A 54,642-nucleotide genomic window follows, 5' to 3' on the forward strand; every position below is an offset into this window, starting at 1 on the left:
TGGGTCTTGACCATCGAGAGCTGCGGGTAGTGCAGCAGGTGCTGGCGGGTGTCCGGCCGGATCCGGTAGTTGGCGGCCGGCAGCCCCAGCGACTGCTTGATCATCCCCGCGCCCATGGTAATGCGCGGGCTGGCGTTGTGCTCGGGGTAGGGGATCATCCCCGCGCCGATCCCGAAGATCAGCGAGGGGTCGATCTCGAGGTGGGTGTGATCGTCGGTGAGTTCGTCCTCGTCGACGGCGACGTAGATGTCCTCTTCCTCCTCGGCGTCGATGAACTCGATGTAGCCGTGGTCGACGAGGTCCTCGAACTCGAGGTCGCCATCGCGCAGCGCCCCGATCTCCTCCTCGGAGATGCGCGGCTCGCCGTCCTCGACGACCAGCAGCGGGCGTCGCGCGCGACCGGCGTCGGCGTTGACGATCACCTCGCGGGTGCGCTCTTTCACCGAGACGTTGACCATCTCGCTGACGTCGCCGATGCGACGCGCTTCGCGGATCTGTTCGGCCAGCTCGTGGGGGTCCGGGTGGGTCCCGACGAGCGACCCGTTGACGTACACCTTGGCTTCTCGTTGTTGACTACTCATGTCAGTCGTCTGCGGGGGTTCGGTCGACGCCCTCGAGGCCAGGGATGCCCTGGACACCCATCGACGCCAGTTCGCGTTTGAGTTCCTGTTCGTCCTCGACGTCCTGGGAGAGCTCCATCGCCTGCGCGAAGTTCTTCACCAGGCCACAGTTCGGTCCCTCGGGAGTCTCCGAGGGGCAGATGCGACCCCACTGGGTCGCGTGCAGGTCCCGCGCCTCGAAGTGCGGCTGCGACCGTGACAGCGGCGAGCGCAGCCGGCGCAGGTGGCTCAGAACCCCCATGAAGTCGGTCCGGTCGACGAGCTGGGAGACGCCGGAGCGCCCGCCGACCCAGTTGCCCGTCGCGATGGGGTGTTCGAGCCGTTCGGTCAGCACGTCCGAGCGGACGACGGTGTTGACCGACAGCTGGCGGTTGCGCATGTTCGCCCGTTCGAGCTGGTACTTCACGTCGCGGGCCAGCTTGTTCAGCGCCGTCCGGAACAGGTCTTTCATCAGGTCGCCCGACACTTTGAGCCGCTTGTTCGCGTAGTGGTCCTTGTCGTCGGCCTCGCGGCGCCCGAGCGCGAGTTCGAAACAGGCCTCGGCCATCCGGCAGAGGTAGTGGGCCTTGTTGATCCGGACGTCCTCCTCGTCGACGCCGTCCTCGTGGAGGTGCGGCAGGAGGTAGCGGTCGATGACGTAGTTGGCGCGTTTGAGCTGGTAGTTTTTGCCCTGGCCGGAGGCGACCCGGCGACCGAGGGCCTCGATGGCCTCCTCTTTCGTCTGGACCTCGGCCTCCTCTAAGTTCTCGAGCATGTACTTGACGATCTCCGGGTCGTTCGAGACCCGGTGGACGATCTCCTCGTCGGACTCCAGCCCGAGCGCGCGCACGAGCGTCACGAAGTTGATCGAGCCCGAGACGGAGGGGAACGAGACCTCGAGCAGTCCGTTGCGCGTCCGCTCACAGAGGACGAGCGCGCGGTACCCCCGCCGCTGGCTGAACGTCTTCGCGACCTGGATCTCGTCGCCGTACTTGGTGTCGTACTCGGCGAGGATCTTGTTCGGCGCGAGGTCCTCGCTGGTCATCAGCACTCGCTCGGAGCCGTTGACGATGAAGTAGCCGCCGGGATCGGCGGGGTCCTCGCCGATCTCGATCAGTTCCTCGTCGGAGAAGCCCGCGATGTTGCACTTCTCGGAGCCGACCATGATCGGCATCCGGCCGATCTTGGTCTCGGTCTGGTCGACCACCCGCTGGTCGCTCTCCTCGCCCTTGACGATCGACATCTCCATGAAGACGGGCGCGGAGTAGGTGATGTTGCGAAGCCGGGCCTCCTGCGGATAGAGCAACTCTTCGGAGCCGTCGGCCTCCCGAACCCGGGGGGTCACCACGCGCACGTCGCCGAGTTCGACGTGTACCGGTTCCTCGCCCTCCTTGTCGCCGATGTCGGTGTCGATCGTCGCCTTCTCGTCGACGACCTCCTGCATGCCGCGGGTGAGGAAGGCGTTGAACGATCGGTAGTGGTGTTCGGCGAGCCGTTCCCGCGAGAAGTACTCCCTCGAAATGTCGCGTCGTGTCGTTCGGTTCAGTTCCATGTCCATCTATTCTACCACGAGTCGGTAGACCACGGCTTGGTCGGTCGTTCGCGAGTCCCGGACGATCTTGATGACGTCCCCGACCTCCGCCTCGTCGGGAAGCGCCGGATCGGTGCGTTTGATTTTCGGCAGGTCTGTGCGGTCGATGTCGTACTCCTCGAGCACGCCCTCGAGGGTCTCTTCGTCGAGGACGGTGTGCTCCGGAACGAGTTCGTGTTGGCTTACGTCTACCATGTGTTGGTCTGGGCTAACGAGAGAAGCGGCTGTCACGAGATACTACAGACACCTATCGGCGGCAGCCATTTAACGGTTTCTAACTCGAATCCAAAAGCGTGGCTACCCGGACCGGCTACCCTGACCGGGAGCGACTGTCACACCTGACGGTTGCCCGGTATCGGTTATAGCCCTTCCGGGAGCTATCAACTCGCCAACCGTCTCCCGTGCCCCGTTTCGCCGTACCACACGTCTCCCGATTGGAAAGCCTTAATACTTCGACCGGGGAACGATGAGTTGCGAGCCCGGGTGGTGTAGTGGCCCATCATACAACCCTGTCACGGTTGTGACGCGGGTTCAAATCCCGCCTCGGGCGCTTTCTCGGATTCTCGATTCGCGAGCGTTCGGTCTCGCGCGCTCGAACGGTCCAGTTTCTCGTCCGTAAATTCGGTCAGCGTGAGTTCAGACTACGCGACCAACCTATAGATTAAGTAATAATACGAGACCAGAACCGACGTGGGTAACTCGAAAGACATCGGTGACGAAACGGAGGCGGTAATTATCTCGCACCTCGTCGCGGATGGCTACAGCGTCGCGATCCCTTTCGGCGACAACGACAGGTACGACCTCGTGGTCGACGACGAAGAAAACCTCTATCGAGTGCAGTGTAAAACCGCGTGGCGAAACAAAGAACGGACGATACGGTTCAACACGCACTCACAGACGACGAAAGACGGCCAGTATCACGAAAGGACGTATCACGAAGAAATCGATGGGTTTCTCGTTCGATACCCGGAGAACGATCGTCTCTATTGGATCGGAATCGACGACGCGACCGAACAGAAAATGGAACTTCGGTTCGAAGCGCGCATAGATCACCCATCCATCAACTGGGCTGCTGATTACGAATTCGACGGGAAAATTCCGTAAGAAGGAGATCAAAGACGCCGTTCAACGGCAGATGAAAATCGAGTGCCGTGGACGGGAATCGACTCGGCGGTGCGGGCACACCTCAATCAACGTACCGGTGTCAGACCCCCAACCGGGACCCAATCTGCCGGATAGCGATACTACCGACTCGAACCCTCAGTCCCACTCGATCCACTCCTGTTCCCAGCCGGCACGGGACTGCGAGCGGGCGATCGCGTGCTCGACGTCCTCGCGGGCGGTCCGGTTGCGCTCGACCGCGCCCGTCTGTTCGCCGTCGACGAGCAGCGGGTCGAACGAGACCGCCCCGAACGCCTCGGTCGAGCCGTCCGCCGAGACGGCTTCGAGGCGCTGGCGGTGGGCGCCCTTCGGGTACACCAGCCGTCCGCCGTCGGCCAGTTGGTCGAGAAGCGCCTGCGGCGGGGCGACCGCGGCCGCCTCGACGAGGATGCGGTCGAACGGGGCGTACTCCGGTAGCCCCCGGGCGCCGTCGCGACAGTCCACGAGGACGCCGCCGTAGCCGGCCCGTTCGAGGTTGGCTCGCGCCTCGTAGACGACCGGGCGGGCGATGTCGACCGCGTGGACGTTCGCCTCGCCGACGAGTTCCGCGAGGACGGCGGCGGTGTAGCCGACGCCGGCGCCGACGACGAGCGTCGAGTGTCCCTCGCGCGCGGAGAGCGCCTCCAGCAGGCGCGCGACGGTGGACGGCGAGAGGACGCGCGTCCCGAGACACTCGTGGTCGCGGTCGGCGTAGGCGACCCGCTCGTCCTCGACGAACTCGTGACGGGGGACGGCGCCCATCGCGTCGGCGAGGGCGCCGTCGGCGAGGACGGCCTTGGACTCGTGGGTCAGCCCGTCGACCATGTCCTCGCGCAGTACCGCGAGGTCCATACGCCCGGTATCGCCCCGTCGGTAATCAATGGCCCGCTTGCGCATCCGCCGACGGCGACGCCGCTGTCGCGACCGGCCGGCGTCGGCCGGCCACTCGCGGTACCGGTCCCGTACGCGCACCCGTCAGTCGTCGCGATCGGCGCGCAGCAACAGCAGGGGCTCGGTGTCGAGATTCGAGTCGAGAGCGGCCGTGCCCGCTGGAGAGAGGGGCGGACCAAAACGGTGGGAGAACGGCCATCAGCCGCGCAGCGGGACGAACCGGACCGCGCCGTGGTCCTCGCGGTCGAGCGACCCGTCCTCGCGCTTGTACGCGAAGACGAGCGTCTGTCGGGCGCTCCCGATGGGCGCGAGGAGGCGGCCGCCGGTGCGGACCTGCTCGACGACGGGGTCGGGGAACGACGGCGCCGCGCAGGTCACGTAGGCGGCGTCGAAGGGGGCCCGCTCGGGCCAGCCCTCGCGGCCGTCGCCGGTGCGGACGGAGACGCCCCCGTAGCCGAGGTCGGCGAGGGTCTCCCGGGCGCGCTCCGCGAGGTCGGCGCCGTACTCGACGCTGTAGACGTTCCCGTCGCCGACGAGTGCGGCGGTGACCGCGGCGTGGTAGCCACAGCCGGTGCCGATCTCGAGGACCTCGTCGCCGGGTTCGAGGTCGAGCAGGTCCGCCATGATGGCGACCATGTGCGGGGCGCTGATCGTCTGGCCGTCGCCGATCGGCAGCGGCCGGTCCTCGTAGGCGGCGGTCCGACGACCCGGCGGGACGAACTCGTGGCGGGGGACGGCCGCGAGCGCGCGGCGGACGCGGTCGCTCGCGTCGGTCTGCCGGGCGACGGCGTCGGCCATCCGCTCGCGGGCCGACGCGAACTCGTCCGCGTCGTCCGGGCCCGTCGGATCGTCGGTCACGTTACCACGCCGACCAGGCCGACGTCGTCTGGTCGAAGGCGTAGACGCGCTTGGCGTCTTTCGCGAGGACGGTGTCGCCCTCGTGTTCGTATCGGTCGCGGCGGTAGCCCGTCGCGTCCCCCCGGACGACGAAGGCGTCGACCTCGAACTCGTCGTCGCCGAACTCCTCGACGGCCCCGACCGCGAACTCGTAGTCGCCGGGGACGTAGACGGTGACGCTCCGGCTGTCGTCGCGGCGGCCGTCCTTCGGGTGGATCGTCACGTCGACGGCGACGTTGTCGACCTCGCGGGTCCAGACGGTCCGGACCTCGTCGGCGGGGGCCTCCTCGACGCGGCGGTCGTCGCCGACCTCGACGCTCGTCACGCGGACGGTCGCCAGCACCTCCTCGGTTTCGAGGAGGAACTCGTCGCCGACGGCGACGGTCTCGTCTTCGGGGGTCGTGACGTTCGCCGTGAACGATTCGCCCTCCTGGGAGACGACCACGTCGAGGGTCACTTCGCGCTCGCGTTCGGGCTGGATCTTGTGGACGTGCCCGCACTCGCCACAGCGGACGGTGAGGGCCCCGCCGCCCGGCGAGAGCACCTCGTGGACCGTCTCGAGCTCCGGCGAGCACGAGGGGCAGGTCGTCGGGATCCGGTCCTGAGTGTCGCTCATGGAACGGCGTACACGCCGCGGCCGTAAAAGGCGATTGGACGGCGTCTCGGGGGGACGGGCGCGGAGAGCGACGTCGTTCGCTAGTTTCGCGGAAGTTCGACTTCCTCCCCGTCCGCGTACACCGTCGGCTCCCGCACGATCCCGTCGAGGTGGATCGGCGCCTCGGTGTCGCCGCCGATGCCCGCGTCGTCGCCGATGGCGACGTGGATCGTCCCGCCGGCCTTCTCGTCGAGCAGGACCGAGCCCACGAGTTCGGTGACCGCGACGTTCGTCCCGACGCCGAGTTCCGCGAGGTTGTACGCGGCGTCGCCGACCTCCTCGGCGGCGGCCGCGACCTGCTCGCGGACCTCGTCGTCCGCGATGTCGGTGACGAGGCCGTCCTCGACGGTGAACTCGACCGTCTGCCCGTCGTCGAGGAGGCCGTAGGGCATCATCGTCCCGTCGACGACGACCGTGCCGTCGGCGGACGCGGGGCTGACGAACACCTCGCCGGCGGGGAGGTTCGAGAACGTACCGGGGTCGGTCACGTCGCCGGTGTCGTCGAGCCACTCGCGGTCGCCGGGGCGGAAGGTGACGTCCGTCCCGCGGTCGGTCTCGACGCGGACCTCCGCGGCGCCGGCGACCTGCTCGATGGTACGCTCGCACGCCTCGCGGATGCGGTCGTAGTCGGCGTCCAGCCCCGTGGTGAACACCTCCTCGGTGATCCCCGGGAGGGTGGCGCCGCGGGCGCCCGCCTCGGTCGCCCGCGAGCGCGCCCGGGTGTGGCTCAGGCTCTTGGTCGTCGGCGCGAGGAACGCGTCGGCCTCGCGGAGGGCGGCCGCGACCGGCGCCGGTGGCTCGGCCCCGTGCTGTTCGCCCGGCGGGTAGCGAACGATCGTCGCGTCGTCGGTGATCCCGCTGGCTACCTCGTAGAGCGCCTCGCCGATCGCTTCGCGCTCGTCGTCGGTGACGATCGCACAGGACTCGTCGGGCTGGAGGTCGAGACACTGTCGGAGGGCCGTCTCGGCCGGCGGACGAAGGTCGGACATATCTGGGCGTGCGCGGGGCGGGCGGTTATGCCTTCTGGGATGCGGTGCGACTCGCGGTCACTCCTCGTCGCCGCCCCGCAGCATCCGCCGGAGGGAGTCGTGGCCGCGGCTTCGGGACCCGCCCTTCGAGAGGCGGATGCCCTCGAACGTCTCCGCGTCGGCCGGCGGCCGGCCGGTCGCGTCGATGTGGTCCATGTGGTAGGCGAGGCGGTTCGCCGGCGCGAGCGCGAGCGTCAGGCCGAGAAACGACGCCGCGACGGCCGCCGTCGAGAGGCCGAGGGCGCCGGCGGCGACGCCGGCGACGAAGTAGACGAAGGCGTCGATCACGAGCAGGACGGTGACCGTGACGAGCGCGTCGTTGACGGCGGTGACCTCGGCGTTGTGCTCGATCCACTCGCCGTAGCTTCGCAGGAGCGTCTCCGCGAACGCCTCGTCCGCGAGCGCCGCCTCCAGCGCGGTCCGGTCGACGCCGCCCCGGAGGTTCGAGGCGGTGTAGGTGACGCCGGCGATGGCCGTCGACACCAGCAACAGGAGCGCGCCGACGCCGGTGTGGACGTTGACGAACGCCGCGACGTCCAGCCCCGCCTGCCCGACGATCGAGAGGGCGGTGACGAACACCCCGATGATAAGCAGGTTCGCCTTCAGGAGTTCGATCGCCTTGCTGTCGATCTCGCGGAGGCGCTGGACCTGGTACTCGAAGGTGGCCTTCGCCTCCGCCAGCGCGAGGGTCGTGGCCGCGTCGAGGTCGGCGTCGGCCGCGGGTTCGGGATCGACGTCCGGGTCGAGCGACACGGGCGGTCGGTGCGGAGACCAGCCCTATCAACGTGGCGGTCCCGGCGACCTCAGGCCTCTCGTTCGAGGACCTCGACGCCGACGAGCGGTTCGCCCGTCAGCGCGCGGACGTAGGCCCCGCCGGCGATCGAGACGTGCGAGAAGTCCTCGGCGTCGAGGTCGTAGAGGTCGACCGCCCGCGAGGTGTCGCCGCCGCCGACGACCGAGAAGCAGTCCGTCTCGGCGATGGCCCGCAGGACCTCGACGGTGCCGTGGGCGAAGCGCTCGTCCTCGAAGACGCCGAGCGCACCCTTGACGAAGGCCGCCTCGGAGTCGCGGACGAGGTCGGCGTAGGCGTCGGCGGTCTCGGAGCCGACGTCGAGGTAGGAGGTGTCCTTCGCGAGACCCTCGACGGGGGCCTCGGCGCGCTCGCCGTCGTCGCCCTCGTAGGCGAGGTCGGTCGCGAGGTGGAGGCGGTCGCCGTACTCGTCGAGGATGCGCTCGATGGTGTCGGCGTGGTCGTCCCACTGGTGGTCGAAGAACTCGGTGCCGTCGACGTCGTAGCCGACGTCGTGGCCCGCGGCCCGCAGGAACAGTTCGCCGACGATGCCGCCGAGACAGAACCGGTCGACGGTGTCGTCGACGCGCTCGATGACCGGGATGAGGTCCTCGGCTTTGGTCCCGCCGAGCACCATCGTGACGGGGCCGTCGAACTCGCGGGTCTGGATCGCGGAGTTGGCGGTGTACTCGGCCTCCATCACCCGGCCCGCGTAGGCGTCCATGACGACCGGGAAGCCGACCAGCGAGGCGTGCGAGCGGTGGGCCGCCGAGTAGGCGTCGTTGACGTAGGCGTCGAACTCGGGGGCGAGCGTTCGGACGAACTCCGTCTCGGCCTTCACTTCGGGGTCCTCCTCGGGGAGTTCCTCGTCGCACATCCGTGCGTTCTCGAGGACGAGCACGTCGCCGCCCTCGAGGTCGCGGATCGCCGCGAGCGCCTCCTCGCCGAAGGTGTCGGCGACGAAGCCGACCTCGCGGTCGAGGTGGTCCGCGAGGACGTCGGCGTGCTGTTCGAGCGAGACGAACGAGTCGCGGCCGGGCCGGCCCTGGTGGGCGAGGACGGCGACGGCGTGGTCGTCGGCGAGCAGTTCGCGCAGGGTCTCGGCGTGGCGGCTGAACCGGCGGTTGTCCTGTACGGTGCCGTCCTCGACGGGGGAGTTCAGGTCACAGCGAACCAGCAGCCGCTGTCCGGGCTCGAGGTCGTCGATCGTCTGGAACATAGGTGTACGGGGGCGGCGAGAGCGCTTAAAAGGGGTGGATCGGTCCGATCTACCGGGCCGCGGCCTCGGCGTCCTCGGTCTGGGCGACGACGTGCGTCGCGAGGTCGAGCATCCGGTTCGAGAAGCCGTACTCGTTGTCGTACCACGTCAGCACCTTCACGAGGCCGCCTTCGAGGACCATCGTCGACTCGAGGTCGACGTACGAGGAGAACGGCATGCCGACGACGTCCCGGGAGACGATCTCCTCGTCGGTGTAGCCGAGCACGCCGGCGAGTTCGCCGTCGGCGGCCTCGCGGACGGCGTCGGCGACGTCGTCCTCGGTGACGTCGGCTTCGAGGTCGACGGTGAGGTCGGTGATCGAGCCGTTCGGGACGGGGACGCGCATCGCCATCCCGTCGAGTTTACCCTCGAGCTGGGGCAGGACCTCGGTGGTGGCGATGGCGGCGCCGGTCGTCGTCGGGATGATGTTCTCGGCGGCGGCGCGCCCGCGGCGGCGCTTGCTCAGCGGGCCGTCGATCAGGTTCTGCGTGCCGGTGTAGGCGTGGACCGTCGTGAGCAGGCCCGACTCGATGCCGAACTCCTCTTCGAGGACCTTCACGACCGGCGCGACGGAGTTCGTCGTACAGGAGGCGTTCGAGACGACGTCCTCGCCGTCGTACTCGTCGTGGTTGACGCCGTAGACGATCGTCAGGACCTCCTTCTCGCCTTTCGGCGGCGCCGAGATGAGGACCTTGTCCGCGCCCGCGTCGAGGTGCTGGGCCGCGTCGTCGTACGTGCGGAACAGCCCGGTCGCCTCGAAGGCGACGTCGACGTCGAGGTCGTCCCACGGGAGCTGCGAGGGGTCGCGTTCGTTGATGAGTTGGATCTCCTGCTCGCCGACCCGGAGGGTGTCGCCGTCGCGCTCGACGTTTTCGAGGCGCCCGTGGACCGAGTCGTACCGGAGCAGGTACTCCATGTCGTCGTCGTCCATCACGTCGTTGATGCCGACGATTTCGACCCCGTCGTAGTCGAGCGACGCGCGCAGGACGTTGCGGCCGATCCGCCCGAAGCCGTTGAGGCCGATGCGTACGGTATCCCCCGCCGGACTGCCACCTTCGTATGAATGTTCACTCATATTCGAGTAATTGGTCGCCCAGCGTTAAATGCGTTTTTCCACGCGGCCAGACATACCAGTGTCGTCGCTCGTCGCGGCGACTCGCCGCGCGGCGGCCGCGAGAAACCCGTCGTGCGGAGTCGCACTCGTATCCAGTTTCGTATGTGTCTAATTCCGCACGTGTGTACACTATACCACACCTACGTGGGGCGGTTTGGTCGCCGATTACTCAATTTCGAGTTAAAATCTATCAGCTGGGACGAAACAATTATGGGCGCGGCCGGTGGAGGTGGATCCGTATGCTCCGGGTCGGAATCAACGGGTACGGAACCATCGGCAAACGCGTCGCGGACGCGGTTCGAGCGCAACCTGACATGGAGGTCCGCGGCGTCGCCAAGGTGAGCCCGGACTACGTCGCCGTCGGAGCGGCGGAGGCCGGCTACCCGCTGTACGCCGTCGACGGCGAGCGGATCGATGGGTTCCGGGAGATCGGCGTCGCCGTCGCCGGCACCGTCGACGAACTGGTCGCCGACAGCGACGTCGTGATCGACGCAACGCCTTCCGGGGTCGGCGCCGAGAACCGCCCGCTGTACGAGCGCCACGACACTCCCGCGCTGTTCCAGGGCGGCGAGGACGCCACCGTCGCCGAGGTGAGCTTCAACTCCCGGGCGAACTTCGAGGAGGCCGCCGACGCCGAGTACGTCCGCGTCGTCTCCTGTAACACGACGGGGCTCTCGCGGCTGGTCGCCCCCCTCTACGAGACCTACGGCATCGAGAAGGTCCGTGCGACGCTCGTCCGCCGCGGCGGCGACCCGACCCAGACCGGCCGCGGCCCGATCAACGACGCCGTCCCGGACCCCGTCTCCGTCCCCTCCCACCACGGCCCGGACGTCCGGACGATCTTCCCCGACCTCTCGATCGACACCGTCGGCCTGAAGGTCCCCACGACGATGATGCACGTCCACTCGATCAACGTCACGCTCGCGGAGGAACCCGACGACGAGGCGGCGGTCCGGGACCTCCTCGCCGACGAGGACCGCATCGTCACCGTGCCGGGCTACGCCGGCATCGACGGCGCCGGCACGCTCAAGGACTTCGCCGCCGACGCCGGCCGCCCGCGCGGGGACATCTGGGAGAACTGCATCTGGGAGGAGTCGGTCACCCTCCAGGGACGGGACCTCTACTGTATGCAGGCCATCCACCAGGAGTCAGACGTCGTCCCCGAGAACGTCGACGCCCTGCGGGCGCTGACGGGCAGCCTCGACGGTCCCGAGAGTCGAGCGCTCACGAACGAGAGCCTCGGCATCGGCTTCGGCCGTCTCGAGGACCGCCCCCGCCGGACCGTCGACCGCACCGCCGCCGACTGAGAAATCTCAGGACGGGGAAAGGGTTTTTGCCGTTGCCTTCCCTACCGTTGCCCATGCGCCGAGACGACCGCGACGAACCCTTCGACGACTTCTTTCGCGAGATCGAGCGGATGATGAACGAGATGATGGGCGGCGCGAACGTCGACTTCGAGTCGAACGCGGGCGTCGAGACCGGGTTCGGCGCGGACACGCACGTCGACATCCACGAGACGGACGACGAACTCCGCGTCGTCGCGGACCTGCCGGGCGTCGAGAAGGAGAACATCGACCTCGAGTGCGACGGCGAACACCTCACCATCTCCGCCCGGAGCGACCACCGGGAGTACGACGAGCGCATCTCCCTGCCCCGCCGCGTCGACGAACACACCGCCACCGCGACCTACAACAACGGCGTCCTCGAAGTCGTCTTCGACCCGGCCGACGGCTCCTCGGACATCGACCTCGAGTAACCGTCCGCCGGCGCCCGCTCTCCGACCGCTCGGGAACCCTCGACAGTCGCCGTTACTGCGCCTCCCAGAACGATACCCGCAGCGACGAGCACGAACATCGACACCACGGCGTCGGCGTCGTCGGCCGGTTGCTCGAGGTCGACGGTCGGTCGGACGTCGCCCCGGGTTCCGCCGCGCCCTCGTCGGCGCGGGCCGCCCACTCGGTGACCGACCACGCTCGTCCCCGTCGCTGGATTGATACGTCGACACTTCGACAAACTACTCGCTTCCCATGAACGCGTTACTCGACGGAAAGGCGGCTGTCGTAACGGGCGCTGCGAGCGGGATCGGACGGGCGGTCGCGACGCGGTTCGCCGAGGAGGGAGCGAACGTCGTCGTCGCCGACGTACGGGAGGAGCCCCGGCAGGGCGGCACCCCGACCCACGAGCGGATCCGGACGGAGACCGACGCGGACGCGGCGTACGTCGACTGCGACGTGACCGAGGCCGACGACCTGCGGGCCGCGGTCGACGCCGCCGAGGCGTTCGGCGGCCTCGACGTCATGGTCAACAACGCGGGCATCTTCGGCCCGATGGGGTCGATCACCGAGATTCCCTTCGAGGACTACCGCGACCTGATGGCGATCAACCTCGACAGCGTCTTCCTCGGCTCGAAGATCGCCGCGACGCGGCTCGTCGAACGGGGCGAGGGCGGCGCGATCGTGAACGTCTCGAGTCTCGCCGGCCTGCAGGGGTACGGCGAGATCGCCCCCTACTGCGCGGCGAAAGCCGGCGTCCGGAACCTGACGTACGCGCTCGCCGACGACCTCGGCCCCCACGGCATCCGGGTCAACGCCGTCCACCCCGGCGAGGTGGAGACGGCGCTGACGACCGAGGACTTCCCCGTGGTCGGCACGGAGCAGGGCGAGGCCCTGAAGGCGACGATCCCGCTGCGAAAGCTGGGCCAGCCCGAGGACGTCGCCAACGCGGTGACGTTCCTCGCGAGCGACATGGCGGGGCACGTGACCGCCGAGTCGCTGCTGGTCGACGGCGGCGCCCGGAACACGAGCTAACCTTCCGTGCGCGTGCGGATCGCCGAGGCCAGCCGGTCGTAGAAGTCCGGCTCGTACTTCGTCGCCGCGTCGATCGTCGGCCGGGCGTTCGTCTCGGCGACGACGGTGCGATCGTCCGCGACGAGCAGGTCGACCCCGAGAAACGGGACGTCGAGTTCGCGGGCGACCGACTCCGCGAGGTCGCACAACGGGTCGGGCAGTTCGACCCCCGTCGCCTCGGCGCCGCGGTGGACGTTGTGTTTCCAGCGGCCGCGCTCGCGGGCGCCCGCCGGCAGCCGCCGCTCGACCGCGCCGACGTACTCGCCCTCCAGAACCATCACGCGGTAGTCGACGGCGTCGGGGACGTACTCCTGGACGAGAAACGACTTGTCGCCGGTCGCGCGGTAATCGTGGACCAGTCCGAGGTAGTCACAGATCCCGAGAAAGGAGTCGAGGTCCGCGGCCTTCGCGACGCCGACGCCGCGGGTCGTCGAGTTCGGCTTGACGACGACCGGGGGCTCGAACCGCTCGAAGACCGCCCGGAGCGCCGACTCATCGACCGGACTCGACACGTAGACCGACTCCGGCACCGGGACGCCCGCGCGGCCGAGGCGCGCGAGCACGCCGGCCTTGTTGCGCGAGGTCGAGACCGCCTCCCGGCCGTTGAGCCACGGCACCCCGAGCAGCGCGTCCGCGACGCCGCCTTCCATCAGTCGCCCGGGGTAGACGAAGCCGACGTCGAACTCGTCGGGCGACCACGGCGCGTCCGCCCCCAGCGGGACGGTTCGTTCCCGTACGCGCACGTGTCGCGCCCGGACGCCGCGCTCCGCGAGCGGTTCGCGCATTCGCTCGAAGGTCTCCTGTCGGTTGGCGACCGCGAGTTCGATCATTCGGTCTCTCAGAGAGAGCGCGGGGGCAAAAAGCTACCAGCCGCGAGTCGTCCGCACCGTCACATCGACGCCGCGGACCGCGCCGAGAGAGGCCCCCTCGAAGGTGACCGACTCGGTGGCGTCCGCTTCGAGGGTGATCGTCCGCGGTCCGGACGGCAGGTCGCCCTCGGCGCCGACGGCGACCTCGACCTCGCCTCGACCGCCGCCGTTGCGAATCTCCGCCTCGACGGTCGCCGCGTGCGCCCGGACGGGGCCGGGGCTGTCGGCCGGGAGAAGTCGAAAACGAGCGTGCCGGGCTCAGGCGATCAGCTTCTCTTCGCCCCGCTCGACGACGATCCGACACGGCGGCGAGATCTTGTTGTAAGCGCGCCGGAAGGCGTCCTTGGCGAAGTCGGCGTCGTCGACGTCACACCAGACGGTAAAGAGGCGGTCGCCCTTCTGGATGCGCGCGGCGGTGCCGACGATCTTGCCGAACGCCTGCCGCATGCCGTCGGAGACGCGGTCCGCGCCCGCGCCCGTCGCCTGCTTGTTCTCCCGGATGACGTGGTGGGGGAACTTCCGGAGGATCATCTTGTAGTTGCCCTCCCCGGCGTTCTTGAGCATGTGTCGGTTCGCCGAGAGGCGCGCGGCTTCGAGGCTGCCGTGGCGGATCTGGCACTCCTCCTCGACGACGAGGCTGATCTGGACCGGGTAGTCGTCCGGATCGGCACCGATGTCGCCCATCTTGTGCTGTGCGATCTTCGAGCCCGGGATGCCAGTAATGTACTCGCGGCGCGTGTAGGCCGGTTTACTGATCTCCCGGTACATGGAGGCGGGTTTGTCGGCCATGGTTACTTACCCGAAGCGAAGCCTACCGAGCGGATAAAGCCTTCGAACCGTCCTTCCGACGGTACAGTTCGCCCCGGTCGCCGCCCGGAAACTCGGCGCGAAAATCGGCGGCGAACTCGCCACGTCACGTCGTCGCGTCCGACGGCGCTCTCAGCGACGGGGCAGGTACTCGTCGCCGTCCCGTTCGACGAGGCCGGCGGTCGAGAGCGAGCGCACCACGCTCAGGACGGAGAGTTTCTTCAGTCCGAGGACGTCGTTCAGTTCGTCGGCCGTGGCGCCGCCGGTGGCTTCGAGGTAGAGCAACACCAGTTTCGCGTGTGCCGACTCCACGTCGTCCGGCAGCGGGTCGATGCGGGGCGTGGCGAGTTGCTGTGGCATGGTCATCGAACCGCACCACGAACCCGTATATAACGGTATCCCCCACCGGATAATAGCCGTGATAAGCTGTACCTACGTGATTATATCGATATCGAGGCGTGGTATCACGCGACGCGGTCGGGCCGCCACGCGACGATCCGAGGCGACGCCGTCGTACGGTCGCCGTCGTCGTCGTGTTTAAGACGGTTCCGCCGGTAGGGTTGTGCATGAGGAGTTTCCGGATCGGGTCGCTGTTTGGCATCCCGATCAAGCTGGATCTGACGTTCTTGCTGGTCCTGCCCCTGTTCGCCTACCTCATCGGGGCACAGATCGTGCCGATCGTCGAGATTCTCAACGGCGAACTGGGCGCCGAGATTTCGGTCGACGCCGTCACCGACGGGCGGAGTCCGTGGGTGCTCGGACTCACGGCCGCGATCGGACTGTTCGTCGGGGTCGTCCTGCACGAACTCGGCCACTCGCTGACGGCCCAGCGGTACGGCTTTCCGATCGACTCCATCACGCTCTGGCTGTTCGGCGGCATCGCGGCGCTCTCGGATATGCCCGAGGACTGGCGCCAGGAACTCAACATCGCCATCGCGGGGCCGATCGTCAGCGTCCTCGTCGGCGTCGTCTCCTACGCCGCGTTTCTCGCGACGCCGGCGAGTTTCGACGGCGTCCAGTTCGTCCTCGGCTACCTCGCCATGTTGAACGTCGCGCTGGCGGTGTTCAACATGATCCCCGCGTTCCCGATGGACGGGGGCCGAGTGCTGCGGGCCTTCCTCGCCCGGACCCGGCCGTACGCGAAGGCCACCCAGCAGGCCGCCGGCGTCGGCAAGTTCTTCGCGGTGGTGATGGGGCTCATCGGCCTGCTCGGCCCGAACATCCTCCTCATCGGCGTCGCCTTCTTCGTCTACATCGCCGCGTCGAGCGAGGCCCAGCAGGTGACGATGAAAGCCGCCTTCCAGGACGTCAGCGTCGCAGACATCATGACGCCGGCACGCGACCTGCACACGGTCTCGCCGGAGACCACCGTCGCCGAACTCGTCCGGCGGATGTTCACCGAGCGCCACACCGGCTACCCCGTCATCGAGAACGGCGACCTCGTCGGTCTCGTGACGCTGTCGGACGCTCAGGAGGTCAGGCCGGTCGAGCGCGACGCCTACGCCGTCGAGGAAGTGATGACCACCGACCTGAAGACGATCCCGCCGGAGGCCGACGCGATGACCGCCATCGAGCAGATGCAACGGGACGGCATCGGCCGCCTGCTCGTCGTCGACGCGCACGGCGGCCTCGTCGGCCTGATCTCGCGAAGCGACCTGATGACCGCGCTCAACATCATCCAGGAGAGCGGCACGTTCAGCCCCTCCGGGCAGAGTCGACCCGCGGACTGACGCTCGCGGGCGCGGTTCTCGGCGCCCGACCGGTGTCCGTGTGAACGCCTGCGGTATCCCCCACGAAGATTCCCGCGGCTCACGGATTCGTTCGCCGCAGGAAGTCCGGGTGCGAGAATCGAACCCGCGTCTCAGCCTCCACAAGGCTGAAGGATAACCACTACCCCAACCCGGACGCGCTTGCACCCCTACGTAGTCCGGTCCAATTCAAATACGTTACGACTCCCGAGACGATGTGCGAACGCGTGGCGAGCGGTCTTTCGAGCGGTTTTTGCCTCCGGCGCGAGTAGCGTCGCCAACGCGTGGCCATCACCGACAAAATCTACGTCAAGAACCACCGCCAGCTCAGCTCCCAGCTCGAGACGAACGTCCCGAAGGGGGCGTTCAAGGGGGCGACGCTGGACCTCCTCTTTCAGGGCGAGGGCCTCGAGAAGCTAGACGACGCCACCCGCGAGCGGGTGCTCGACTTCGCCAGCGACTTCCTCGACTGCGACTGCGACGACAACCCCTACTGTGGCTGTCCGGAGCGGAAGTTCATCCGGTACCTGCTCGAACTGCGCGCACAGGGGCTCGGCCCGGACGCGATCGTCGACGTGATGAGCGACGACTACATGGTGTACGCCTACCCCGGCGACGTGCTCTCGTTTCTCGACGACGGGGTGCGCACGCTCGAAGCCGCGGAGGCGCTGGCGCGCGTCGACGGCGCCGACGAGAAGCGAGACGAGATCCGCCGGGCCAAGCGGGACCTCGCGAAGTGACGGCCTCCGTGGGTTAGCGTAACTGGTAGGGCTCGTCCGCGTCGTCGAGGTCGTCCAGCAGCAGGACCTCCTCTTCCTCGTCCTCCAGCCGGTCCCGGAGGTCCGCGACGTACCCCCGGTACTCCTCGAGTTGCTCGCGGAGGTGCTCGGCTTCGAGTTCGAGGCGCTCGTGTTCGCGGACGAAGCTCTTTGGCACCTCGACCGTCGGCGGGAACGACGGGTCGTCGCCGTCGTCCGCGCCCCCCTCGAGTTCCCCCTCCGGGACGACGGCGACCCGGCCGTCGTGGTCGACGAGTTTGTCGACGTAGTCCCGGAAGACCGCGGACAACGAGATGTCCCGCTCCTCGGCGATCTCCTGGAGCGCCTCGAAGGCGTCCTCGTTCACCCGGAAGGAGACCGTCTTGTTCTTGTTGCCCATGTCACCCGCATCGGCGCGCGCCCCCTTAATGGTTCGTCAGACGACCGATCTGCGAGAGAGCGCCGCCCGCCTCCGCTTTCGAAGTGATTAACTCCGCGGGCGCCCCGGGAGAAGGTGGTATGACGACACCGACTGCGACGCTCCCGAGCGGCGACGAACTGCCGCTCGTCGGGTTCGGCACGTGGGACATCGGCGGCGAGACCCTCCGCGAGGCTCTCCGCGCGGCGCTCGACGCGGGCTACACCCACGTCGACACCGCCGAGGGGTACATGAACGAGGACGAGATCGGCGAGGTGATCGCCGACTACGACCGCGAGGAACTGTTTCTCACCTCGAAGGTGCTCCCGAAGAACCTCGCCTACGAGTCCGTCATCCAGTCCTGCGAGGCGTCACTGGAGCGACTCGGGACGGACTACCTCGACCTCTACCTGATCCACTGGCCCAACCCGGCGATCTCGCTGCGCGAGACCCTGCGGGCGATGGCCCACCTCCGCGAGGAGGGGCTGGTCCGCAACGTCGGCGTCTCGAACTTCAGCGCCTACCAGCTCAGCTGCGCCCACCACGTCTCGGACGTCCCGATCGCGGTCAACCAGATCGAGTTCCACCCGTGGCTCCAGCGGCCCGACCTCGTCGAGTACTGCCACGAGACCGACACGGTCGTCGAGGCCGCCGCGCCGCTGGCGCGGACGGAGATTTTCGACGACGAGGTCGTCCGGGAACTCGCCGACGAGTACGGGAAGACCCCGGCACAGATCGTCCTCCGCTGGGCGGTCGAGCGGGACGTCGTCGTCCTCCCGAAGTCCTCCTCGCCCGAGCACGTCCGGGAGAACCTCTCCCTCTTCGACTGGGAACTGGACGCAGCCGACCGCCGGCGACTCGACGAGCGCGACCGCGACGCCCCGGTGTACGATACGCGAGCGAGGGACTGGACCGGCGACGTCTACGGCATCTCGGAGTGACGGTCGGGCCCCGAAAACCGAATCGCGGACCGGCGCGGCCGCTGGCGGCGTTCCGTCGCGAAAACGGGGAGGTGGTGTGTCGAGTCGTCCGTCAGGCGGTCGCTTCGACGTCCTCGAGGCTTTCGAGCGCCTGAATGACGTCGCGACGGTAGTTCTCGACGGGCGAGTCGTACCGCTCGCGGGCCATCTGGGCGTACTCGTTGGTGGGGGCCGTGGACCCGCTTTCCGGCGCCTCCTGCTCGGCCTCCCACTCCCGGAACGCCTCGATGCGGTCGAGGGTGCGCTCGGCGGTCTCGACGACCCAGCGGTCGCGGACGTTCTCGTCGACGACCGAGATGGACTCGGGGCGCAGCGAGACGTTGATCGTGCCGTCGTCGGTCTCGTAGGTCCGGGGTTTGCCCACGATGGCGACGTACGTCGGCGGCTCGGCGTCGCGCAGGACGGCGGCGGCCTCGGGCTGGTACTGGCCGGCGTAGACGAAGAACGTCCCCGTCGGGTCGACGACCCGGCCGCGCCAGTACTCGCTCTCCTCGCCGACGTCCTCGGTCTCGGTGAGCGTGCCGACGACGAACACGCGGTTGGCACGCTCGCCGGTCGGGAGCAGCGCGTAGTTGGGCGCGCGCTCGTCGTCGCTCTCCTTGAAGGAGTACGTCGCGTCGTTGAACTCCGAGGCGAAGGCGCGCCGGGCGACTTCGCGGGTGAGTTGTGTCTGGCTCATGTCACATCGACCTCGCTTTGATCAGCAGGTCCTCTGCGTCCGCCGGTCCGTCGAGTTCCTCGACGTCGTCGGCGAGGACGTACCGGCCGAAGGTCGGCCCCTCGACGCGGTAGTACGTGCCGACGACCGCCGCGCGGATCTCGTCGGCGACGACGGTCGTATCCAGCGCGTCCATCGCCATCTCCTTGGCCTCCTCGAGACCGATGCCCGTCAGCGCCTCGGTGGCCTCGGCGTCGAAGATGACCTCGTGGGCGTCGATCCCGTCGTCGACGACGCCCTTGATCCGGAGGTCGAACTCGCCTTCGACCTCGCCGTGTTCGGAGCAGCGGCCGTTCTGGAGGACCCGGGTACAGTCCTCCGTCGGGCAGCGCTTGATGAGCCCCGACCCGCTCTGCATGGCGACGAGAGCGCCCTCGATCTCGCTCGTGTCGTCGCCGACCTCGATGTCCTCGTCGAGCTCCTCGATCACCGTCGTCGAGTTGAGTTTGACCGAGTACCGGCCCTGGTACTCGTCGGTGACGACGTTCCGGAGTTCGTAGACGCCGCCCTCATCGAGGCTCGGGAGGTCGGACTTGGCCCACTTGGTGAACTTGATCGTGCCCGTCGGGTCACCGATCAGCCCGACCTGCGCGATGGAGTCGCTACGGGGCTCCCAGAGTTCGATGACCTTCGCGGTGAGGTCCACCCACTGCTCCGGTTCGTCGATCTCCTCGATGTCGACGTCCTCGCTGCCGCCGCGGGCGATGTCCTCGCGGTCGAGGCCGGCCTCGTCGAGGTAGTGGTTGGTGACGCTGCGGCGGGCCTCGTCGATCGGCACCTTGTACTCGTCGACGAGCGTGTGCAATCGCTTCTCTACGTCCTCGACGTCGAGGTCGAGGTGCTCCGAGAACTGGTCGTGTACGTCTTCCGCGTGCTGTCGTAGCTCGCTCATGGCTTCCTCGCCTCCTCCTGTGTCTCGTCGGGAGGCATACCGCCTTTCGCGCCCGATACTATTTAAAGTGCCGCCACCGGAGCGAAAGTGAACGCGCCGGTTTCCGGCCGAAACCACGCGCCGGAACGGCGGTCCGGCGAGAGGGGGCGGGTGGGACTGAAACGGCGGCGAGAGGGGTCGCGGCCGGCGACGGGCCTATGTGACCGGCGCCCGAACCCACGGCGGAGAGATGACGGACCGACGCGGGAACGGGATCGAGCGCGTCCTCCGTTCGACGTTCCGGGACGCGGGCCGGCGGTACGAGGAGTTTCGCCGCTCCGGCCAGTTCGAGGAGGCCCGCGAGGCCTACCGGAGCGCGAAGAACGCGAGCGGGCTGCCGACCGACGACGAGGGACGGGCGAAGATCGTCTGTCGCCGCTACGCCGAGCGCCGGGCCGCGCTGCTGGACGAGGAGTATCGGCCGGCGTGTTACGAGGCGGGCCACCCCGACTGCGAGGGCTGTGCGGAGGACGTCCGCGAGGGTCGGATCGAGACCTGGTGAGCCTAGTCGGCGAGCCGCCGGTAGAGCGCGTCCGCGGCCGCCGGAAACGCCAGCGTCGCGACGAGGGCGACGACGAACGACAGGGCGAGCGCGGCGACCGGCGTCCCGAGCGCGCCCGCGACGGCCACGCCGCCGAACGCCGCGACGCCCAGCGCGAGGTTGAAGTAGCCGATCCGGAGGACGACGAGCGCGGGCGAGAGCGACACCCAGCCGAGCGCGTCGGTCCCCGGCGGGCACAGCAGGCCGCCGCGGATCGCGGCCGCGACGACCACCGTCGTCGCCCACGCGACGAGCATCGCCGCCCTGACGCCGTAGAAGCGCGCGGCGGGCCGTTCGATGACGAGAAAGAGCAAGGGGAGAATCGAGACGGAGACGTCCGTGAAGACGTACGTCAGGTCGTGGAGGAACCGCCCGAACGCGGACTTCTCCGCGCGAATCAGCTGGCCGTATCCGCTCCACGTCCGCCGGCGGTTCGAGGTGGCCGTTCGCGTGTCGCGGGCCGAGTCGCGACCCATAGGCGGCGTTCGAAGTCCGGGGCCAAAATACCGTGGGCCGCGCGTGTGGCCGTTCGGTTCAACTCCGCAGCGACCCGCCGTCGATCGGCACCTCGGCGCCGGTGACGTAGCTCGCACGCGGACTCGAGAGGAACGCCACGACCTCGCCGAGTTCGCGCGGGTCGCCGATCCGCTCCATCGGGATGTCGGCGGCCATCTCGGCCAGCCCCTCGTCGTAGTCGGCGTAGCTGCCGCGGGCGACGCGCGCCTCGATCAGTTCCTCGATCCGCGGCGTCTCGATCGTCCCCGGGAGGACGGCGTTCGCGCGGATCTCCGGGGCGAACTCCCGGGAGAGCGTTTTGACGAGGCCGATCACGGCCCGCCGGACGGCGTTCGACAGCAGGAGGCCGTCGGCGACCTCCCGGACCGTCCGCGAGGTGATGCAGACGATGCTCCCGTCGTCGCTCTCGAGCAGGTGCGGGTGGGCCGACTCGACCGTCCAGACGACGCTCATCACGAGCAGGTCGTAGGCCTCGTACCACTGGCGCCCGCTGGTCTCGAGGAACGTCGTGCTCGGCGGGCCGCCCGCGCTCGTGACGAGGTGGTCGAGGCCGCCGAACGCCTCGACGGTCGCGTCGACGAGCGCGGCGACGTCGTCGGGATCGGTGAGGTCCGCCGGCACCGCCAGCACCTCGCCCGCCGCCTCGGCTTCGAGGCGGTCGCGTGCGTCGTCGAGTCGGTCCTCGTCGCGGCCGCAGATGGTCACGTCAGCCCCCTCGCGCGCGAGGGCCGCGGCGCTCGCGAAGCCGAGGCCGCTCGAAGACGCCGTCACCAGCGCCGCGTTTCCGTCGAGTTCGAGGTCCATGCGCGGGGCATCGGCGGCGGCCGACAAAGGTTCACCGACGGTTCACTCGGGTCGGCGCACCCGGACCGACCCCTCGGCGGTGACGCCGACGACCAGCGGTTCGGAGATCCGCCGGCCGCTGACGGCGTCGCCCGCGGCGTCGGTGACGATCTTCATGAGGTCGGGAGCCGTATGGTCGACTTTCACATCCTCCGCGTCGCAGGCGTCGTACACCTGCTGGGGGACGTCGTAGAGGTCGGTCCCCGCGGGGACGTGGACGCGCACTGGCGCGCGGAGCGCCTCGGCGAACGCGACGGTCTCGCGGGCTTTCGCGACGTTGTCCCTCGCGCTCCCCTCGATCGAGGAGACGTTCGCCCGCGAGGTGCCCAGCGCGTCGGCGATCGCCGCCTGCGACCGGTCGCGCTCGCGAAGCGCCAGTACCTGCGCCTGCCTGCGCGTGAGGACGCTCTCGTCGGGATCGAAGCCGATCTCTTCGAGCAGGGCGTCCACCTCGTCGATCACGGCTCCACCCCGCCGCGGTCGGCGCTCGCGCTCATGGCCGAACGTAGGTGTCGGGGAGATCAAAGCTCCCACGGTCGGGCCACGCCCACGGGGACGTCGGCGCGGCGGGCTGTCCACTCGCGGCGGGGATCAGGTTCCCCAGAAGTTCTCGCGGCTGCCGAGGCGCTCGCGGCGGGATTTGCGGCCGTCGCCGCCCTCGTCGGCGTCGGCGTCGTCGACGGCGTCCGCGTCGGCCTCGTCGTCCGCGTCCGCGTCCTCGTCCTCGTCGTCGGGTTCCAGCGGCAGACGCTCGATCTCCTCGGCGCGGGCGTGGTTGCTGTGTACCCGGGTGATCTCGACGCGGGCGCGGGCGTCGGGGAGGATGCCGTCGACCATGACGATGAAGCCGTCCTCGGTGCGGCCGACGCCGGCGCCGCTCTCGTGCATGTCCACGACGTCGACGACGACCTCCTCGCCCGGTTTTACGGGCTGGGTCTTCAGGTCCTCGATGGGCTGGTTGTAGTGGTTACACCACTCCTTGCCGCCGCGGTCGCCGTAGTGTTGACACCCCATTCCCGCGATCCGCTCGGAGAAACTGGGGCACTCGTCCGCGAGTGGACAGTCTGCCATGGCGTGTGGTACTCGCGGAAGCGTTAAACAGCTTGCGTCTCGGGTGCGGGCCCGGAGACGGCCGGTCCGGTCGGAGCCGGGGTCGAATCAACCGTCCGTGCGTGAACCGCCGTTCCGAAAACGTTTACGGGTCAGGCACCGCAATCGACAATGATGAAAGTTCTCGTTACGGTCAAGGAGGTCGCGACCGTCGAAGACGAGTTCGAGATCGACGGCACCGCGATCGACGAGCGGTACCTCGGCGCCGACCTCAACGAGTGGGACGACTACGCCATCGAGGAGGCCGTCCAGCTCTCGGAGGACGGCGTCGTCGACGAGGTCGTGACGGTCACGATCGGCCCGGAAGACTGCGAGCAGACGATCCGGCAGGCGCTGGCGAAAGGCGCCGACCGCGCGATCCGCGTCTGGGACGACACGCTCGAAGGCGTCGACCTGCTCGACGTGGACGCGAAGACCGCCATCCTCGAGGCGGTCGTCGAGGAGGAAGCGCCCGACCTCGTGCTCTCGGGCGTCCAGTCCGGCGACGATAGCTGGGGCGCGACCGGCGTCTCGCTGGCCGAGTCGATCGACTTCCAGTGGGCCGCGGTCGTCAACGACCTCGACCACGACCTCGGGGACGTCGCCTCGGTCCGGCGCGAACTCGAGGGCGGCGTCGAGGAGCTGACCGACGTCGAACTGCCGGCCGTGTTGACGATCCAGACGGGGATCAACGAGCCCCGCTACGCCAGCCTGCGCGGCATCCGCATGGCCCAGCGCAAGGAACTCGCGACGAAGACGCTCGCCGACCTCGGCGTCGACGAGAGCGCCGTCGAGGGCGCGGTCAGGCTCACCGATATGTACGAGCCCGAGTCCGAGACCGACGTGACCGTCTGGGAGGGCGGCGCCGAGGAGACCGCCGGGGAACTCGCTGAACTCCTCCGCGACAAGGGGGTGGTCGCATGAGCGACATCTTGGCGATCGTCGACCACCGCCGCGGCGAACTGCGCGAGGTCAGCTACGAACTCGTCACCGCCGGCCGCGAACTCGCCGACGAGACCGGCGGCGACCTGCACCTCGCGGTGATCAGCGGCACCGTCGAGGCGTTCGCGGAGAAACTCGACCGCGAGGGCGTCGACGCCGTCCACACCGTCGACCACGGCGAGGAGTTCAACCACGACGTCTACGCCCAGACCGTCACCCAGCTGTACGACGAACTCGCGCCGGAGTACGTGCTCGCGGCCAACAGCGTCAACGGGCTCGACTACGCCCCCGCGGTCGCGGCCGAACTCGACCTGCCGATCGTCACCGACGTCGTCGACCTCGCGGTCGACGGCGAGAGCCTCGTCGCGACCCGCGAGATGTACGGCGGGAAAGTCGAGACGACGACCGAACTCGACGCCAACTCGGCGATCGTCACCATCCGCGAGGGCGAGTGGCCCGCCGCCGAAGGAACCGGCGACGCCGCGATCGAGGCGTTCGACGCCGAGATCGACGAGGACGCCATCGGCTCGACCGTCACCGGCTTCGAGGAGGTCGCCGCCGGCGACGTCGACATCACCGAGGCCGACGTGCTCGTCTCCATCGGCCGCGGCATCGAGGAGGAGGAGAACCTCGACATCGTCCGCGACCTCGCGGACGCGCTGGGCGCGACCCTCTCCTCGTCCCGGCCGATCGTCGACGCCGGCTGGCTGCCCGCGAGCCGGCAGGTCGGCCAGTCCGGGAAGGTCGTCACGCCCGACGTCTACATCGCGATCGGCATCTCCGGTGCCGTCCAGCACGTCGCCGGGATGAAGGGGTCGGACACGATCGTCGCGATCAACACCGACCCGAACGCGCCGATCATGGACATCGCCGACTACGCCATCGTCGACGACCTCTTCGACGTCGTCCCGGCGCTCGCCGAGGAGTTCCAGTAGCGCCGCCCGCGGTAATTTTTTCGCGTACGACCCACCCGGTAGCCGTCGGGTTCGCGCCGTCCACCCGAGCGAGGATTGCGATGACGAATCGGTGGTTGAATGGCACAATGTAACAACAATCACGGACAAATCATTATGAAATCTGAATGAAATTGCATTAAAACTATATATGGGTGGGCGAACATGAAAATATGGACATTCAGCCGAATCGGAGACGAATGCTCTCGGGGCTCTGTGGCGTCGGGGTCGCCGGACTCGCCGGCTGTACCGACTCCGTGCCGGGGGGTGGAACGATGGCGACCGACGACGGGGAGGAGATCGGCGGCACCGATCGAACGATCAAGATCGGAACGATGCTGCCGCTGAGCGGCCCCCGGAGCACGGTCGGGGAGTCGATCCGCGACGCCGCCGTGTTGCCGATCGAGCAGGTGAGAGACGAGGTCGCTCTCGAGATCGAACACGCGGGGGCGGACACGGAGAGCGACCCGGCGGCGGCGGTGCAGGCCGCCGCGTCGCTCGTCGACGAGGGGTATCCGATGGTGACCGGGCCGCTCGACTCCGACATCGTGTTGCAGGTGACCCAGCAGGTGTTGATCCCGTACCAGACCGTCTGTTGCTCGCCGGGAGCGACCACGCCGACGATCACGACGCTCAACGACGGCGGCCTCGTCTTTCGAACGGCCGTCTCGGACTCGGTACAGGGGACCGTCCTCGCCGAGATCGCGGCGACCGACCTCGGAGGCGACAGCGCCGCCACGCTCTACGTGAACAACGACTACGGGTGGCAGCTGAGTCAGGCGTTCAGCCGCTCGTTCCGGGACGACCACGGGGGGACGATCACGGAACAGATCCCGATCGACGAGTCGGCGACGTCGTACGCGGCCGAACTCGACCGGGCGGCGGACGGCGACCCCGACGTGCTCGTCCTCGCCACCTACCCCGAGATGGGCGAGACGCTCTTCTCGGACCTCGGCGCGGAGTACGACGCCGACGTCCTCGTCACCGACGGACTCCGCGAGGGCGACCTCCACGACCTCGTCGATCACTCGCTCGACGGGATCCGCGGAACCGCGCCGCTGATCGACGGGCCGGGAAGCGACGCGTTCGCCGACCTGTACGCGGACGCGTACGGCGCCGACCCCGGGCTGTTCGAGTCGAACGCGTACGACGCGAGCGCCGTGCTCCTGCTCGCGAACGCCTACGCCGGCCAGAACGACGGGCGGGCGATCCAGAGCGCCATCCGGGCGGTGACCAGCGGCGGCGGCGAGGAGGTCACCCCGGAGACGCTCGCCGAGGGCCTCGAACTCGCGGCGTCGGGGACGGCCGTCGAGTACCGGGGCGCGTCGAACGAGACGCGGTTCGACGAGAACGGCGACACCATGGACACCACCTTCGAGTACTGGGAGTTCGACGAGAGCGCAGACGGCGGCATCGCCGAAATAGACCGGATCACCGCGTAACATGATGTCGATTCTCACCAAACTGGCACCGTCGTTCGTCAGGCGACGATACCTCGCCAAGTTCGTGATCTCGATCCTGACCGTCGTGCTCGTGATCGGAGCCGTCGGGGCGGTCAGCTACGCCGAGATCGACGAGACGGTACGAAGCGACGCGAACGCGCAACTGGAGTCGACCGCCGAGATGCAGGCCGGCGAGATCAGCAGCTGGATGGAGTCGCTGTCCGTCCAGACCCGCACGGCGTCGGCGTCGCCGATACTCGCCGAAGGCGACCCACAGGCGGTTCAGGGTCACCTCGTCGAGGAGCAGGCGCGGATGGGCGTCAACGTCCGGGCGATACACTACGTCGACACCGACTCGGGCGAGATCGTCACGAGTACGAACGCGGCCTACCGGGAGACGTCGTTCGACGACCTCGAGGAGCCGTGGGCCGACCGCGACTTCGACGAGGAGTTCGACCTCGACGAGGAGGTCTGGTACTCCGAGTCGGCCTACGAGTCGCCCACGCTCGGCGATCAGGTGATGGCGTTCGCCAGCCCGGTCACCGACCGCGACGACCGCGCCGTCGTCGTCATCGGCACGCTCGAGTACCAGATCGAACAGCTCCAGCAGGAGAACACGTCGGCGTCGACCGTCATCCTCGACGCGGACGGCACCGACGTCTTCCAGACCGGCGAGACGACGGTCGACGACGTCGACGAGGGCGCACTCGAAGCGGCGCTCGGCGGCCGGCTCACCCGGGTGAGAGGCGACGACGCCGTGCAGGCGTACGTCCCCGTCAGCAACACGCAGTGGGTCGCCGTGACGAGCGTCCCGACCGAACAGGCCTACGGCGTCGCGGCGAGCGTCGGGACGAACGTCCTCGTGATGGTGCTCGTGAGCCTCACCGCGCTCAGTCTCGTCGGCGTCGTCCTCGGCCGCCAGACGGTCAGTCCGCTGACGACGCTGCGCGACCGAGCGGCGGAGATAGAAGACGGGAACCTCGACGTCGACCTCGAGACGAACCGCATCGACGAGATCGGGCGGCTGTTCGAGGCCTTCGACAGCATGCGCAACTCCCTGCGCGCACGGATCAAGGAGGCCAACGAGGCCCGACGCGAGGCCGAGACCGAGCGCGAGCAGTCCGAGCGGATGACCCGCCACCTCGAGCAGAAAGCCGAGGAGTACCGCGGCGTCATGGAGGAGTGTGCCGACGGCGACCTCACCCGCCGGCTCGACCCCGAGAGCGAGAGCGAGGCGATGACCGACATCGCGCTGGCGTTCAACGAGATGGTCGACCAGCTAGAGGAGACCACCGACGAGGTCAAAGGCTTCGCGAACGAGGTCGCGACCGCCTCCGAGCAGGTGACCGCCAGCGCCGAGGAGGTCCGCGGCGCCTCACAGCAGGTCACCGAGTCGGTCCAGGAGATCTCAGACGGCGCCGAGCGCCAGAACGAGAACCTCCAGGCGGTCAACTCCGAGATGGGCGGGCTGTCGACGACGACCGAGCAGATCGCCGCCTCCTCGAACGACGTGGCCGACCTCGCCGAGCGGACCGCCGAGACCGGCCGACAGGGTCGCGAGGCCGCCCGCGAGGCCATCGAGGGCATGCGCGAGATCGAAGACGAGTCCGCCGAGGCCGTCGAGGCGATCGAGGCCCTCGAGGCCGAGATGGACCAGATCGACGAACTCGTCGAGTTCATCTCCGAGGTCGCCCGCGAGACGAACATGCTGGCGCTGAACGCCAACATCGAGGCCTCGCGCAGCGGCGGTGGCGGCGACGACGACAACGGCGACGGCTTCTCGGTCGTCGCAAGCGAGGTCAAGGAACTGGCAGAGGACACGAAGGAGACCGCCGAGGACATCGAGGAACGGCTCGAACGGATCGACGAGCGGACCGAGCGCACCGCGACCGAGGTCCAGCGGTCGGCCGAGCGCATCTCGACGCACGCCGACTCGGTGACGAGCGCGATGGAGGCGTTCGACGAGATCGCCGAGTACGCCGCCCAGACCAACGACGGCGTCCAGGAGATCTCGGCCGCCACCGAGGAGCAGGCCGCCGCGACCCAGGAGGTCGTCTCGATGGTCTCGACGGCGACGGACATCTCCGACCGGACCGCCGCCGAGGCCCAGAACGTCGCGGCCGCCGCCGAGGAGCAGACCTCCGCGCTCACCGAGGTCTCCCGGAGCGCGAGTTCGCTCGCCGACCGGGCGGTCTACCTCAGCGAGACCCTCGATCGGTTCGAGACCGACCGCGACGGCGCCGCGCCGGTCGACCCCGAGTTCGAGGACGACGTCTCGTTCGGGGACGAGGACGGTTCCTTCGAACGCGAAGGTGACGACATCTCCTTCGAGAGCGAGAGCGAGGGCGTCTCCGTCGAAGGGGACGACGAGGGAGACGAGGCCGACGAAGACGGCGACGCCGCCGCCGACGACGCCTCGACGACCGACGAGCCGTTCAGCTTCGGCGGCGTCGACGACGAGTAGCGAGTAGTCAACCGTCACCTACTTTTTCACCCTCTCCCTAGCCGTCGACAATGGAGCTTCTCGAGCGCCGACGGGCGCTGATCGAGGAGCGTCTCGTCGAGGTCGTCGACGACGTCGAACCCGGGACGCTCAGCGCGGAAGTTCGCCACGTCACCCTCTCGGGGGGCAAGCGAGTGCGGCCGACGGTGACGCTGCTGGCCTGCGAGACGGTCGGCGGCACCGCCGAGGACGCCGTCGACTTCGGCGTCGGGATCGAACTCGTCCACACCGCGTCGCTGGTGGTCGACGACATCATCGACCGCTCGGCCCTGCGGCGGGGGACGACGAGCGCCTGGGCCGAGTACGGCTACGGGCCGGCGATCGTCACCAGCGACGGCCTGCTGGGCGAGGCGTTCGCGCTCTTCTCGGCCGATCCGAACGCGACGCAGGTGGTCGCCGAGGCGATGGTCGAACTCGGCGTCGGCGAGGCGACCGAACTCGCCGCGAAACCCGAAACCGAAGACGAGTACATGACCCTCGCGCGCCGGAAGACGGGCGCGCTCTTTCGCGCCGCGGCCGAACTCGGCGCCATCGCCGCGGGGTCGGACGGCTTCACCGTCGAGGCCCTCGGCGAGTACGCCGAGCGCGTCGGCGTCGCCTTCCAGATCCGCGACGACGTGCTGGACGCCGTCGCCGACCCCGAGGCGCTGGGCAAGCCGACCGGCCACGACGCGGCCATGGAGCGGCCGTCGGTCGTCCAGGTGACGGACCTCACGCCCGCGGAGGCCAACGACCGCGCCCGCGCCGAGGCCGACCGCGCGATCGACGCGCTGGAGACGGTCGACGTCGTCGACGGCGAGGCCCGCGACTACCTCCTCGACCTCGCGGAGTTCGTCGTCGAGCGGGAACGTTAGGCGCGCTCGGCCCGCCGGGTGCCCTCGGAGTCCGAGAGGCGCGACTCGGCGATGGCGAACGCGAGCGTGCTCGCGATCCCGAGCAGCGTCCCCCCCGTCAGCGCGGTCGCGAGGTAGGGGACGCCGACCTCGTCGAGGAAGAAGGCGCTGACCGCGTGGAGGACGACCGCGATCGCGATCACGTAAAACGGCGCGTTGAGGTAGCGCCACTCGAGTCGGCCCGCGATGTACTCGTCGGTGATCTGGCCGAGGCTGGTGGTGATCCCCGCCGCGGCGAACCACCGGACGGAGCCGGACACCAGCGCCGAGAGCACCATCGGGATGCCGGGGTCGCCGGCGGTCGACTCCTGGAGCATCTCTAGCCTGTCGACGCCGCTCACCCCGCCGAGGATCAACAGCGCGGTCGCGACGACGTACGCGAGCAGGGTCATCCGACCGGCGTACAGCGAGTTGCGCGCGCGGTCGACGGCCCGGTCGAGGTGGTCGCCGAGACCGAGCCCCCGGGAGATGAGGTAGAGGCCGAGCAGCGCGGAGGTGGTCCCGAGCACCAGCCCCGGCAACTCGAGCAACGAACCGACCAGCGCGAGCGGGTAGATGAGCAGGACGATCCCGAGCGGGATGAGGATCGTCCCCCGGGTCTCGGGGTCGGCCAGCACCTGCTTGATCGTGTAGTACATCGACTCCAGGTTCTGGGCCTGCCGGACGACGACGCGGCGGACGCCGTCGATCGGCACCCGCGAGCGGATGATCGGGATCACCGACTCGTCCTGCGCGCCGTCGGTGACCACGAGCGCGGTGACGTCCTCGCCGGTCGAGAGGTTCGCGAGGACGGTGTCGACCTCGTCGCCGACCTCGCGGTTGGCGCCGACGTCGGCGCCCTCGTTGCCGGTGACGACCGCGACCTCGACGCTCTCGTCCCGGCTCTCGAGGTCGTCGTAGACGTGCAACCCCTGGAAGATGACGTTGACGTCGGAGTCCTCGGGATCGGCGGTCGCGAGCGCGACGGCCGCCTCCTCGACGGCCTCGCGGCCGATCACCGGCGTCGAGAAGCCGGTCTTGCGCCCGAGATCGTCGTCGAGGTCGACACACAGGACCAGCAGCATCGACCGGACGTTCGTTATCGCGGTATTTCCCTCTTCTGGGGAGGACGAAACGGGACGACCGGGGCCGGGACCGCCTTCGCGGGCCGTCGGGTCAGCGGCCGTGCTCGACCCCGCCGAGCAGCGTCGCGATCCGGTCCTCGCCGCCGGGTGGACGCGCCGGGTGGACGCCGGCGCAGACGACGTAATCCGCCCCACCCGATTCGTGCAGTTTTTGGCGTCCGGCCCACAATCGGTGGTACCGAATGATCTCGAAGGGCTGCGAGCAGTGTGCCAACGGCGGCAAGATGGTGCTGTTCGTCTACGGCTACTGCGACCAGCGCGACTGCTTTTACTGCCCGCTCGGCGAGACCCGCAAGAACGTCACCGACGTCTACGCCAACGAACGGCTCGTCGAGGGAGACGAGGACGTCCTCACCGAGGCTCGCCGGATGGACGCGCTCGGCACCTCGATCACCGGCGGCGAACCACAGGAGGCCCTCGACCGGACCTGTCACTACCTCTCCCTGCTGAAAGACGAGTTCGGCGAGGACCACCACACCCACCTCTACACCGGCATCACGGGCGGCCGCGAGAACATGCGCCGACTCGCCGAGGCCGGCCTCGACGAGATTCGCTTCCACCCGCCGCTGGAACAGTGGGGCGACCTCCACGGCACCGAGTGGGAGGAGATCCTCCACATCGCCCGCGAGGAGGGCCTGACGCCGGCGTTCGAGATTCCCGGCATCCGCGCCGAACCCGAGTTCCTCGACTTTCTCGACGAGGGCGCCGCCGACTTCTGTAACGTCAACGAGTTCGAGATGTCACAGGGCAACTACCGCCGGATGCAAGAGCAGGGCTTCGAACTCAAGGAGGGCCACATGAGCGCCGTCGAGGGCTCCCGCGAGGAGATTCTCGAGGTGATGGGCGACCACCCGAAGGTCTACTTCTGTACCTCCGTCTTCAAGGACGCCGCCCAGCACCGCCGTCGACTCAAGCGGATGGCCCGCAACGTCCGCCGGGAGTTCGACGACGTCACCGACGACGGCACCCTCGTCTACGGGAAGACCTACGCCGACCCCGGCCGATTCGAGGAACTCGGCGTCCCCGAGGAGTTCTACGCGGTCAAGACGAACCACGTCGAGGTGGCGTGGTGGCTCCTCGAGGAGATGATCGAGGAGGGCGACCTCGACGACGGCGAAATCGTCGAGCAGTACCCGACCTACGACGGGCAGGTCGTCGAGCGGACGCCGCTGGCGTAGCACCCGCGAACGAGCGACGCGAGTGAGCGGCCGTTTTGGTGGAGATTTTGCGAGAAGCGGTGAGCGAGCACCGCGAGCGAACCCGACGAGAAAAAGGTCCACGCGGCAGGTCGTCGAGCGGACGCCGCTGGCGTAGCACCCGCGAACGAGCGACGCGAGTGAGCGGCCGTTTTGGTGGAGATTTTGCGAGAAGCGGTGAGCGAGCACCGCGAGCGAACCCGACGAGAAAAAGGTCCACGCGGCAGGTCGTCGAGCGGACGCCGCTGGCGTGAACGAACGCGGCGGGCGAACCGCCACTCCGTTCGAGTCGAAATAACGAAAAATTATTCACGACCGTCCGAGTAGCCGGCCCCGATGCGTCGTATCGAACGTCGGACACGAACACTGGAGGGCGAGCGTGAGTCGCGCTGAGGTCGAGACGGTCGGGGAGGCGGCGTCCGTCTCGTTCGTCTGCGACGACTGCGGGCGGGTCCACAACCGGAACAACCCGCCGTGCAACGACTGCGGGTCGATGAACCTGTCCGCGGCCGAAAACGTCACCGACGAGGCCCGGGAGATCGACGAGCGGGAGTCCTGGCGGATCGTCCGCGACGCCAATCGCGGGATCACCGGACTGGGCGTGTTCGTCTCCCTCGTCGGTGCGGCGACGTTGCTCGCGGGCGCGGCGTTGCTGGTCGTCGGCGGGGTCGTCTACGATCGCCTGCTCGTCGGCGGCTGGGTCGTCGGCGCCACGCTGACCGTCGCCGGGACGCTGACGATTCCGGCCACCCGCCGGCGGATCGAGAACCGACTCGACGTCTACCTCTCCTCGCGGACGGTGCTGGTGCTCTATCTGGCGCTCGTCGGCGGCGGCATCGCGCTCGCGGTGTACCTGTAACGACCGGCGACGGACGAAACGGGAGTCGGCCGCTAGTCGATCTCCGTCAGGTCCACTTCCGGCAGCGTGATCAGGTTCTCGCGGCCGATCCGCAGTTTCTCGATCTGGCCGTCCTCGTCCATCTTCGAGAGCAACTGGGAGACCTTGGCGTTCGACCAGCCGGTCTCCTTGACGATCGCGGCCTGTTTCATGCGGCCGCCGTTCCGTCTGAGAAGCCGGTGGACGCGCTCCTCGTCGCTCAGCAGTTCGACATCGACCTCGTCCGGGGCGACCGACTCCGACTCGGCTTCGCGGTCCGAGTCGTCGGGCGCCGCGTCCGATTCGGCGTACGTCACCGTCGACGTCTCGTCGCCGTCGCCGCCGACTACGGGAACGTCGAACGGCCACTCGGAGGGGGAGCCGTACCTCGCGAAGAGGAATCCGACGCCCGCGACGGCGAGAATCGCGAACAGTCCCACCGCCGGCCCGCCCGGGACGAACCCGAGAGCGGCCGACAGCGCTGCCCACAGGGTAGCGGCGGGGTTCGCCCCTCGCAGGTAGACGATCTCGAGTTCGTTCTCGCCGAACTCGTGGGGGCCGTCCCAGACGAGCGCGCCGTCCTGTTGGTCGACCGGCGGGGCCGATTCGAACCCGTAGTTCGGCGGCGCCTCCACGATCAGGCGCTGGCCGTCGGCCAGCGCGGGGAACCAGGTCCCGCTCCCGTCCCCGGTCGCGAACGCGTCGCCGAAGTAGATGCGATTGTTGCTGACGGTAGCGAAGTCCGTCCAGCGGAAGGAGTACGAGACGACGCCGACCGCGGGCTCCGCTTCGACGTCGTCGACCTCGACCTCGTCTTCTTCGGGGTCGGCACCCGTGTCGCGGACGACGCGGGAGTCGTCCCACCCCGCGTCCTCGATCCGCATCTCTCTGCCGGTCGCTCGTTCCGCTTCGCTCACGAACCGTTCGAACGTCTCGGCGTCGTACCCGACTGACCGGTCGCCGGCGACGACGGCGTCGGCGTACTCGGTGAACGAATCGACGTCCGCGTCGGTCTCGAGCCGAAAGCGGGTCTCGACCGTCCAGTAGGCGTCGCCGTCGTCGGTGACGTTGATGCGGATCACCTGCCGAGGGTCGTCGGGTTCCAGCGCCGGCGGGTGGGTGTCGAGGGAGGGGTCGCGCGGCGGGGACTCGCCGGTCGCCGTCGAGGGGAGTGCGGACGACGGAACGGCCATCGCCCCCAGCGTAGCGGTGATGAGGAGGACCGTGAGGGCGAACGTGATGGCGGTGGGCAACCGCATGCGTATCAACGACTGGTTTCCCGGGGGAAAAAACCCTTTCCATCCGAAAATAAAACGTTACCGTCCGTTTTGAACGGTCTAAAGGGCTGTTAGACCCGGTTACGGGGTGTCAGACGACTGAAACCGACCGTCAGGCGTGCCGACCAGTTTTTGTACCTGGGATTCGAACACGCGTATCGAACATCGATGTCGACGAAGAACGCGGCCCCTGCCCTCCTCGCGTTACTTCTGTTCTGTTCGCTCCCGGCCACGACCGCCCTCGCGGCCGCCCCGGCGAACGGGCAAGTGACGAACGAAGGCGGCGTAACGGAGTCCGACGGGACGACCAATCGGCTCGTACTCGACGGGGATGTACGAAGCGAGTACGCCGAACCCGGTCTCGACCTCGGATCGTCGCTGTCCGCGGCGGACGACGAACTTCGGGTCGACCACGAACGGTTCGTCGTCGACCACGAGTTCGGCGCCCTCTCGACGGCCGAGCGGGAGGAACGGCTCGAGTCGGGGCTCGAACGGGTCGACGAGCGGATAACGGAACTCGAGGAGCGCGAACGGCGTGCCGTCGAGCGGCACGTGAACGGCGAAATTTCCGACGCCGTCCTGCTGCAGATCCTCGTCAGGAACCACAACGAGGCACGAGAGCTCTCGGCCGTCGTCGAGGAGCTAGCCGACCGGGCCAACGCGGTGAGCGGCTACTCGAATCGGGAGGAGGTCCGGGAGAAGAACCACAGACTCGCCCAGTATCGGACTCCGATACGCGCCCGGATCGATAGCGCAACGCGCGGGGATGCGAGCACCGACGCGGTCGTGCTGGTCGAGACGGAAGCGAACGGATACCGACTGGCGACGGTTGTCGGCTCCACCTACCTCTCGGAGACACACCGGTTCGACAACCGGAACGAGTCGAAGCCGGATCAGTTCAGCGGCCTCATGGAGGCGTCCGATTACACGGAAGACGTCTACCCGTGGGCCTACGAGACCGGGAGCGGGTCGAGTTTCGCGGCCCTGTTCTCGTACGAGATGTACAGGGTGCAGATCTCCCACGGGCAAGGGACTCTCGACGCACACATCGACGGCGGGACCCGTTCGGTGACGGACGAGGTACAGGAGCTCACGGTGAGCCAGATACCGTCGACGCCGGTCGACCGCACGTGGTCCGACGGCGGGCTCGAACTCGCGCTCAACGAGACGCCCGCGAACGGCCCCGTCGAGGTCACCGTCACGGACTCGGTGACGGGGTCGCCGGTCGACGCCACGGTCGCCGTCAACGGCACCGTCGTCGGCGAGACGGGCGACGACGGGACCCGCTGGATCGTGCCGCCGACCGGCGAGTACGAACTGACCGCCGAGACGAACGACGGGAGCGTGAACGCGACGGTGGCGGGCGGCTGACGGCCGCGTCGCCCGTCGGAGGTTTTAACTGCGATGCCGCGGCGAGAGCGTCGCGTGTCGCTCGGAGTCGAGTACCGGAGTGAGGGGCATCCGCGAGCGGTCGCCCCGCTGGTCGGCGTCGTCGCGCTGATCGCGGTCGTCGTCCTGCTGGCGGCCGTCGTCGCCGTCGGGGTGGGGTCGTTGCCGGTCGCCTCGGCCCCGGCGACCGCCGCGTTCGATCTGTCGGTCGACGCGGAGCGGTCGGTCGTCCTCGATCACGTCGCCGGCGACCCGGTCGACGTCGAGACGCTGTCGGTGACCGTGACGGTGGACGGCGACCCGCTCGCGCACCAGCCGCCGGTGCCGTTCGTCGGCGCGGAGGGGTTCGACGGCGCGCCGGGTGGGCCGTTCAACGCGGCGGCGAACTCGACGTGGACCGCGGGGGAGCGTGCGAGCCTGCGGCTGGCGGCGACGAACGAACCCGATATCGCGGCGGGCGATACGGTCGCCGTCACGCTCGCGACCGAGGAGGGGCCGCTGGCGCGACTCGAGGCGACGGCGAGGTGAACGGAGTCAGTCGGCGTTCGCGTCGCCGCCGGGGGCGCGGGCGACCGTCGTGATCGCGACGTCGGGTTCGTACGACGGGCCCATGAACTTGTGTCTGACCTCCTCGAAGCCGGCGGTCTTGAACATCCGGTCGGCCTCGTACTCGTCGTAGAAGAGCATGATCGCGTCGGCGAGTCGCTGCGTGATCGGGTTGTCGGGGTAGTTCGGCCCGACGACGAGCACCTGACCGCCGGGTTCGAGCACCCGGCGGAACTCCCGGAGCGCGAGGATCGGGTTCGGCCAGTACTCGATCGAGCCCGACGACCAGACGACGTCGAAGGTGTTCGAGGCGAACGGGAGCCGCTCGGCGTCCCCGCGGTGGAAGTGGACGGGGCCGCGCTTGCCGAACTTGGCGTAGGCCTGTTCGAGCTGGTGTTCGCTCTGGTCGATGGCGTAGACGGTGTCGACGTGTTCGAGCAGCCCCTCGGTGGCGAAGCCGGTGCCGCAGCCGACGTCGAGGACCATCTCGGCGTCGTCGAACTCGAGCATCGAGAGGGCGTCGGCGCGCATCTCCTCGTTCCAGACGAAGGGGTTGATCCGGTCGTAGACCTTCGAGAGGTACTTGTAGAACAGCCGGGCCCGGGCCTTGTTCTCGAGGATTCCCATCGTTCGAGAGGTTCGGCCGAGCGACAATATGTCTGGTGTTTGGCGCCGCGGCGCGACGTCCGGACGGGCGCGATTTCGGCCGCGTACCCGCATTCGGTTTCGCAACTACCATATACGCGCTTGAGCAAGGATCGGTTGCTTAGAGTATGCCGAGGCCAGAGGTTCTCGAACGACTCCAGTCGGCGGAGGAGGAGGCCGACACGATCGTCGCAACGGCAGAAGACGACCGCGACGAGCGGATCGCCGAGGCCAGAGAGCGGGCCGAGGAGATCCGCTCGGAGGCGGAACGGGAAGCGCGGGATCTCAAGGAGCGCCGCCTCGAGGAGGCGCGCGAGGAGATCGACGCCGAGTGTGAGCGCGTCCTCCGCGAGGGCGAACAGGAGCGCGAGGCGCTCGCCGAGCGCGCCCGGGACCGGGTCGAAGAGGCGGTCGACCACGTGGTGTCCCTGTTCGAGGAGGACGTGCATGCTCAGACCTGAGCGGATGAGCAAGGTCTCGGTGACGGGATCGAAGGCCGTCATGGCCGACGTCATCGGGGCCGTCCACGAACTCAACCGCCTCCACCTCTCGGACTACGACGGCACCTGGCAGGGCTTCGACAACGGCGACCCGATCTCGGGCGCCGAGGAGGCCTCCGAGAAGCTGGTGACCGTCCGGGCGCTGGAGAGTACGCTCGACGTTGACGACGACGATGTCGAGCCCGACTCCGGTCGCCTCGAAGACGGCTGGGAGGAGCGCCTCGAGGAGGTCAGGACCCGCGTCAACGACCTCGACGACGAGCGAAGCGAGGTCCGCGAGCGGCTCCGACGCGTCGAAGAGCGGATCGACCGCGTCGCGCCGTTCGCCGAACTCGGGATCGACCTCGACCTCCTGTCGGGGTACGAGAGCGTCGACGTCGTCGTCGGCGAGGGCGACCTCGCGGAGATCGAAGCGGCCCTCGAAGCCGCAGACGAGATCCGTGCCTACGAGACGTTCACCGGCGACTCCGAGAGCGACGTCGTCGCCATCGTCGCGGCGCCGGCCGACGACGCGGACGTCGACGCCGGAGAGAGCGTCGTCGACGACGCCCTCGTCGGTATCGAGTTCGCCAGCCACGACATCCCCGAGACCGACCGGAGCCCGGACGCGTACGTCCGGGAACTCACGGAGGAGCGCCGCGACCTCGAGGCGACTCTCGAGGAGGTGGACACCGAGATCGAACGCATCAGGAACGACGAGGCCGGCTTCCTGCTGCGCGCCGAGGAGGCGTTGACCATCGAGGTCCAGCGCGCGGAGGCGCCGCTGCAGTTCGCGACCACCCCGCGGGCGTTCGTCGCCGAAGGGTGGATCCCGACGGCGGAGTACGACCGGCTCGTCGCGACGCTCAGCGACGCCGTCGGCGACAGCGTCGAGGTAGAGGAACTCGAACGGGCCGACTACGACCGCCACGGCGCGCCCACCCACACCGAGGACGTCCAGCAGGGCGGCCCGGCGGCGGCCGAGGACGAGGAGGCCGACCGCGAGCCCCAGAAGGCCGCCACCGACGGCGGTGAGGCGAGCGGCGCGGACCGATCCTCGTCGGAGGCACGCGCCGACGGCGGCGTCGTCACGATGGACGACACGCCGCCGACGGTCCAGAGCAACCCCTCGCCGGCCAAGCCGTTCGAGGTGCTCGTCAAGGCCGTCTCGGCGCCGAAGTACGGCGAACTCGACCCGACGATCTTCCTGTTCCTGACGTTCCCGGCGTTCTTCGGGTTCATGATCGGCGACGTCGGCTACGGGATCCTCTACGTGGCCATCGGCTACTACATGTACTCGCGGTTCGAGAGCACCGGGGTCACCGCCCTCGGCGGCATCGGGATGTGGGCCGGCGGGTTCACGATCCTCTTTGGCCTGCTGTACGGCGAGATCTTCGGGCTGCACGAACTCGGCGAGATCGTCTGGGGCGGCCACCCGCCGATGGAGAAGGGGCTCTCGCCCGCGACGGTCGACTACGCCTACGCCTGGCTGATCGCCAGCGTGGTCGTCGGCATAGTCCACCTCAACGTCGGCTACGTGCTCGACTTCGTCGAGAACGTGAGCCACGGGCTCACGGACGCGATCTTCCACAGCGGCTCGTGGATCCTGATGATCAACGGGCTGTGGATCTGGATCTTCTCGGCCCACGGCGAGAGCCAGAAGCCCGAGTTCCTGTTCACCGCGTTCGACGGCCAGCCGTACGACCTCGGCTTCGCCGGCTTCCCGGAGATGGCGCTGGTTACCATCCCCGGCGTCGGCACGCTGACGCTCCCGCTGCTCGTCTTCCTCGTCGGGCTCGTAATGTTGGGCATCAGCGACGCGCCCGAACTGGCCGAGGCGCTGTCGGTGCTCGTCAACGCCCTCTCGTACACCCGGATGGCGGCGGTGTTGCTGGCGAAGGCCGGAATGGCCCTCGTCGTCAACCTGCTGTTCTTCGGGATGTACGAGGACCCCGACGGCGAGTGGCACTTCCTGACCGACCACGACCCGAGCTACGTCGCCGAACACTACGGCGACGCGGCGGACCTCGTCTTCCCGGGGCTCATGCACGAAGGGGTCGCCGGCCTGCTCGGCGGCATCGTGATCCTGGTGCTGGGGCACCTCTTGGTGCTCGCGCTCGGCGTCACGAGCGCCGGTCTACAGGCCGTGCGTCTGGAGTACGTCGAGTTCTTTGGGAAGTTTTATGATGGCGGTGGCAGGAACTACGAACCGTTCGGATACGATCGAAACCACAGTGAGGACTGAATAAAATGTTCGAATTCACACCTGAACTCGCGGATGTTGTACTGCAAGCTGAAGGCGGCCCGATGCTGACCGAAAACGGTGCGGCGGCGATCGCCGTCGGTCTCGCCGCCCTCGCGGCGGGGTACGCCGAGCGAGGTATCGGCGCGGCGGCCGTCGGCGCGATCGCCGAGGACGACGACATGTTCGTTCCGGGGCTGATCCTGACGGTCCTTCCGGAGACCCTCGTGATCCTGGCCCTGGTCGTCGTCTTCCTGGTCGGATAACCTCCCCCTTCTCTCACCAATGAGTCTGGACACAGTCGTTGAAGACATTCGGGAAGAGGCCCGCGCGCGTGCGGAGGAAATCCGCGACGAGGGCGAAGCCCGCGCCGAGGAGATCACCTCGGCAGCGGAGGCCGACGCCGAGGAGATCCGCGAACAGGCCGAACGCGAGGCCGAACGCGAGATCGAGCAGCTGCGTGAACAGCGTCTCTCCAGCGCGAAGCTGGAGGCGAAACAGAAGCGCCTGGAGGCCCGCCGCGACGTCCTCGGGGAGGTCCGCGAGCGCGTCGAGGAGGAACTCGCCTCGCTCCCGGACGACACCCGCGAGGAGCTGACCCGCGAACTGCTCGACGCCGCGAGCGTCGAGTTCGAGGAGGGCAACGACGTGAAGGTGTACGGTCGGGCTGACGACCGGGAGCTGATCGAGTCGATCCTCGAAGACTACGACGGCTACGAGTACGCCGGCGAGTACGACTGCCTCGGCGGCGTCGTCGTCGAGGGCGAGGGCTCGCGGCTGCGGGTCAACAACACGTTCGACTCGATGCTCGAGGACGTCTGGGAGGACAACCTCCGGGAGATCAGCGACCGACTCTTCGAGCAATGAGCACTGGTTCCTCGAATCCGGAGTACGTGAACGCCCGCGTCAGGGCGCGTCGAGCCGTGTTGTTCGACGACGAGGACTATCGGAAGCTGATCCGGATGGGGCCGAGCGAGATCGCGCGGTTCATGGAGGAGACCGAGTACGAGCGCGAGATCAACGCACTCGGTACGCGCTTTTCCGGCGTCGACCTGATCGAGTACGCGCTGAACCGCAACCTCGCGAAGCACTTCCACGACCTGCTCGACTGGTCCGAGGGGCGCACGTACGACCTCGTCGCCCGGTACCTCCGGAAGTTCGACGTCTGGAACGTCAAAACCGCCATCCGCGGCATCTACACCGACACGCCGGCCGACGAGATCCGCCCGGACCTCATCCGCGCGGGCGAACTCGAAGACGCGACGCTCGAACGCATCGTCGAGGCCGACTCGATCGAGGACGTCGTCGAACTGCTGCGGGGAACGATCTTCTACGAGCCGCTCTCGGAGGCGTACGAGCGCTACGAGGAGACCGACGTGCTCGTGCCCCTCGAGAACGCGCTCGACCGCACGTTCTACGAGCACCTGCTCGACGACCTCGGCCGCCCCCAGGAGGGCCCCGGGGCGATGTACGTCGAGTTCCTCGAAGCCGAGATCGACTTCCGCAACGCGCGAAACGCCCTGCGGCTCGCGCGAAGCGGCGCGGACCTCGACCCCGCGGAGTACTACATCGAGGGCGGCGTGCTGTTCAGCCGGTCGGAGCTGCGCCGGCTCGTCAGCGATTACGACGCGCTGGTCTCGCACATCGCCGACAGTCGCCGGTACGGCGACCGGCTGTCCGAGGCCCTCTCGTGGCTGCGCGAAGCTGACAGCCTTATCCAGTTCGAGCACGCACTAGACGCTGCGTTGCTCGAGTACTCCGACCGACTCTCGAGCATCTACCCGGTCTCGATCTCGGCCGTGCTCTCGTACATCCTCGCGAAGGAACGCGAGGTCGAGAACATCCGTGCGATCGCCCGCGGTCGCGAGGTCGGGCTCGCCGAGAACGAGATCGAAGAGGAGCTGGTGATCCTATGAGCCAGGAGATAGCCGTCGTCGGCAGCCCGGAGTTCACGACCGGCTTCCGACTCGCAGGCGTCAGGCGATTCGAGGACGTTCCGGACGCGGAGAAAGACGAGTCGCTCGACGACGCCGTCGCGACCGTCATGGAGGACGAGGACGTCGGGATCGTCGTCATGCACGACGACGACCTCGAGTACCTCTCGCGGAACGTCCGGAACGAAGTGGAGACGAGCGTCGAACCGGTCGTCGTCACCATCGGGAGCGGTACGGGTGGTGGCGGGCTTCGTGAACAGATCAAGCGCGCCATCGGCATCGACCTGATGGACGACAACAACGAGTGAAACCATGAGTCAGGCAGAAGAGACCGAAACCGTCCAGGAAGACGGTGTAATCGAAAGCGTGAGCGGTCCGGTCGTGACCGCCACGGACCTCGACGCCCGGATGAACGACGTCGTCTACGTCGGAACGGAAGGGCTGATGGGCGAGGTCATCGAGATCGAAGGGAACCTGACCACGATTCAGGTGTACGAGGAGACCTCCGGGGTCGGCCCCGGCGAACCCGTCGAGAACACGGGCGAACCCCTGAGCGTCGACCTCGGGCCGGGGATGCTGGACTCCATCTACGACGGCGTCCAGCGCCCGCTCGACGAACTCGAGGAGAAGATGGCCTCGGCGTTCCTCGACCGCGGGGTCGACGCGCCGGGCATCGACCTCGAGAAGCAGTGGGAGTTTACCCCCACGGTCGAGGAGGGCGACGAGGTCGCCCCCGGCGACGTCGTCGGCGAAGTCCCCGAGACCGAGAGCATCACCCACCGCGTGATGGTCCCGCCGGGCTACGAGGGCGGCGAGGTGACGTCGATCGAGGCCGGCGAGTTCACGGTCGAGGAGGCCGTCGCCGAACTCGACTCCGGCGAGGAGATCACGATGCACCAGGAGTGGCCGGTCCGCGAACCGCGCCCGGCCGCCGAGAAGGAGACGCCGACGATCCCGCTCGTCTCGGGCCAGCGCATCCTCGACGGCCTGTTCCCGATCGCGAAAGGCGGGACCGCGGCGATCCCCGGCCCGTTCGGCTCGGGCAAGACGGTCACCCAGCACCAGCTCGCCAAGTGGGCCGACGCGGACATCGTCGTCTACGTCGGCTGTGGCGAGCGGGGCAACGAGATGACCGAGGTCATCGAGGACTTCCCGGAACTGGAAGACCCGAAGACGGGCAAGCCGCTGATGTCCCGGACGTGTCTCATCGCTAACACGTCGAACATGCCCGTCGCGGCCCGCGAGTCCTGCATCTACACCGGGATCACCATCGCGGAGTACTTCCGCGACATGGGCTACGACGTCGCGCTGATGGCCGACTCCACCTCGCGGTGGGCCGAGGCGATGCGCGAAATCTCCTCGCGGCTGGAGGAGATGCCCGGCGAGGAGGGCTACCCCGCGTACCTCGCCGCGTCCCTGTCGGAGTTCTACGAGCGCGCCGGCCTGTTCCAGAACATCAACGGCACCGAGGGATCGGTGTCGGTCATCGGCGCGGTCTCGCCGCCGGGCGGTGACTTCTCGGAGCCGGTCACCCAGAACACGCTGCGTATCGTCAAGACGTTCTGGGCGCTGGACGCCGACCTCGCGGAACGCCGGCACTTCCCGGCGATCAACTGGAACGAGTCCTACTCGCTGTACCGCCAGCAACTCGACCCCTGGTACCGCGAGAACGTCGCCGACGACTACCCCGAGATTCGCCAGTGGGCGATCGACACGCTCGACGAGGAGGACGAACTCCAGGAGATCGTCCAGCTCGTCGGCAAGGACGCCCTGCCGGAGGACCAGCAGCTGACCCTCGAGGTCGCCCGCTACCTCCGCGAGGCGTGGCTCCAGCAGAACGCGTTCCACGACGTCGACACCTACTGCGAACCGGAGAAGACCTACCGAATGTTGCAGGCGATCGAGACGTTCAGCGACGAGGCGTTCGACGCCCTCGACGCGGGCGTCCCGGTCGACGAGATCACCGACGTCGACGCCATCCCGCGGCTCAACCGGATGGGGACCGCCGAGGAGTACGACGAGTTCATCGCGGACCTCGAATCGGACCTCAAAGAACAGATCAGGGAGCTGTACTAACCATGAAGGAGTACCAAACGATTACGGAGATCAGCGGTCCGCTGGTGTTCGCCGAGGTCGACGAACCCGTCGGCTACGACGAGATCGTCGAGATCGAGACGCCGGACGGCAAGACCCTGCGCGGGCAGGTGCTGGAGACCAGCGAGGGACTCGTCTCGATCCAGGTGTTCGAGGGGACCGGCGGCATCGACCGCAACGCCTCGGTGCGCTTCCTGGGCGAGACGATGAAGATGCCCGTCACCGAGGACCTCCTCGGGCGGGTGCTCGACGGCTCGGGGAACCCGATCGACGGGGGCCCGGAGATCGTTCCCGAGGAACGGGTCGACATCGTCGGCGAGGCGATCAACCCCTACTCCCGGGAGTACCCCGAGGAGTTCATCCAGACCGGCGTCTCGGCCATCGACGGCATGAACACGCTGGTTCGCGGCCAGAAGCTGCCGATCTTCTCCGGGTCGGGGCTGCCACACAACGAACTCGCCTTGCAGATCGCCCGGCAGGCGACCGTCCCCGAGGAGGCCGACGAGGAGGGCGAAGGCTCCGAGTTCGCGGTCATCTTCGGCGCGATGGGCATCACCCAGGAGGAGGCAAACGAGTTCATGGAGGACTTCGAGCGCACCGGCGCGCTGGAGCGTTCGGTCGTCTTCATGAACCTCGCGGACGACCCCGCAGTCGAGCGGACGGTCACGCCGCGACTCGCGCTGACCACGGCGGAGTACCTCGCCTTCGAGAAGGGCTACCACGTGCTGGTCATCCTCACGGACATCACCAACTACTGTGAGGCGCTGCGCGAGATCGGCGCCGCCCGCGAGGAGGTGCCGGGCCGGCGTGGCTACCCCGGCTACATGTACACCGACCTGGCGACGCTGTACGAGCGCGCCGGCCGGATCGAGGGCCGCGAGGGGTCCGTGACGCAGATTCCGATCCTGACGATGCCCTCCGACGACATCACCCACCCGATCCCGGACCTGACGGGGTACATCACGGAGGGGCAGATCATCGTCGACCGGTCGCTGAACTCCCAGGGCGTCGAGCCGCCGATCGACGTGCTGCCGTCGCTGTCCCGACTGATGGACGACGGGATCGGCGAGGGGCTGACCCGCGCCGACCACGGCGACGTCTCCGACCAGCTGTACGCGGCGTACGCGGAGGGCGAGGACCTGCGCGACCTCGTGAACATCGTCGGCCGCGAGGCGCTCTCCGAGCGGGACAACAAGTTCCTCGACTTCGCCGACCGCTTCGAGGAGGAGTTCGTCCAGCAGGGGTACGACACCAACCGCTCGATCGAGGACACCCTCGAGATCGGCTGGGACCTCCTGTCGACGCTCCCGCGGGAGGAACTCAACCGCGTCGACGAGGAGTTCATCGAGGAGCACTACCGCGAGGGCGACGTGGTCGAGGTCGAGGCCTGACAGCGGCAGCGTTTCGTATCGCCGACGGCTTGCAGTTCTCGTCGCGACGCGAACGGGTTCGGTTCTACGGCCACCGTCGGCAAATGTTCGATCGCACCGAAACAGGTTTTATCACGATATGTCGTTACTCATTCGCATAGAGAAGCCGTTGCTCGTTACCGACTTTCTCGACCGTGCATGGGAGTACTACGCCGACGACGAGGCCGTGGTCGCCACCACCGGAGAGCGATACACCTCAAGTTCTGAGATGGTATTTGAAAAGTCTAATTCGATCCAGTCTCTACGAGCACCGAGGCAGGATATTTTCTATTTTCAGGATTTAAAATTATACTGTCTCATCTCTCGCTCTTAACTACATACCTCCGCCACGAGATCGCCTTTTAATATGAGCTATTACTAATATCCATACAAGACAGAGGATGGGAAAAGCTAGTCGCTTAGTTAACTCTAGAAGGGCTTCTCATTCTCATCGATATACGAATAAGTTTTGAAGTCGCTCTTATCTAAGGCAGTTCCGCCTTCCAGATAGTCGAGAACCGCATGCGACGTACATCGAGTAAATGCAGGCTGAAGGTTAATAGTGTTATAAGTAGTCCACGAGTTTCCGAAACATCCTTCGTCAGGTGGGTTATTATCGAACCAGTCATTAGCCGCATTCGTATAGCCGGTGGCCATGATCGTAGCCTTCCCGCCTTCACCGTGCATATCAGGGTGTCCGTGACTGTGAACGGCCCCCATACAGTGTGCGACCTCGTGAATAGCAGTGTTATACCCATACTGATATCCGGTAAGACGGTTCAGTTCAGCGTGGTTATTATTCGCGTAACAGACGCTTCCTTCCGACGAATAAATTTTTTCGTCGATAGTGGAACGACCGAGATTATAGTCAGAACCTCCATGAATAATGACAAAGTTCATTTGGCCCGGATTCTGGTAAGTTGACGGCACAGCGTCACGAACCGGATCTTCCCAGTCCGAACCGTTTCCGCTGAGGGAAACGTCGTAAGCGCGCCCCAGATCTGAAACATAAACATTATGTACATATCCAACCCATGTTTCTAGCCACGAAGCGAAGTCGTTTAACCCATCACGGACACCGTTAAAGAACGGTTGATCAGGATCACCGACCGAATCACCGGTGTGGATCTTAAATGATAATTCTGTGATGTCTTTCGCAGTATCGCTGTAAGCGGCACCGACACCGGCTATACCTGCGGTGGCAGCTGTAGCACCAGCAGCTCTCATTACGTCACGTCGGGAAAGTTGTCGGTCAGACATCTCAGAACTACATAAAATACGGAAGGTAATAAATTCTTTCCAAGACTAGTCCTATTAGTATCTTATAAAATTACTAAAATTGAAAAGCAGGCTCCTGTTTTGGGCGGGTTTTAGGCCTTAAAACCGATATTGAGGCGGTTGAAGGCGTTATCTAGTGTTCATTCACCTATCGGATCACGTGAGCGGCTTCATTAGTAATCTGCTAAGAGAGAATATAACTTCGAGTCATGGAAAAGCAATCCGATCGCGAGTGTTTCTATCATATTTTGTTATCCTACAAATATTATTTTTAGTATATCGACATTTTCGCTATTCGACAATGAACGGCAAACTTCGCTTCCCAGCTTCCGGTTCATACTGAACAGGGGCCCGTAAACCGGGAAATCGAGAACATATTAGTTATTTTATATATTGCCACAGTATTCCGAAAATAGGAGTTTCAAAATCCCCGGGCATATCGTCCACGGTTGAATAGACGTTAGACAGTGCCAACCTTGCGAAGCTAGAGGCATCACAATAGCCGTTCCGGCCGCTGGACCTGCGCCTTTGAGCGGAACGGAACTGTAAACAGTTATCCGACTGGGGGCACAAGCGACCACCAAGATGGCCAAGGACGTCAAACCCACTCGGAAGGAGTTGATGCAGATCGAGGAGCGCATCGACCTCTCCGAGCGGGGCCACGGCACCCTCGAAAAGAAGCGGGACGGCCTGATCATGGAGTTCATGGACATCCTCGACCGCGCACAGGACGTCCGCGGGGACCTCGCGGAGGACTACGAGCGGGCCCAGAAGAAAATCGACATGGCCCGGGCGATGGAGGGCGACGTCGCGGTCCGCGGGGCCGCCGCCGCGCTGCACGACCACCCCGAGATCACCACCGAGGCCAAGAACATCATGGGCGTCGTCGTCCCGCAGATCGAGTCCTCGCGCGTCTCGAAGGGGCTCGACCAGCGCGGCTACGGTATCATCGGCACCTCCGCGCGCATCGACGAGGCCGCCGAGGCCTACGAGGACCTGCTGGAGAGCATCATCCTCGCCGCCGAGGTCGAGACGGCGATGAAGAAGATGCTGCGGGAGATCGAGACCACGAAACGGCGCGTCAACGCCCTCGAGTTCAAACTCCTGCCCGAACTCCACTCGAACAAGGAGTACATCGAGCAGAAACTCGAAGAGCAAGAGCGCGAGGAGATCTTCCGCCTGAAGAAGATCAAGGAGAAAAAAGAGCAGGAAGAGCGCGAGGCCCGCGAAGCCGAAGCGGAGGCCGCCAGCGACGACGACCTGGAACAGGAGGCGACCGTCGGCGGCCTGCCCGGCGGCGACTGAACGCCGCCCGATGGCCTGCCCGGCGTGTGACGCGGCGACCGTCCCGTTTTCCGTCCCCGAGGAGTACCGCGAGCACGCCCCCGAGAACGCGGCCGCCGCGGCGATCTGTACCCGGTGTCTCACCGTCGTCGCGGCCGACGACGCCGATACCGACCCCGACTTCTCCCGCGTGAGCGACGCCTTCCCCGCCCGCCCCGACCGGGCGGTGCCGCTGGCGCTCGCGCTCGGGCTGTGTTCGTCGCTTGCGACCAACCGGCGGGGGATCGAGGCGCTGCTCGACGCCGTCGAGCGCGCCGGCGCGGACCCCCTGCTGGCGATCGATCGGCTGCTGGCGGATCCGTCGGTCGACCCGGCGATCGACCTCGACCGGCGGCGTCACCAGCTCGAACAGCTGCTGTACTAGTCGACCAGCGTCGAGGAGATGTCCGTCGCCCGCGAGCGGTAGCGCTCGTAGAGGGTCTCGGCCCACGCGACGGCCTCGGGGTCGTCGGCGGTAATCGTCCCGAGGAGGTCGTTGTCGTCGTCGTAGACGAAGACGACGGCGCGGGTCCCGTCGTCGAGGTCGAGCAACGCGAGGCCGTAGGGGATCGAGTCGACCTCGAACAGGCGATACCGGCCGGTCTCGACGTTCTCTCGTTCGCGACTGCGCTCGTGGGGGTCGGACCGCACGTGTGCAGCGAGGTCGGCGCCGACGACGAGTTCACCCGTCATCCCGTCGCGGACCCGCTCGTTGATGAGCCGCGGGGTCGTCGACTGGGAGATGGTCCGCGAGAGCCCGCGCATGCGGTCGGCCTCGGCGAGGAGGCGCTCGAACCGGCTGACCGGCCGGTGGGTCGCCGGTGGGTCGGCCGTCTCGACCGTCGCCCCGGCGAGGAACTCGCGGGCCATCGGCGCGTCGGCCGGCAGCGCCTCCAGTAGCGGGCCGGCGGCGCCGACCTCGCGAGCGTCCGCGAGGAACGCCTCGTAGCAGTCGGCGAGCAACTCGCCGTAGAGGGTGAGGACGTACTCGCCGTCGTCGCGCACGAGGAGACCGGCCGATCGGAGTTCCCTGACGGCACGGTCGACGGTCGAGCGGGAGACGTTCAGTCGATCCGAGAGGTCCGGCTTGCGACGCGGCTCCTCACGCACCGTCCGGACGACGTCAAGGCGGGACCGCAGGGCGTCGAGGGCGGCGATCGTCCGATTGTCTGACACGTGTCGACGTACAGTCACGAGCCGACAAATAGGTAGCGGCCCCGCGGCGGGACTCACCCCGGCGGCGGGAGCCGCGTCGCCTCGGCCCGGTAGCGCCGGTAGACGTCCATCCCCCACTCGAACGCCGCGGGAGACTCGTTGCGGACGACCGCCCGCACCTCGCGACCGTCGGCCGCGACCACGAAGGTGTACCGCCCGTCGGGGCCCTCGAGGAGAGCGAGGCTGTACGGGACCGACGCCCTCGCGTAGACGTCGAACCCGCCGCGGACGATCACCTCGTGGAGCGCCTCCGGGATCGACTCCAGCAAGTAGGCGACGAGGTCGTCGGTGAACACCGCCTCGGCGTCCAGATCGCCGCCGACGGTCCGCTCGTAGATCCGTTCGCGAAAGAGGGGCGTGCGCTCGGCGCCGGAGAAACAGCGAAACAGGGCGGCATCGTCGAGCAACTCGGCGATCTCCTCGACGATTTCGTTCGGCGCGTGCGGTTCGGGTTCGTGAACCGTCGCCCCCTCGAACAGGCGCCGGTCGAGCGGGGCGTCCGCCGGGAGACATTCGAGGTGCGGGCCCGCCTCGCAGACCGTCTCGAGGACGTCGGCGCTGCGCCGACACTCCGCGAGCGCGAGTCGGCCCGGGACGGTGAGGCAGACGCCGTCCGCGTCGCGTTCGAGGAGTTCGAGCGACTCGAGTTCGCGCACCGCCCGGTCGACGGTCGAGCGCGAGCGGTCGAGGGCGTCCGCGAGGGCCGCCTTCGACGCCGGTCCGTCCGCGAGCGCCGCGAGGAGACGTCGCCGCCGGGAGACCGCGCGCAGGGCGTCGAAGTGGTCGTCGCGGGTCATCGTCGCCGTCGACCGGTCGCGCGCGACCGGCAAAAAGGTGGGACATTTCGGTCGGCTCACTGAAACGGGACGACCCGGCGGCGCGGCCGTCACTCCCACAGCGGCCGGACGGTCGTGTGGCGGGTCCGTCCGGACCCGCGCGTCGTGCGGTGACCGGCGTGGCTCTCGGGTGTCGGCGTCTCGCCGGCGTACAGCGACCGGAACGGTTCGAGGGGTTCCCGACCGGTGCCGCTCGCCTGCCGCTCGCCTGCCGCTCGCCCGCCGTTCGTGGATTCACGCGGGCTCTATGAACTCATAACTCCGTGCATTCTGAATTCGTAGCTCGATAGATCCATATCCGAGCGCCGGGTACGACGAACGATGACGACGCGCGAATCGCTCGCAGAACGGTTCCGGGCCCGGCACGCGAACCCGTGGAGCGGCTACACACGGTCGCCCCTCGGGCCGGCGCCGTTGTTCGCGCTGTACCGGCGCGGCCGGCGGCTGGTCGGGTCGATACTCCCGTACGTCGCGATCGACCCCGTGCTCGTTCCCGAACCGGAGACGACGGACGCGTGGATCAGCCGAAGCGTGCTCGGCGAGAAACGGCGGCTCGCGGGCGGGCACGGGGTCTTCGAGGCCACCGGCCCGGGAACGCTGACCCGCCCGAACGCGGTCGCGTACTGCTACGGTCCCTCCGGGGCCGACGAGCGGAGTCCGCGAGCGACGGGGATCGGCGCCACCCTCGCGCCGACGGGCAAACCGCCGTACCCCCGGCGGATGGTCAACTATTACGACGAACGGTCGAAAGGCCTAGGAGAGCCCGCATGAGAGGATTCAGCGACGAGGAGCGCGAGCGGATTCGAGAGCAGTTGATCGAACACGGCCGGACGCTGTTCGCTCGGTACGGGCTGGAGAAGACGACGATAAGCGACCTGACGGAGCCGGTCGGAATCGCCACGAGCACGTTCTACCGCTTTTTCGACTCCAAAGAGGAGCTCTACGTCCGGATCCTCCAGCGAGAGGGCGAGGAGATCGAGCGCCGACTGCGGGCGGAACTCGACGCCGCCCCCGACACGGCGGCGTCGATCCGAACCCTGCTCGAGGTCGTCACCGAGGAGATCGAGACGAACCCGCTCATCCGCTCGGTCGTGCGAAACGACGACCTGGAACGGCTCGCCGCCGGGTACGAGGGCGGGTACGAGGAGGGGCGCGAACAGTCGTTCTCGTACCTGCTCCCGATCGTCCGGTCGTGGATCGAGGCGGGGGAGGTACGGGAGGACGTCGACCCCGAGGTGATCGCGAGCACGCTCCGGGCGACGACGATGGTGACGCTCCATCAGGACGAGATCGGGGAGGACCTCTACCCGGAGACGCGCGACCTGCTCATCGACCTCGTCGCCGAGGGGCTCGTCGAGGACGACGACCGCGGGTGACCGGGGTCGCCGGCGTTCGAGCGGGCGCTCGCGGAGGGCGAGGGACTGGAACTGCTGGAGGGGTGAAATCGTCCGTTTAGACGCCGGTACTGTACCGCAGTATCCCGGCGACGCCGCCGAAGGCGTTGTAGAGCTGTTCGCCCTTCTCGAAGTCCGTGGAGATGAACTTCGTCTCGGTGCCGCGCTGTTCGGCGATCGTCATGAGGTGCTCGATGGCGTCCTCGCGGTCCTCCTCGGAGGCCTCGACGTCGGCCCCGCAGTCGGTGCAGGTGTGGGCGGGCGTCGACGTGCGCCGGTCGATCATCTCGTAGTCGGTGTTGCCACACTCCGGGCAGTCGTAGGTGACGACGTCCTTGCGGAGGTCCTCGCTGAGCAGCAGTTGGTCGACCGACCCCATCATGAGGTTGGTTCGGGTCTGCTCGAAGCCGTAGGTCGCGAGGTCGCCGGCGTGGAGTTCCTTGAAGAACCGCTCCATCACCCGCTTGTCCTGCATCACCTCGGCGTCGGCGAGTGCCTCCTCGGCGTTGTCGACGAGTTCGCGCAGGCCGGACTCGTCGGTGTAGGCGACGTCGAACTTGCCGATCACCTTGTCCTGGATCTCGTGGTGGAGGTAGTCGCCGTCTAGGAACTCGTCTTTGGTGGGCGAGGGGCCGCCGACGAGGATGCCGTCGAGGTCGTGGCGCTTGGGGACGAACAGGTCGTTGCCCATCTCGGCGACCTCCTGGTAGAAGTTGTCGATGGCTTCGAGGCGCAGGCGGGCGAATCGCTGGGCGGACTGGCCACCTTTGCGCTGCTTGCCGGGGACGAGCGAGGAGGCGGATTTGACCGGTTCGATCCGTTTGCCTTTGAGCCAGCCGACGTTGGCCTCGCGGCGGTCGAGGACGATCAGGCCGTAGAGCCCGCTGTCGGTGAGCATCTGCTCCAGCGGTTCGGTGAGAAAGTCGGAGTCACAGTGGTAGCGGAACGACTGGACCGGCTGGGGCGGACTCTCCAGAACCTTGGTGACCATCTCGGTCTGGCCGCCGCCGGAGTCGACGGCCCCGGAGAACAGCACCATCCCGTTCTCCGGCGGATCCTTGTAGTAGCGGAGGCGGTCTTTGATGCTCGTCAGCGCGTCCTGAACGTTCGTCCGGGTCTGCTTGGACTTGATGTTGGAGGCTTCGCTGTGCTCCTGGGTGACGTGGGCGACCACGTCGCTGATCTGGCGGTCCTCGGGAACGTAGATGGTGACCAGTTGCGTCCCCGACCCCTCGTAGTTCTTGAGATCCTCTATCACCTTCCGGAACTCGTACTTCTTCCGGTCGGAGGTCTCCTGCTCGCCCTCCTGGCTCATCGTCCCTAGAAAACGGTGCGGCGTGTAAGTATCCTTTGACACGGCCGTCGGCCCGTGACGACGGCGAGACGACCGGCCGCAGCCGGCGCCCGCGGAACTCACGATTTAAGGTACTGCCGTCACACTGTCCGCGTATCGACCGAGCATGAGCGACAACACGGTATACGCCATCGCGAGCGGCAAAGGCGGCGTCGGGAAGACGACGACGACGGTGAACGTAGGGGCGGCGCTCGCGACGGCGGGCGAACGCGTCGTGGTCGTCGACGCCGACCTCGGCATGGCGAACCTCGCGGGGTTCGTGAGCCTCGGGACCGACTCGGTCACCCTCCACGACGTGCTCTCCGGCGAGGCCACCGTCGAGGACGCGACCTATCGGCTCGCGGAGAACATCTTCGCCGTCCCGAGCGGGACCGATCTCGACGACTACGCCGGAACCTCACCGGAGGGCCTCGGCGAGGCCGTCGCCGCCCTCCGCGAGAACTTCGACTACGTCCTCCTCGACGTCGGGGCGGGGGTCAACCACGAGACCGTCCTCCCGCTCGGGCTGGCCGACGCCGTCGTCCTCGTCTCGACGCCGGAACCCGCCTCCGTCCACGACGCGCGCAAGACGGTCGAACTCACCGACCGCGCCGGCGGGACGGTCGAGGGGGTCGTGTTCACGCGCGCGCGGCCGAAGACGGACGCCTCCTACGAGGAGATCGCCGCGCGACTCGACGTCCGGTTGCTGGGGGCGATCCCCGAGAACCCGGCCGTCCGCGAGAGCGTCTACGCCGGGACGCCGATCGTCGTCCACGAGCCCCCAAACCCGGTCTCGCTCGCCTACCGCAAACTCGCCGCGCGGCTGGCCGGCGTCGAGGTGCCGATGCCCGCCGACGAGTCCGACGCGGTGTCCAGCGCGGTCACGGAAGCCGAGGACTCCTGACGGGCGGGCGAACCCGCGCACGATTCTGCAGGCAGCACGCGCTTGCCCGCCAGCGGCGCTAGCCCGCCCATGGGGCCGGAGTTCACACCCGACGACGTCGGAAAGGCGGTCGAGAGCGCCGCGGGCGAGGAGATCGGAACGATCGCCGCGGTCGAGGGGGACGTCGCCCACGTCGAAGCCCGCTCCGGCGTGGTCGACTCGATCAGGGCGACGATCGGCTGGCGGGCCGCGAGCGATGACGCCGTCTCGATCCGCCGGGACGAGGTCGCCGAGATCGGCGGCGACGCGATCCGCCTCGCGGCCGACGCGGAACCGGGCGAGAGCGACGGGACGGGCGGCGCGGTCGAGGAGGGGGACGACGCGGCCGAAATCGGTGCGCCGGAACCGGACCTCGACGAGACGGGAGCGGACGGGACGTCACGGACGGCCGAACCGGCCCCGGTCGGGGAGCCGGGCGCGGTCCCGGAGCCCGACGCGTCCGGAACGCCGGACGCGGTCGGGGAGCCGACCGCGTCTGACGACCTCGACCGGCGAAGCGACGTCGAACGCGAGGCCGACGCCGGCGGGGAGTCCGCCGCCGAGGTCGGTGCGGGCGACGTCCGCGACGTGGACCCGGGCGCCCTCCGGCCGGCCGACGAGGCGGGCGGGACGGCCCCCGTCGGCGAGGCCGCGATGGAGCGCCGCGCCGGACGGCACCCGGCGGGCGAGAGCCGGGCGACAGCCGACGACGCGAGGGGCGGTAGAGCGGAGCGAGACGACCGCGAGAGCGTCCTCGCGGATCCGTTCGCCCCCCAGCGGACGGCGATCGAGGGGAGTCGACTGCTGTTCGAGGGCGGCGTAGCGATCCAGCGAAGCGCCGGCGAACTGGCGCTGCGTGCGCTCGGGAGTCAGGTGGCGGCCCAGCGCCGCGGGTTCGAACTCGCCGGGGCGGCGGCCCGCGCCCCGCTCGAAGCGAACCGGGACGCGGCCGACGAGGTCGACCGCGGCGGCCGGCCCGGACGGCGACTCGAACTCGTCGACGGCGTCGACGCGATGTACCGCGAGCGCCTGCAGGAGGCGGGCATCGCCACCCTCGACGACCTCGCCGCGGCCGATCCGGCGACCGTCGCCGCCGCCGCGGCCGTCACGGAGAAACGCGCCGAGAGCTGGATCGAGCAGGCCAGCGCGTAGGAGTCTACGAGACGACGTCGGGTCGGCGGGGAGAAATCGGGTAGAGCGGACTCGCGCCGTTACATCGAGCGCGGCGCGGCGATGCCCAGCGCCGACAGCGCGTTGGCGACCGTGTGCCGGGAGGCCGCGACCAGCGCGAGGCGCGCCTCGCGCAGGTCGGGGTCGACGTCGTCGGCGAGGACGGGGCACTCGCGGTAGAAGGCGTTGAACCGCTCGG

59 protein-coding genes and 2 tRNA genes (2 of these 61 cut by a window edge) are annotated in these 54,642 nt (G+C 67.8%); 32 read left to right on the top strand and 29 right to left on the bottom strand.

The window, feature by feature from the left end; all coding sequences use genetic code 11:
• The 3 genes in view from rpoB to NKG98_RS10415 are tightly spaced (at most 1 nt apart) and all read right to left on the bottom strand, a layout consistent with a single transcriptional unit that may run on beyond the window.
• Positions 1-581 carry the 5' portion of a DNA-directed RNA polymerase subunit B gene (gene rpoB / locus NKG98_RS10405; protein WP_254765858.1) on the bottom strand. Its footprint begins 1,249 nt before the window's first position, so only the first 581 of its 1,830 coding nucleotides appear in the window; it begins with the start codon at positions 579-581; its stop codon lies off the left edge, out of view.
• 1 nt (position 582) lies between these two features.
• On the bottom strand, positions 583-2,157 hold the full coding sequence (locus NKG98_RS10410) for a DNA-directed RNA polymerase subunit B'' (protein ID WP_254765859.1): 1,575 nt from the start codon (positions 2,155-2,157) through the stop codon (positions 583-585).
• Entirely contained in the window at positions 2,158-2,385 is a 228-nt protein-coding gene (locus NKG98_RS10415; protein WP_254765860.1) for a DNA-directed RNA polymerase subunit H, read from the bottom strand.
• A gap of 282 nt (positions 2,386-2,667) precedes the next feature.
• Here NKG98_RS10415 and NKG98_RS10420 point away from each other — a divergent pair.
• A tRNA-Asp gene (locus NKG98_RS10420) sits at positions 2,668-2,740 on the top strand.
• A gap of 140 nt (positions 2,741-2,880) precedes the next feature.
• Entirely contained in the window at positions 2,881-3,294 is a 414-nt protein-coding gene (locus NKG98_RS10425) for a group I intron-associated PD-(D/E)XK endonuclease (protein ID WP_254765861.1), read from the top strand.
• Positions 3,295-3,450: 156 nt separating this feature from the next.
• On the opposite strand, the gene NKG98_RS10430 is transcribed toward NKG98_RS10425, so the two are convergent.
• The 7 genes from NKG98_RS10430 to gap form a co-directional block, all read right to left on the bottom strand.
• The gene (locus NKG98_RS10430; protein WP_254765862.1) at positions 3,451-4,182 is read right to left on the bottom strand and encodes a protein-L-isoaspartate O-methyltransferase family protein; all 732 of its coding nucleotides are present in this window, start codon (positions 4,180-4,182) and stop codon (positions 3,451-3,453) included.
• 237 nt (positions 4,183-4,419) lie between these two features.
• Entirely contained in the window at positions 4,420-5,079 is a 660-nt protein-coding gene (locus tag NKG98_RS10435) for a protein-L-isoaspartate(D-aspartate) O-methyltransferase (protein ID WP_256558412.1), read from the bottom strand.
• 1 nt (position 5,080) lies between these two features.
• Entirely contained in the window at positions 5,081-5,734 is a 654-nt protein-coding gene (locus tag NKG98_RS10440; RefSeq protein ID WP_254765863.1) for an HVO_0476 family zinc finger protein, read from the bottom strand.
• 80 nt (positions 5,735-5,814) lie between these two features.
• Positions 5,815-6,762: an aminopeptidase gene (locus NKG98_RS10445; RefSeq protein WP_254765864.1), complete on the bottom strand. Its 948-nt coding sequence runs from the start codon at positions 6,760-6,762 to the stop codon at positions 5,815-5,817.
• Between the two features lie 57 nt (positions 6,763-6,819).
• Positions 6,820-7,554: a hypothetical protein gene (locus tag NKG98_RS10450; protein WP_254765865.1), complete on the bottom strand. Its 735-nt coding sequence runs from the start codon at positions 7,552-7,554 to the stop codon at positions 6,820-6,822.
• Positions 7,555-7,604: 50 nt separating this feature from the next.
• Positions 7,605-8,810: a phosphoglycerate kinase gene (locus NKG98_RS10455; RefSeq protein ID WP_254765866.1), complete on the bottom strand. Its 1,206-nt coding sequence runs from the start codon at positions 8,808-8,810 to the stop codon at positions 7,605-7,607.
• 49 nt (positions 8,811-8,859) lie between these two features.
• Positions 8,860-9,924: a type I glyceraldehyde-3-phosphate dehydrogenase gene (gap, locus tag NKG98_RS10460; RefSeq protein WP_254765867.1), complete on the bottom strand. Its 1,065-nt coding sequence runs from the start codon at positions 9,922-9,924 to the stop codon at positions 8,860-8,862.
• Positions 9,925-10,202: 278 nt separating this feature from the next.
• Between gap and NKG98_RS10465 the strand changes: the two genes are divergently transcribed.
• From NKG98_RS10465 to NKG98_RS10475, 3 genes are all read left to right on the top strand, one after another.
• Positions 10,203-11,270 (top strand): type II glyceraldehyde-3-phosphate dehydrogenase, encoded by a 1,068-nt coding sequence (locus NKG98_RS10465; protein WP_254765868.1) that lies wholly within the window; start codon positions 10,203-10,205, stop codon positions 11,268-11,270.
• Between the two features lie 53 nt (positions 11,271-11,323).
• The gene (locus NKG98_RS10470; RefSeq protein ID WP_254765869.1) at positions 11,324-11,719 is read left to right on the top strand and encodes an Hsp20/alpha crystallin family protein; all 396 of its coding nucleotides are present in this window, start codon (positions 11,324-11,326) and stop codon (positions 11,717-11,719) included.
• Positions 11,720-11,990: 271 nt separating this feature from the next.
• Positions 11,991-12,770 (top strand): SDR family oxidoreductase, encoded by a 780-nt coding sequence (locus NKG98_RS10475; protein WP_254765870.1) that lies wholly within the window; start codon positions 11,991-11,993, stop codon positions 12,768-12,770.
• Here NKG98_RS10475 and NKG98_RS10480 read toward each other — a convergent pair.
• The 3 genes from NKG98_RS10480 to NKG98_RS10490 form a co-directional block, all read right to left on the bottom strand.
• Positions 12,767-13,639: an ATP-grasp domain-containing protein gene (locus NKG98_RS10480; RefSeq protein ID WP_254765871.1), complete on the bottom strand. Its 873-nt coding sequence runs from the start codon at positions 13,637-13,639 to the stop codon at positions 12,767-12,769. The two genes, NKG98_RS10475 and NKG98_RS10480, sit on opposite strands and share 4 nt — an antisense overlap.
• A gap of 297 nt (positions 13,640-13,936) precedes the next feature.
• Complete coding sequence (locus NKG98_RS10485; protein WP_254765872.1) at positions 13,937-14,467, bottom strand: 50S ribosomal protein L16; 531 nt, start codon at positions 14,465-14,467, stop codon at positions 13,937-13,939.
• A 150-nt stretch (positions 14,468-14,617) separates the two neighbouring features.
• Positions 14,618-14,851, bottom strand: coding sequence for a MarR family transcriptional regulator (locus tag NKG98_RS10490; RefSeq protein WP_254765873.1), 234 nt, complete (start codon positions 14,849-14,851; stop codon positions 14,618-14,620).
• A 200-nt stretch (positions 14,852-15,051) separates the two neighbouring features.
• Here NKG98_RS10490 and NKG98_RS10495 point away from each other — a divergent pair, with 200 nt between their 5' ends.
• Entirely contained in the window at positions 15,052-16,215 is a 1,164-nt protein-coding gene (locus tag NKG98_RS10495; protein WP_254765874.1) for a CBS domain-containing protein, read from the top strand.
• Between the two features lie 103 nt (positions 16,216-16,318).
• On the opposite strand, the gene NKG98_RS10500 is transcribed toward NKG98_RS10495, so the two are convergent.
• A tRNA-His gene (locus NKG98_RS10500) sits at positions 16,319-16,390 on the bottom strand.
• Positions 16,391-16,517: 127 nt separating this feature from the next.
• On the opposite strand from NKG98_RS10500, the gene NKG98_RS10505 reads away from it, so the two are divergent.
• Positions 16,518-16,973 (top strand): DUF5814 domain-containing protein, encoded by a 456-nt coding sequence (locus NKG98_RS10505; RefSeq protein ID WP_254765875.1) that lies wholly within the window; start codon positions 16,518-16,520, stop codon positions 16,971-16,973.
• 13 nt (positions 16,974-16,986) lie between these two features.
• Here the strand turns inward: NKG98_RS10505 and NKG98_RS10510 are convergent, their stop codons facing one another.
• On the bottom strand, positions 16,987-17,391 hold the full coding sequence (locus NKG98_RS10510; protein WP_254765876.1) for a DUF8146 domain-containing protein: 405 nt from the start codon (positions 17,389-17,391) through the stop codon (positions 16,987-16,989).
• Between the two features lie 119 nt (positions 17,392-17,510).
• Between NKG98_RS10510 and NKG98_RS10515 the strand changes: the two genes are divergently transcribed.
• Positions 17,511-18,350: an aldo/keto reductase gene (locus tag NKG98_RS10515; RefSeq protein WP_254765877.1), complete on the top strand. Its 840-nt coding sequence runs from the start codon at positions 17,511-17,513 to the stop codon at positions 18,348-18,350.
• Between the two features lie 91 nt (positions 18,351-18,441).
• Here the strand turns inward: NKG98_RS10515 and NKG98_RS10520 are convergent, their stop codons facing one another.
• Both NKG98_RS10520 and NKG98_RS10525 read right to left on the bottom strand, forming a co-directional pair.
• Positions 18,442-19,068 carry an RPA family protein gene (locus NKG98_RS10520; RefSeq protein WP_254765878.1) on the bottom strand — a complete coding sequence of 209 codons (627 nt, stop codon included), beginning with the start codon at positions 19,066-19,068 and terminating at the stop codon, positions 18,442-18,444.
• Position 19,069: 1 nt separating this feature from the next.
• A complete protein-coding gene (locus NKG98_RS10525; protein WP_254765879.1) occupies positions 19,070-19,999 on the bottom strand; it encodes a replication factor A in 930 nt (309 codons plus the stop codon).
• Between the two features lie 229 nt (positions 20,000-20,228).
• On the opposite strand from NKG98_RS10525, the gene NKG98_RS10530 reads away from it, so the two are divergent.
• The gene (locus NKG98_RS10530) at positions 20,229-20,540 is read left to right on the top strand and encodes a DUF7091 family protein (protein ID WP_254765880.1); all 312 of its coding nucleotides are present in this window, start codon (positions 20,229-20,231) and stop codon (positions 20,538-20,540) included.
• Positions 20,541-20,542: 2 nt separating this feature from the next.
• Here the strand turns inward: NKG98_RS10530 and NKG98_RS10535 are convergent, their stop codons facing one another.
• The 4 genes from NKG98_RS10535 to NKG98_RS10550 all read right to left on the bottom strand — a co-directional run bounded on the left by NKG98_RS10535 (position 20,543) and on the right by NKG98_RS10550 (position 23,009).
• Positions 20,543-21,055 carry a DUF8215 family protein gene (locus NKG98_RS10535; protein ID WP_254765881.1) on the bottom strand — a complete coding sequence of 171 codons (513 nt, stop codon included), beginning with the start codon at positions 21,053-21,055 and terminating at the stop codon, positions 20,543-20,545.
• A 58-nt stretch (positions 21,056-21,113) separates the two neighbouring features.
• Positions 21,114-21,899 (bottom strand): SDR family oxidoreductase, encoded by a 786-nt coding sequence (locus NKG98_RS10540; protein WP_254765882.1) that lies wholly within the window; start codon positions 21,897-21,899, stop codon positions 21,114-21,116.
• Positions 21,900-21,941: 42 nt separating this feature from the next.
• A complete protein-coding gene (locus NKG98_RS10545; RefSeq protein ID WP_254765883.1) occupies positions 21,942-22,400 on the bottom strand; it encodes a Tfx family DNA-binding protein in 459 nt (152 codons plus the stop codon).
• A gap of 129 nt (positions 22,401-22,529) precedes the next feature.
• On the bottom strand, positions 22,530-23,009 hold the full coding sequence (locus tag NKG98_RS10550) for a TRAM domain-containing protein (RefSeq protein WP_254765884.1): 480 nt from the start codon (positions 23,007-23,009) through the stop codon (positions 22,530-22,532).
• 153 nt (positions 23,010-23,162) lie between these two features.
• Here NKG98_RS10550 and NKG98_RS10555 point away from each other — a divergent pair, with 153 nt between their 5' ends.
• The 5 genes from NKG98_RS10555 (at position 23,163) to NKG98_RS10575 (ending at position 29,721) form a co-directional block, all read left to right on the top strand.
• Positions 23,163-23,951, top strand: a complete 789-nt coding sequence (locus NKG98_RS10555; protein WP_254765885.1) for an electron transfer flavoprotein subunit beta/FixA family protein — start codon at positions 23,163-23,165, stop codon at positions 23,949-23,951.
• A complete protein-coding gene (locus NKG98_RS10560; protein WP_254765886.1) occupies positions 23,948-24,904 on the top strand; it encodes an electron transfer flavoprotein subunit alpha/FixB family protein in 957 nt (318 codons plus the stop codon). Before NKG98_RS10555 ends, NKG98_RS10560 begins: the two co-directional genes overlap by 4 nt.
• Positions 24,905-25,095: 191 nt before the next feature.
• A complete protein-coding gene (locus tag NKG98_RS10565; RefSeq protein WP_254765887.1) occupies positions 25,096-26,364 on the top strand; it encodes an ABC transporter substrate-binding protein in 1,269 nt (422 codons plus the stop codon).
• Positions 26,365-26,368: 4 nt separating this feature from the next.
• Positions 26,369-28,828 carry a methyl-accepting chemotaxis protein gene (locus NKG98_RS10570; RefSeq protein ID WP_254765888.1) on the top strand — a complete coding sequence of 820 codons (2,460 nt, stop codon included), beginning with the start codon at positions 26,369-26,371 and terminating at the stop codon, positions 28,826-28,828.
• 50 nt (positions 28,829-28,878) lie between these two features.
• Positions 28,879-29,721: a polyprenyl synthetase family protein gene (locus tag NKG98_RS10575; protein ID WP_254765889.1), complete on the top strand. Its 843-nt coding sequence runs from the start codon at positions 28,879-28,881 to the stop codon at positions 29,719-29,721.
• Here the strand turns inward: NKG98_RS10575 and NKG98_RS10580 are convergent.
• Positions 29,718-30,824, bottom strand: coding sequence for a DUF373 family protein (locus NKG98_RS10580; protein WP_254765890.1), 1,107 nt, complete (start codon positions 30,822-30,824; stop codon positions 29,718-29,720). The two genes, NKG98_RS10575 and NKG98_RS10580, sit on opposite strands and share 4 nt — an antisense overlap.
• Before the next feature lie 242 nt (positions 30,825-31,066).
• On the opposite strand from NKG98_RS10580, the gene NKG98_RS10585 reads away from it, so the two are divergent.
• Together NKG98_RS10585 and NKG98_RS10590 are read left to right on the top strand one after the other, a co-directional pair.
• The gene (locus tag NKG98_RS10585) at positions 31,067-32,062 is read left to right on the top strand and encodes a radical SAM protein (protein ID WP_254765891.1); all 996 of its coding nucleotides are present in this window, start codon (positions 31,067-31,069) and stop codon (positions 32,060-32,062) included.
• 397 nt (positions 32,063-32,459) lie between these two features.
• On the top strand, positions 32,460-32,939 hold the full coding sequence (locus tag NKG98_RS10590) for a hypothetical protein (RefSeq protein WP_254765892.1): 480 nt from the start codon (positions 32,460-32,462) through the stop codon (positions 32,937-32,939).
• A gap of 32 nt (positions 32,940-32,971) precedes the next feature.
• On the opposite strand, the gene NKG98_RS10595 is transcribed toward NKG98_RS10590, so the two are convergent.
• Positions 32,972-34,216, bottom strand: a complete 1,245-nt coding sequence (locus tag NKG98_RS10595; protein WP_254765893.1) for a helix-turn-helix transcriptional regulator — start codon at positions 34,214-34,216, stop codon at positions 32,972-32,974.
• A gap of 186 nt (positions 34,217-34,402) precedes the next feature.
• Between NKG98_RS10595 and NKG98_RS10600 the strand changes: the two genes are divergently transcribed.
• Both NKG98_RS10600 and NKG98_RS10605 read left to right on the top strand, forming a co-directional pair.
• Positions 34,403-35,605 carry a DUF7096 domain-containing protein gene (locus NKG98_RS10600; RefSeq protein WP_254765894.1) on the top strand — a complete coding sequence of 401 codons (1,203 nt, stop codon included), beginning with the start codon at positions 34,403-34,405 and terminating at the stop codon, positions 35,603-35,605.
• A 33-nt stretch (positions 35,606-35,638) separates the two neighbouring features.
• A complete protein-coding gene (locus NKG98_RS10605; protein WP_425504332.1) occupies positions 35,639-36,151 on the top strand; it encodes a type IV pilin domain-containing protein in 513 nt (170 codons plus the stop codon).
• Between the two features lie 6 nt (positions 36,152-36,157).
• Here NKG98_RS10605 and NKG98_RS10610 read toward each other — a convergent pair whose 3' ends face one another.
• Complete coding sequence (locus NKG98_RS10610; RefSeq protein ID WP_254765896.1) at positions 36,158-36,796, bottom strand: methyltransferase domain-containing protein; 639 nt, start codon at positions 36,794-36,796, stop codon at positions 36,158-36,160.
• A 146-nt stretch (positions 36,797-36,942) separates the two neighbouring features.
• On the opposite strand from NKG98_RS10610, the gene ahaH reads away from it, so the two are divergent.
• Genes ahaH through NKG98_RS10650 form a run of 8 tightly spaced genes read left to right on the top strand, consistent with a single transcriptional unit; the run spans position 36,943 to position 44,954 of the window.
• Entirely contained in the window at positions 36,943-37,275 is a 333-nt protein-coding gene (gene ahaH, locus NKG98_RS10615; protein WP_254765897.1) for an ATP synthase archaeal subunit H, read from the top strand.
• Positions 37,262-39,538 (top strand): V-type ATP synthase subunit I, encoded by a 2,277-nt coding sequence (locus NKG98_RS10620; RefSeq protein WP_254765898.1) that lies wholly within the window; start codon positions 37,262-37,264, stop codon positions 39,536-39,538. The genes ahaH and NKG98_RS10620 overlap by 14 nt, the downstream gene beginning before the upstream one ends.
• A 5-nt stretch (positions 39,539-39,543) precedes the next feature.
• Positions 39,544-39,801 (top strand): hypothetical protein, encoded by a 258-nt coding sequence (locus NKG98_RS10625; protein ID WP_254765899.1) that lies wholly within the window; start codon positions 39,544-39,546, stop codon positions 39,799-39,801.
• A gap of 19 nt (positions 39,802-39,820) precedes the next feature.
• Positions 39,821-40,402 carry a V-type ATP synthase subunit E gene (locus NKG98_RS10630; RefSeq protein WP_254765900.1) on the top strand — a complete coding sequence of 194 codons (582 nt, stop codon included), beginning with the start codon at positions 39,821-39,823 and terminating at the stop codon, positions 40,400-40,402.
• A complete protein-coding gene (locus NKG98_RS10635) occupies positions 40,399-41,451 on the top strand; it encodes a V-type ATP synthase subunit C (RefSeq protein WP_254765901.1) in 1,053 nt (350 codons plus the stop codon). Before NKG98_RS10630 ends, NKG98_RS10635 begins: the two co-directional genes overlap by 4 nt.
• Complete coding sequence (locus NKG98_RS10640; RefSeq protein WP_254765902.1) at positions 41,448-41,777, top strand: V-type ATP synthase subunit F; 330 nt, start codon at positions 41,448-41,450, stop codon at positions 41,775-41,777. The genes NKG98_RS10635 and NKG98_RS10640 overlap by 4 nt, the downstream gene beginning before the upstream one ends.
• Positions 41,778-41,781: 4 nt before the next feature.
• Entirely contained in the window at positions 41,782-43,545 is a 1,764-nt protein-coding gene (locus NKG98_RS10645) for an ATP synthase subunit A (RefSeq protein WP_254765903.1), read from the top strand.
• Between the two features lie 2 nt (positions 43,546-43,547).
• The gene (locus NKG98_RS10650; protein WP_254765904.1) at positions 43,548-44,954 is read left to right on the top strand and encodes an ATP synthase subunit B; all 1,407 of its coding nucleotides are present in this window, start codon (positions 43,548-43,550) and stop codon (positions 44,952-44,954) included.
• Between the two features lie 447 nt (positions 44,955-45,401).
• Here the strand turns inward: NKG98_RS10650 and NKG98_RS10655 are convergent, their stop codons facing one another.
• On the bottom strand, positions 45,402-46,232 hold the full coding sequence (locus tag NKG98_RS10655; RefSeq protein WP_254765905.1) for a hypothetical protein: 831 nt from the start codon (positions 46,230-46,232) through the stop codon (positions 45,402-45,404).
• 603 nt (positions 46,233-46,835) lie between these two features.
• Here NKG98_RS10655 and NKG98_RS10660 point away from each other — a divergent pair.
• Complete coding sequence (locus NKG98_RS10660; protein WP_254765906.1) at positions 46,836-47,555, top strand: V-type ATP synthase subunit D; 720 nt, start codon at positions 46,836-46,838, stop codon at positions 47,553-47,555.
• Positions 47,556-47,565: 10 nt separating this feature from the next.
• Positions 47,566-47,958 (top strand): DUF6276 family protein, encoded by a 393-nt coding sequence (locus tag NKG98_RS10665; RefSeq protein WP_254765907.1) that lies wholly within the window; start codon positions 47,566-47,568, stop codon positions 47,956-47,958.
• Here the strand turns inward: NKG98_RS10665 and NKG98_RS10670 are convergent.
• Complete coding sequence (locus tag NKG98_RS10670) at positions 47,955-48,749, bottom strand: helix-turn-helix transcriptional regulator (protein WP_254765908.1); 795 nt, start codon at positions 48,747-48,749, stop codon at positions 47,955-47,957. The genes NKG98_RS10665 and NKG98_RS10670 overlap by 4 nt on opposite strands.
• A gap of 53 nt (positions 48,750-48,802) precedes the next feature.
• Entirely contained in the window at positions 48,803-49,585 is a 783-nt protein-coding gene (locus NKG98_RS10675; protein ID WP_254765909.1) for a helix-turn-helix transcriptional regulator, read from the bottom strand.
• Between the two features lie 360 nt (positions 49,586-49,945).
• Here NKG98_RS10675 and NKG98_RS10680 point away from each other — a divergent pair, with 360 nt between their 5' ends.
• Together NKG98_RS10680 and NKG98_RS10685 are read left to right on the top strand one after the other, a co-directional pair.
• Positions 49,946-50,395, top strand: a complete 450-nt coding sequence (locus NKG98_RS10680; protein ID WP_254765910.1) for a DUF6653 family protein — start codon at positions 49,946-49,948, stop codon at positions 50,393-50,395.
• Positions 50,392-51,000: a TetR/AcrR family transcriptional regulator gene (locus tag NKG98_RS10685; RefSeq protein ID WP_254765911.1), complete on the top strand. Its 609-nt coding sequence runs from the start codon at positions 50,392-50,394 to the stop codon at positions 50,998-51,000. Before NKG98_RS10680 ends, NKG98_RS10685 begins: the two co-directional genes overlap by 4 nt.
• 76 nt (positions 51,001-51,076) lie before the next feature.
• On the opposite strand, the gene prf1 is transcribed toward NKG98_RS10685, so the two are convergent.
• The gene (gene prf1 / locus NKG98_RS10690) at positions 51,077-52,333 is read right to left on the bottom strand and encodes a peptide chain release factor aRF-1 (RefSeq protein ID WP_254765912.1); all 1,257 of its coding nucleotides are present in this window, start codon (positions 52,331-52,333) and stop codon (positions 51,077-51,079) included.
• 145 nt (positions 52,334-52,478) lie between these two features.
• On the opposite strand from prf1, the gene minD reads away from it, so the two are divergent.
• Positions 52,479-53,255 (top strand): cell division ATPase MinD, encoded by a 777-nt coding sequence (gene minD / locus NKG98_RS10695; RefSeq protein ID WP_254765913.1) that lies wholly within the window; start codon positions 52,479-52,481, stop codon positions 53,253-53,255.
• Positions 53,256-53,324: 69 nt separating this feature from the next.
• Positions 53,325-54,425, top strand: coding sequence for a helix-hairpin-helix domain-containing protein (locus tag NKG98_RS10700; protein ID WP_254765914.1), 1,101 nt, complete (start codon positions 53,325-53,327; stop codon positions 54,423-54,425).
• 59 nt (positions 54,426-54,484) lie between these two features.
• Here the strand turns inward: NKG98_RS10700 and argS are convergent, their stop codons facing one another.
• A protein-coding gene (gene argS / locus NKG98_RS10705; protein WP_254765915.1) for an arginine--tRNA ligase crosses the window boundary here: on the bottom strand, positions 54,485-54,642 show its 3' portion. The gene runs 1,621 nt beyond the window's last position; 158 of the gene's 1,779 nt are visible here — the last part of the coding sequence; the start codon falls outside the window, past its right edge; it ends in the stop codon at positions 54,485-54,487.

Origin of the sequence: Salinilacihabitans rarus, assembly GCF_024296665.1 — an archaeon.
Classification (GTDB): domain Archaea; phylum Halobacteriota; class Halobacteria; order Halobacteriales; family Natrialbaceae; genus Salinilacihabitans; species Salinilacihabitans rarus.

Coding starts and splice junctions, on each gene's coding strand:
- NKG98_RS10410 (WP_254765859.1), bottom strand. CDS start 2,157: ATGGACATGGAACTGAACCGAACGACACGACGCGACATTTCGAGGGAG.
- NKG98_RS10415 (WP_254765860.1), bottom strand. CDS start 2,385: ATGGTAGACGTAAGCCAACACGAACTCGTTCCGGAGCACACCGTCCTC.
- NKG98_RS10430 (WP_254765862.1), bottom strand. CDS start 4,182: ATGGACCTCGCGGTACTGCGCGAGGACATGGTCGACGGGCTGACCCAC.
- NKG98_RS10440 (WP_254765863.1), bottom strand. CDS start 5,734: ATGAGCGACACTCAGGACCGGATCCCGACGACCTGCCCCTCGTGCTCG.
- NKG98_RS10445 (WP_254765864.1), bottom strand. CDS start 6,762: ATGTCCGACCTTCGTCCGCCGGCCGAGACGGCCCTCCGACAGTGTCTC.
- NKG98_RS10455 (WP_254765866.1), bottom strand. CDS start 8,810: ATGTTCCAGACGATCGACGACCTCGAGCCCGGACAGCGGCTGCTGGTT.
- gap (WP_254765867.1), bottom strand. CDS start 9,924: ATGAGTGAACATTCATACGAAGGTGGCAGTCCGGCGGGGGATACCGTA.
- NKG98_RS10465 (WP_254765868.1), top strand. CDS start 10,203: ATGCTCCGGGTCGGAATCAACGGGTACGGAACCATCGGCAAACGCGTC.
- NKG98_RS10470 (WP_254765869.1), top strand. CDS start 11,324: ATGCGCCGAGACGACCGCGACGAACCCTTCGACGACTTCTTTCGCGAG.
- NKG98_RS10475 (WP_254765870.1), top strand. CDS start 11,991: ATGAACGCGTTACTCGACGGAAAGGCGGCTGTCGTAACGGGCGCTGCG.
- NKG98_RS10480 (WP_254765871.1), bottom strand. CDS start 13,639: ATGATCGAACTCGCGGTCGCCAACCGACAGGAGACCTTCGAGCGAATG.
- NKG98_RS10485 (WP_254765872.1), bottom strand. CDS start 14,467: ATGGCCGACAAACCCGCCTCCATGTACCGGGAGATCAGTAAACCGGCC.
- NKG98_RS10490 (WP_254765873.1), bottom strand. CDS start 14,851: ATGACCATGCCACAGCAACTCGCCACGCCCCGCATCGACCCGCTGCCG.
- NKG98_RS10495 (WP_254765874.1), top strand. CDS start 15,052: ATGAGGAGTTTCCGGATCGGGTCGCTGTTTGGCATCCCGATCAAGCTG.
- NKG98_RS10510 (WP_254765876.1), bottom strand. CDS start 17,391: ATGGGCAACAAGAACAAGACGGTCTCCTTCCGGGTGAACGAGGACGCC.
- NKG98_RS10515 (WP_254765877.1), top strand. CDS start 17,511: ATGACGACACCGACTGCGACGCTCCCGAGCGGCGACGAACTGCCGCTC.
- NKG98_RS10520 (WP_254765878.1), bottom strand. CDS start 19,068: ATGAGCCAGACACAACTCACCCGCGAAGTCGCCCGGCGCGCCTTCGCC.
- NKG98_RS10525 (WP_254765879.1), bottom strand. CDS start 19,999: ATGAGCGAGCTACGACAGCACGCGGAAGACGTACACGACCAGTTCTCG.
- NKG98_RS10530 (WP_254765880.1), top strand. CDS start 20,229: ATGACGGACCGACGCGGGAACGGGATCGAGCGCGTCCTCCGTTCGACG.
- NKG98_RS10535 (WP_254765881.1), bottom strand. CDS start 21,055: ATGGGTCGCGACTCGGCCCGCGACACGCGAACGGCCACCTCGAACCGC.
- NKG98_RS10540 (WP_254765882.1), bottom strand. CDS start 21,899: ATGGACCTCGAACTCGACGGAAACGCGGCGCTGGTGACGGCGTCTTCG.
- NKG98_RS10550 (WP_254765884.1), bottom strand. CDS start 23,009: ATGGCAGACTGTCCACTCGCGGACGAGTGCCCCAGTTTCTCCGAGCGG.
- NKG98_RS10555 (WP_254765885.1), top strand. CDS start 23,163: ATGAAAGTTCTCGTTACGGTCAAGGAGGTCGCGACCGTCGAAGACGAG.
- NKG98_RS10560 (WP_254765886.1), top strand. CDS start 23,948: ATGAGCGACATCTTGGCGATCGTCGACCACCGCCGCGGCGAACTGCGC.
- NKG98_RS10565 (WP_254765887.1), top strand. CDS start 25,096: ATGGACATTCAGCCGAATCGGAGACGAATGCTCTCGGGGCTCTGTGGC.
- NKG98_RS10570 (WP_254765888.1), top strand. CDS start 26,369: ATGTCGATTCTCACCAAACTGGCACCGTCGTTCGTCAGGCGACGATAC.
- NKG98_RS10575 (WP_254765889.1), top strand. CDS start 28,879: ATGGAGCTTCTCGAGCGCCGACGGGCGCTGATCGAGGAGCGTCTCGTC.
- NKG98_RS10580 (WP_254765890.1), bottom strand. CDS start 30,824: ATGCTGCTGGTCCTGTGTGTCGACCTCGACGACGATCTCGGGCGCAAG.
- NKG98_RS10585 (WP_254765891.1), top strand. CDS start 31,067: ATGATCTCGAAGGGCTGCGAGCAGTGTGCCAACGGCGGCAAGATGGTG.
- NKG98_RS10595 (WP_254765893.1), bottom strand. CDS start 34,216: ATGCGGTTGCCCACCGCCATCACGTTCGCCCTCACGGTCCTCCTCATC.
- NKG98_RS10600 (WP_254765894.1), top strand. CDS start 34,403: ATGTCGACGAAGAACGCGGCCCCTGCCCTCCTCGCGTTACTTCTGTTC.
- NKG98_RS10605 (WP_425504332.1), top strand. CDS start 35,639: ATGCCGCGGCGAGAGCGTCGCGTGTCGCTCGGAGTCGAGTACCGGAGT.
- NKG98_RS10610 (WP_254765896.1), bottom strand. CDS start 36,796: ATGGGAATCCTCGAGAACAAGGCCCGGGCCCGGCTGTTCTACAAGTAC.
- ahaH (WP_254765897.1), top strand. CDS start 36,943: ATGCCGAGGCCAGAGGTTCTCGAACGACTCCAGTCGGCGGAGGAGGAG.
- NKG98_RS10620 (WP_254765898.1), top strand. CDS start 37,262: ATGCTCAGACCTGAGCGGATGAGCAAGGTCTCGGTGACGGGATCGAAG.
- NKG98_RS10625 (WP_254765899.1), top strand. CDS start 39,544: ATGTTCGAATTCACACCTGAACTCGCGGATGTTGTACTGCAAGCTGAA.
- NKG98_RS10630 (WP_254765900.1), top strand. CDS start 39,821: ATGAGTCTGGACACAGTCGTTGAAGACATTCGGGAAGAGGCCCGCGCG.
- NKG98_RS10635 (WP_254765901.1), top strand. CDS start 40,399: ATGAGCACTGGTTCCTCGAATCCGGAGTACGTGAACGCCCGCGTCAGG.
- NKG98_RS10640 (WP_254765902.1), top strand. CDS start 41,448: ATGAGCCAGGAGATAGCCGTCGTCGGCAGCCCGGAGTTCACGACCGGC.
- NKG98_RS10645 (WP_254765903.1), top strand. CDS start 41,782: ATGAGTCAGGCAGAAGAGACCGAAACCGTCCAGGAAGACGGTGTAATC.
- NKG98_RS10650 (WP_254765904.1), top strand. CDS start 43,548: ATGAAGGAGTACCAAACGATTACGGAGATCAGCGGTCCGCTGGTGTTC.
- NKG98_RS10655 (WP_254765905.1), bottom strand. CDS start 46,232: ATGTCTGACCGACAACTTTCCCGACGTGACGTAATGAGAGCTGCTGGT.
- NKG98_RS10660 (WP_254765906.1), top strand. CDS start 46,836: ATGGCCAAGGACGTCAAACCCACTCGGAAGGAGTTGATGCAGATCGAG.
- NKG98_RS10665 (WP_254765907.1), top strand. CDS start 47,566: ATGGCCTGCCCGGCGTGTGACGCGGCGACCGTCCCGTTTTCCGTCCCC.
- NKG98_RS10675 (WP_254765909.1), bottom strand. CDS start 49,585: ATGACCCGCGACGACCACTTCGACGCCCTGCGCGCGGTCTCCCGGCGG.
- NKG98_RS10680 (WP_254765910.1), top strand. CDS start 49,946: ATGACGACGCGCGAATCGCTCGCAGAACGGTTCCGGGCCCGGCACGCG.
- NKG98_RS10685 (WP_254765911.1), top strand. CDS start 50,392: ATGAGAGGATTCAGCGACGAGGAGCGCGAGCGGATTCGAGAGCAGTTG.
- prf1 (WP_254765912.1), bottom strand. CDS start 52,333: ATGAGCCAGGAGGGCGAGCAGGAGACCTCCGACCGGAAGAAGTACGAG.
- minD (WP_254765913.1), top strand. CDS start 52,479: ATGAGCGACAACACGGTATACGCCATCGCGAGCGGCAAAGGCGGCGTC.
- NKG98_RS10700 (WP_254765914.1), top strand. CDS start 53,325: ATGGGGCCGGAGTTCACACCCGACGACGTCGGAAAGGCGGTCGAGAGC.